The sequence below is a fragment of the Streptomyces sp. NPDC051684 genome (assembly GCF_044453445.1).
GTDB lineage: Bacteria > Actinomycetota > Actinomycetes > Streptomycetales > Streptomycetaceae > Streptomyces.
Genome location: NZ_JBITCS010000013.1, coordinates 10997 through 67476, shown reverse-complemented (window position 1 = coordinate 67476; position 56480 = coordinate 10997). Strand labels below are relative to the sequence as shown.

Below are 56480 nucleotides of genomic sequence, written 5' to 3'. Positions count from 1 at the left end.
ACGTACGTGGCAGGGATGTGAGGAGAAACCCGTGGCAGCCCCGGTTCGAGGCAGGTCGACCCGCCAGCGCGCGGCCGTGGCGGCAGCGCTCGACGAGGTGGACGAGTTCCGCAGCGCCCAGGAGCTGCACGATGTCCTCAAGCACAAGGGGGACTCGGTCGGGCTGACCACGGTGTACCGGACGTTGCAGTCCCTCGCGGACGCGGGCGAGGTCGACGTCCTGCGCACCTCGGAGGGCGAGGCGGTGTACCGCCGCTGCTCCACGGGCGAGCACCACCACCACCTCGTGTGCCGGGTGTGCGGCAAGGCGGTGGAGGTCGAAGGCCCCGCGGTGGAGAAGTGGGCGGAGGCGATTGCCTCCGAGCACGGTTACGTCAACGTGGCCCACACGGTCGAGATCTTCGGCACCTGCGCGGAGTGCGCCGCCGGTTGATCCGTTGCCGCCTGTGCCGGGCAAGCAAGTTTCCGCCCCGGCAGCGGGCAAGCAAGTTTCCGCCCCGGCAGCGGGCGAGCAAGTTTCCGCCCCGGCGGCGGGTGAGCAAATCAAGCCCCGCCGGCGATTGAGGCGCGGGGTCCGGGGCAGAGCCCCGGGCGGCGCCGCGCGCTCAAGGTCACGGGGCTCCGCCCGGACCCCGGGGGGGGGGCGCCCCCGGGGCGGGGTGGGGGCCCCCCCCCCCCGGGGGGCCGGGGGGGGGGGGGGCGGGGCCGGGGGGGGCGCGGGCCCCCCCCCCCCCGCCCCCCCCCCCGCCCCCCCCCCCCCCCCCCCCCCCCCCCCCCCCCCCCCCCCCCCCCCCCCCCCCCCCCCCCCCCCCCCCCCCCGCGGCGCCGCGCGCTCAAGGTCACGGGGCTCCGCCCGGACCCCGCTGCTCAATCGCCGCAGGGGCTTGAACGGCTCACCCGCCGGAGGCAGAGGCGCTACTTGTCGGCCTCAAGTTGGAGCAGGACCTCGTTCGGGGTCGCCCCGCCGAACCGCCGGTCGCGGGAGGCGTATTCGACGCACGCGCGCCACAGGTCACGCCGGTCGAAGTCCGGCCACAGGACGTCCTGGAAGACCATCTCGGCGTACGCGCTCTGCCACAGCAGGTAGTTGGACGTGCGCTGCTCACCGCTGGGCCGCAGGAACAGGTCCACGTCGGGCATGTCCGCGTAGTAGAGGTACTTCGCGAAGGTCTTCTCGCTGACCTTGGACGGGTCGAGCCGCCCCGCCTTCACGTCCTCCGCGAGCGCCTGCGCCGCGTCCGCGATCTCGGCACGGCCGCCGTAGTTCATGCAGAAGTACAACGTCAGCTTGTCGTTGTCCTTGGTCTGCTCCTGGGAGATCTCCAGCTCCTTGGCGACCGACTTCCACAGCTTGGGCATCCGCCCCACCCACCGCACGCGCACACCCAACTCGTCGAGCTGGTCGCGCGTCTTGCGGATGAAGTCGCGGTTGAAGTTCATGAGGAAGCGCACCTCGTCGGGCGAGCGCTTCCAGTTCTCGGTGGAGAAGGCGTAGAGCGAGATGGCGCCGACGCCCATCTCGATGGCGCCCTGGAGGACGTCGAGCACACGCTCGGCGCCGACCTTGTGGCCCTCGGTGCGCGGCAGGCCGCGGTCCTTGGCCCAGCGTCCGTTGCCGTCCATGACGATCGCGACGTGCTGGGGCACCAGCTCGCCGGGGACCTTCGGCGGCCGCGCGCCCGACGGGTGCGGTTCGGGCGCTGTGTACTCACGGCGGTTCCGTCCGAGGATTCCGCGACGTGCCATGTTCCGGGCCTCTCCCCTAGCTCAGTGCCAGCTCTCGCTAGCTTTTCTCTACGTAGCGCAGCGAGCGCAGTCCGCGCTCCAGGTGCCAGTGCAGGTAGGCCGACACCAGCCCGTTGCCCTCCCGGACGAACCGTGCCTCGCACGTGTCCGCCGTCTCCCAGTCTCCCGTGAGCAGTGCACCGAGCAGGTCGAGGGCCTGCGGTGAGGGTACGACGCTGCCCGGTACCCGGCAGTCGACGCAAACCGAGCCGCCCGCCCCGACGGAGAAGAACCGGTTGGGACCGGGCATTCCGCACTTCGCGCAGTCTCCGAAGCTGGGTGCGTAGCCGTTGACCGCGAGCGAGCGCAGCAGGAACGCGTCGAGGATCAGGCCCGGCGCGTGCTCGCCGCGGGCGAGCGTGCGCAGGCCGCCGACGAGGAGCAGGTACTGCTGCACCGCGGGTTCGCCCTCGTGGTCGGTGAACCGTTCCGCCGTCTCCAGCATCGCGGTGCCCGCGGTGTACCGGGCGTAGTCGGTGACGATGCCGCCGCCGTACGCGGCGATGGTCTCGCTCTGCGTACAGAGCGGCAGTCCGCGCCCGATCAACTCGCTGTTCCGCGCGAAGAACTGCACGTCGACGTGGGAGAAGGGTTCGAGCCGGGCGCCGAACTTGGACTTGGTGCGCCGCACACCGCGGGCGACGGCGCGCACCCGTCCGTGGTTGCGGGTGAGCAGCGTGATGATGCGGTCGGCTTCGCCGAGTTTCTGGGTGCGCAGCACGACCCCGTCGTCACGGAACAGACTCATGCCACTCATTGTCCCTTACGGACGGTGCCCGTTTGCGGGAACGGGGGCAGGGGCGCTTCCGGGTCCGCCAGCCACGCGCGGCCGCGCGAGCGCACCGTGTCGGTCAGCCCCGCGCTCAGGTCCGCCACCGTCACGGCCCGCAGCGAGTCCCGCCAGGCCCGGTCCGCGTCGTACATGACCTGGGCCACTCCGCACGGACCCGTGCACCGCTCGGGCGGGATCGCGCACGCGCCGCGCTGGCGGATCTCGCCGCAGACGAAGGCGGGCGCGGAGCCCTCGACCGCCTCCACCACGTCGAGCACGGTGATGTCCTTCGGTTCGCGGGCGAGCCGGAAGCCGCCGCGGGGCCCGGATGTGGCGATCAGCACACCGGCGGCGGCGAGGGACTTGAGGTGCTTGGCGAGGTACGCCTCGGGCAGCCCGTAGTACCCGGCGAGGGTGGAGCGGCGCACGGCGACACCGGGCGGCGCCTGCACGAGGAGCACGCAGCAGTGCACGCCCCACTCGACGCCCTGCGACAACTTCATGGAACCCGAGGCTACCCCTCCATCCACTTGATGGATATCAAATATCGATGATACCCATGACCCTCATGACAGAGACTCGGCTCGACACCGGCCCGCCGCGGCCCGCCCCCGCGGAGCCCTCCCCGGCCGACCGCCGCATGCTCGCGGTCGCGCTCACCGCCACGTTCATGGGGAGCTTCGACCTCTTCGTCGTGAACGTCGCCACCGAGGCGCTCCGCGCGGACCTGGGCGCGAGCGACGCGGCGCTCGAACTCGTCGTGTCCGGCTACGCGTTCGCGTACGCGGCGGGGCTGATCACGGGCGGCCGGCTCGGGGACCGGTTCGGTTACCGGCGGACGTTCGTGGCGGGGATGGTGGCGTTCACGGTGACGTCGCTGCTGTGCGGGCTCGCCCAGGGGGCCGGGGAGCTGGTGGTGGCGCGGCTGGCGCAGGGGCTCGCGGCGGCGGTGATGGTCCCGCAGGTGCTGTCGCTGGTGACGGCGCGCTTCCCGGCGGCGCACCGGGGCCGGGCGACCGGCTGGAACGGGGCGGTGGCGGGCATCGGGTCGATCGCCGGGCAGCTCATCGGCGGCGTACTGCTACAGGCGGACGTGTTCGGGCTCGGCTGGCGGGCGGTGTTCCTGGTGAACGTCCCCGTGGGCGTGGTGGCCTCGATCGCCGCGTGGCGGCTGCTTCCGGCCCAACTCTCCGGCCCCCGGCGGCAGTTCGACGCGATCGGCGCGCTGGGCGTCACGGCGACGCTGGCGCTGCTCCTGGTGCCGCTGTCGCTGGGCCGGGACGAGGGGTGGCCGCTGTGGACATGGGCGTGCCTGGCGGCGGCCGTCCCCGTGGCCTGGGCGACATGGCTCTGGCAGCGGACGTTGCGGGCACGCGGCGGCGAACCGGTCCTCAACCCGGCGCTCTTCCGCAACCGCCCGTATCTGACCCTGCTGGCGGGCCTGGGCGCCTTCCAGCTGTACTTCGGCGCCTACATGTTCACCCTGGCGCTGCTGCTCCAGGCGGGCCTCGGCGCGAGTCCGCTCACGGCCGGCGCGGTGTTCGTCCCGCAGGCTGCGACCTTCACCGCGGGTTCGCTGCTCAGCGGGCGCCTCACGGCGCGGCACGGGATGCGGTGGCCGGTGGCGGGCGGGGCGCTGGTGGTGGCGGGCCTGGCCCTCGCCGCGACCCAGCTGACCGCCTCCGGCCGCGGCGGCACGCTCGACCCCTGGGCCCTGACACCGGCCCTCCTCCTGACCGGCCTCGGCAACGGCCTGCTCATGCCGCCGATCATCGGCGCGGCGCTGTCCCGGGTGACGCCCGAGACGGCAGGCTCGGCGTCCGGAATGCTCAACACGGCGCAGCAGGCGGCGGGCTCCCTCGGCGTCGCCCTGCTCGGCATGCTGTTCTTCACGGTGTCGGGCCCCGGCCTGCGGGACGCCCGCACCGGAATGGCGGCGGTCTCGGCGGCGTTCGCGGCCCTGGTGGCGGTGTCGACCACCTTGATGTGGTCGACGCACCGCCGCTCAGCTGCCTCTTAGCCCTCCCACGACACCGCCGGCCACTACCGTCCCCCGCCGTCCAGGACCTCCTGGGCGACGCGGGTCAGGTCCTCCTCGGTGGGCAGCAGAGCGCACATCTCCGGGGTAAGGCTGCCGAGCGCGTACATACTGACGGCGAGAGGACGGTTGCTCGCCCGCAAAGCGAGCTGCAAGACGACCTGATTGTGTCCCTTGCAGATGAGGATGCCGAGCGTCCCCCGTCGAGCGCCGGGTCGCGCACCAGCTCGTCGACGGCGGCCGCGTAGAACCCGAGCATGCCGAAGTGCTCCGGCCTGGCGTCCTTCGTCTTGAGCTCGACGACCACGTACCGCCGCAGTCCGAGGTGGTAGAAGAGCAGATCGATCCGGTACTCGCGGCCCTCCAGCACGAGCGGGTACTGACGGCCCACGAAGGCGAACCCGACGCCCAGCTCGGTCAGGACCGGACGATCTGTTCGACGAGCGCGTCCTCCAGCTGCCGCTCCGAATGCTGCTCGTCGAGGGTGAGGAAGTCGAGGCGGTACGGATCCTTGGTGATGTCCTCGACGACATCGGCGTCCTCCGGGACAGTCGCCGTGAAGTTGGAGGTCGCGGCGCGCCTCCTGAGGTGGAGCTCCTGGGCCATGCACTGTTCCAGGCGGTCGCGCGACCAGCCCTCGCCCCACGGCAATTGTCCAACAGGCTGTTGGACAATTGAGTCCGGCCAGGTGCGGGCCATCTGCTGTATGTACATGAGGTTGCTGCGCGAGAAGCCGCGCTGGTTCGGGAACGTCGTCTTCAGGTCGGTGGCGAGCCGCGCCACGACCTTCGTGCCCCAGCCCTCTTCGGCCTGGCGGCGCAGGATGTGGGAGGCGCAGGACGTGGGATCCGATCTCCCAGTACATCTGGACGAGTTCGGTGTTCACGGCCCGCTGGGCACGCAGGCGCGCGCCGTCGATCGTCTGCTTGATGTCGCCGAGCAACTCCCCGTACCAGGACGGGGGGGAGTTACGTTCCTTCGTACGCAGGTAGGAGGCGACGTCGGGCAGCCCCGGCCCGCGCCTACGGCACCTCGCCCCGGCTTCTTCTGTTCTCGTACGCCGTCGCCGCGCGCACCCGTTCCGTCGTCGACGCCACGCGCAGCACCTCCGGCGGGCAGTCCCACTCGCGCCCGCCGCCGAAGGGCCGCAACTGTACGTACGGCCCCTCGTGCCCCATCACTCGTCCCACCTGACCCGTGCTCGTGTCGACCGCGTACGAACCGATCGGCGGTTTCATGGCGTAGCGCTCCTGTCGTCCGTCCCTGCGAGGAGTACGGCGGCGAGCCGGGCCGCCGCGTCAACCGGACAACGGCCCAATTCCACCAAGGGACACGGGGCACTCCGTGCGATTGACCCGGGATCGAGGCCGAGCGAGGGCAGCACAATTCCCGCTCCGGCGAGTGCGGATCGCAATGTCTCCACCATTTCCTCGACTTCCTCCACGCACAGCGCGGCGTGCTTCGATTGTCCCGTCACGTGGCTCCCCTGCCTCATTGAATTTCACGCTTTGCACCTCCACGGTGGCGTGCCGTCCCTACAGTGGGGAGAGGTCTGTGCACTGCAACTGCGCTGCTTTCCCTGGGGGGTTGGCCATGGCCAAGGGTTCGCGCCAAGCGGCGTGGGAGTTCTTCGGGGTGGAGTTGAAGCGCCGCCGGGAGGACGCGGGGCTCACCCAAGTGGAGTTGGGGATACAGGTATTCGTTTCCGGCGGCTACATCGGCCAATTCGAACAGGCAATTCGCAAGCCGCAGTTGGATGTAGCCCGGAGGATCGATGAGGCGCTGCAAACCGACGGTATTTTCGAGCGGATGTGGCGGTCCCTGATCGACGACCACCGCTACGCGGGGTATTTCGCGGAAGTGGTCGAGCTTGAGCGGTCGGCCACGAGGATCTGTGAGTGCGCGACGAGCGTGGTGCCTGGGTTGCTGCAGACAGCCGCGCACGCGCGGGCGATCACTCTCGCGGCGAACCCGTTCGTCACCGACGAGTACGTGGAGGAGAAGGTGTCCGCCCGCCGGGAGCGTGCGGACATCCTTCGGGACGCTACAAGGCCCGAGTACTGGGTGACGCTTCACGAGAGCGTGCTGCGCCCGCCGGTGGGCGGATCGGCCGCAATGGCCGAGCAGTTGGAGCACATCGCGGAGCTGATGCGGCAGCGGGTCGTGTGGGTGGCGGTGATCCCGTACGAGGTGGGGGCGTACGCCTTGATGGCGGATGACCTACGACTCATGGAGTTCGACGACGCCCCGCCGGGCGCCTATACAGAGACCGCGTTTTCGGGAACGCTCATCGATGATCCGGCCGTGGTGAAGCGCGCACAGCGCGCATACGATCTGGTCAGGGGCGCCGCGCGACCGCCAGAGGTGGCCCTGACCCTGATCGAGTCGGCGACGGAGGGCCACGGACGATGCGCGAGTACGACCTGAGCAACGCCAGCTGGCGCAAGAGCAGTTACAGCAACGGCGAGGGCGGCAACTGCGTCGAGGTCGCCGACGGAGTCCCCGGGGTCGTGCCCGTCCGGGACTCCAAGGTCGTCGACGGCGACGTCGTGATCATCGGCGCGGCCGCGTGGTCCGCGTTCGTGACCGGAACGACGACCTGAACCAGCCGCCACCCCGTGGGGCCGAAGCGCCGGGGGCACACGGCGGCCGGTTCGTGCGGCGCAGCGAGGAGCGGTTATTGGAGCCCCTGCGGCGATTCAGCAGCGGGGGCCGGGGCGGAGCCCCGTGGCCGGGGGTACGCGCTGAGGGCCGCCAGCGCGGACACCGCCACCCCCACCGCCACCGTGAGCAGCCCCGGCGTCGCGGACGCGACGGCACGGCGCGCCGTCAGCAGACCGACGCCGGGAACCACGGCCGTCGCGAGTCGATGTCGCCGAACCGCGCCTCGACCGGGCGCAGGAGCGCCGCCTGGGCCGCCCGCGCGACGTCGCCGAGCCGGCGCAGCCACGAACGGATCGCGGACGCCCGGGCGATACGGACCGCGGCGAGGCCCCCGACGAACAGCACGAGGTACTCGACCGCGAGCCACGGTCCCGTGTCGACGCGCAGCACCGCGCCCGCCGTCCCCGCGAGGGCCAGCACCCAGGCGAGCGTGGTGAGCGTGGGCCGCACGCCGAGCCGCGCGCAGGCCAGCAGGGGGCCGATGAGCAGGACCGCGACCGCGGGGTGGGCGGGCTGCCACGCATCGGCGCCGACCGCCAGCGCGGCGCACAGGCCGAGGACGGCGACGCAGTGCGCACGGGCTCCCCACCGACTTCTCGACATCCCTCGACCTCACCGCCCCTGACCCGCCCCGCCCTGCCCCGCCTGGGTGAACGGCCCACTATGGCCCAACGCACCGAACCGCAGACACCATTGCCCCGCATCGGACCGGTGTGGACCGGAAGTGGTCGCTCCCCGTCGCATTCCGTCCGGTATCCGAGGGTGCGGCGTGGTCAACTCGTTCGGCTCGGCGGATACCCGCGAGTCGGCGCGCCGGACGGAGGAAACTGTCACCGTGGAAAGTCTGCCCGTCGAGGGCACCCAGTTCATCGGCCGCCAGGCCGAACTCGACTACCTGGAGCAGGAGTTGAGGGACCACCGGCTGCTCACCCTCACGGGGGTCGGAGGGGTCGGCAAGACCCGGCTCGCCGCGCGCCTCGCCCTGCGCACGGGCCCGCACGTGGCGGACACGGTGTGCTTCGTGCCGCTCTCCCCGCTGCACGACCCGACACTGCTCGGCAACGTACTCCTGGAGGAGCTGCGGCTCGCCGACAACTCGAACGAGGACGCCGCGGACGTCGTCGCCCACTGGCTCACCGACAAGCGGGTGCTGCTCATCCTCGACACGTGCGAGCACCTGCTGGACGACTGCGCCCGGCTCGTCCGCAAACTCCTCGACATCGCACCGGAGCTGCGCGTCCTGGCGACGAGCAGGCAGCCGCTGGGGCTCGCCGACGAGCACCGGTTCATGGTCGCGCCGCTGCCCGTCACGGCCGACGGCGACCCGGGGCGGCCCGGCGACTCGGTCGCGCTGTTCGCCGACCGTGCCGCGCTCGCCTCCCCCGCGTTCCGGCTCGGGCCGGGCGAACGGATCACCGCAGAGGCCGTCTGCCGCCGCCTCGACGGCATCCCCCTGGCCATCGAGCTGGCCGCCGCCCGGCTCGCCGAACTGCCCCTGGAGCGGCTGGAATCCCTGCTCGGCGACCGCCTCGACACGCTGGCCGGGTCCGCCGAGCACACCGGTCCACCGCGCCACCGCACGCTGCGCGCCACCATCGGCTGGAGCCACGAACTGTGCACGCCGCTCGAACGGTTGCTGTGGGCGCGCCTGTCCGTGTTCACCGGCGGCTTCGACCCGGCGGGCGCGCGGGCGGTGGGCCGCGGCGGGCCGCTCGGCGAGGCCGAGGTCGCCGGGGCGCTCGCCGGCCTCGTCGCCAAGTCGCTGGTGCGCGGCAGGCCCGGTGGGCGCTACGACATGCTGGACACGGTCCGCGAGTTCGGGGCGTCGTGGCTGCGCCAACTCGGGCCCGCCGAGGCGGCCGGGGCGCGGCGCCGGCACCGAGACTTCCATCTGGAGCTCGCCCGCCGGGCCGACGCGGGCTGGATGGGGCCCGAGCAGGAACACTGGTACGAGCGCCTCGTCACCGACCACCCCAACTTCCGTGTGGCGCTGGACTTCTGCCTGGAGACCCGCGACGGGCCCGCCGCACAGCGGCTGTGCGGCCATCTGTGGATCCTCTGGTTCCCCTGCGGCTTCGCCCGCGAGGGCCGGCGGTACGCGGAGGCGGCGCTGGCCCTGTCCGAGCGGCCGGGGCCCGAGTACCTGCTGGGCCTGTGGGCCCGCGCGACGGCGGCGCTCTCGCAGGGCGACACCGAGACGGGCCTCGAGGTGTCCGCGGCGTTCCGTGACCGTACGCGTCCCGACCCCTCACCGGCTCAGGTGATGGCGGCGGCGTACCTGGAGAGCACCTCGCTGTGCCTGATGGGCCGGCTGCGGGAAGCGGCCGACGTCATCGACGCGGCGCCGGACCTGCGGGGGTACACCGGGCCCTACGACTCGGCCTGGTGTCTCACCACGGCCGGACGCGCCCTCGTGCACGTCCTGTCCGGCGAGTTCGCGGAGGCCGCCGTGGTGGCGCGCAGGCTCGAAGCGGAGTGCGGTCGGCGCGGCGAGCGCTGGTCGCACACGTGGGCCAGCTGGGCGGCGGCCCTCGCGGCGAACGGTCAGGGGCGCCCGGACGAGGCCGCGCGGCACGCGCTGGTCACCATCGCGGGCAAGTCCCGGTTCCGCGACCGCGTCGGCGTCGCCCTCGCGGTGGAGGCCCTGGCCTCCTCGCTGAGCACGCTCGGCGAGACCCGGCGCGCGGCCAGGCTGCTCGGCATCGGCCAGCGGATGTGGCAGAGCCTGGGCCGCCCTCAGCTGGGCTCGCCCGAACTGGTGGCCGCCCGCGACCTCACCGAGCGCCGCATCAGGGAGTCCGTCGGCGACCGTGAGTACGAGACGCAGTACGCGGCGGGCCTGGAGATGGCCACGGCGGACGGCATCGCGTTCAGCCTCGCCACGCGCACCGGCGCCGACACCGGCTGACCGCGCGCCCGCCCCGCTACGCTCGCGCGCATGATCACAGGAGCGCACACGATCCTCTACTCCTCCGACGCGGACGCCGACCGGGCCTTCCTGCGGGACGTCCTCGGCTTCCCGCACGTCGACGCGGGCGGCGGCTGGCTGATCTTCGCGGCACCGCCCTCCGAGATCGCCGTGCACCCGACGGAGGGCGCGCCCAAGCACGAGCTGACGCTGATGTGCGACGACGTGGAGGCCACGATCGCCGAACTGACCGCCAAGGGCGTCGAGTTCACGTCCCCCCTCCAGGACCTGCGCTGGGGCCGCCTCACGTCGCTGCGTCTGCCGGGCGGCGGCGAGCTGGGCCTGTACGAACCCCTGCACCCGACGGCCCACGGCTCGTAGGACCCGTCCCCCTAGGGGGACGGGGTCACGAGCCCCGACTCGTAGGCCGTGATGACCAGTTGTGCCCGGTCCCGCGCGGCCAGCCTCCCCATGATCCGGCTGACGTGGGTCTTCGCGGTGAGCGGGCTGAGTCCGAGCGCCTCGGCGATCTCCGTGTTGTTGAGCCCGCGTGCGACGAGCGCGAGGACCTGGCGCTCGCGGTCCGACAGCTGCCCGAGAGCGCCGTTCGCCGGCGCGGGCGCCTCGGGCGCGCTCAGCACCCGGGCGATGAGCCGGGCGGTGGGCCCGGGCGACAGGAGGGCGTCGCCCGCGGCGACGGTCCGGATGGCGTCGAGCAGCTCGGCGGGCCTGGTGTCCTTCACCAGGAACCCGGAGGCCCCGGCCCGCAGCGCCTCGACCACGTGCTCGTCGGTGTCGTACGTGGTCAGCACCAGCACCTTCACCCCGGCCAGATCCTCGTCGGCGGCGAGCAGCCGGGTGGCCTCGATCCCGTCGAGGTCCGGCATCCGGATGTCCATGACGACGAGATCGGCCCGCGCCTCCCGGACCGCCGCGACGGCCTCCCGCCCGGTTCCGGCCTGCCCCACGACCTCCATGTCGGCGGCGGACTCGACCAGCATGGCGAAGGCGGCCCGCACGAGCGTCTGGTCGTCGGCGAGCACCACGCGAATGGCGTTCACGGCCTGTCCCCTTCCCGCGGCCGCCCGACAGCAGTCGAATCCCCGTGCCCCCGCGGCGATGGAGCAGCGGGCTCCGGGGCGACGCCCCGTGCCGTCAGCGGCAAGGTGGCCCGCACCTCGAACCCGCCCGCGGCCCGCGGCCCCGCGTCCAGCACGCCGCCCACGCTCCGCGCCCGCTCCCGCATCCCCACGAGCCCGAACCCCGGCGCCACGGAGGCGGCATCGGGCACGCCCACCCCGTCGTCGACCACGGACACCTCCACCGCCCCGGGAGCCGCGCGCAGCGCCACCCGGACGGACAGCTCCGCCCCGCCGTGCCGCACCGCGTTGGTCAATGCCTCCTGAACGATCCGGTACACCGCCGCGCCGACCGCGCCCGGCACCTCCCCGGCATCGAGATCGCACCGCACCGAGACCCCCGACGTCCGCGCCGCCTCCGCCAGCTCCGGAATTCCGTCGACCCCCGGCAGCGGCCCCCGCGCTTCGTCCGGGGAGGACCGCAGTACCTCCAGCGTGGCGCGGAGCTCGCCGCGCGCCGCACGGCACGTGTCCGCGATGTCGTCGAGCGCCTTGGCGACCGCGGCCCGGTCGAGCCGCTGGGGATCGGCGTTCAGCACATGCGCGGCGACGGACGTCTGCACCCCCACGAGGGTGATGCTGTGCGCCAGCAGGTCGTGCAGATCGCGGGCGACCCGCAACCGCTCCTCGGCGACCCGCCGCCGCGCCTCCTCCTCCCGGGTCCGCTCGGCCCGCTCGGCCCGTTCCACGACGGAGGCGAGGTACTGCCGGTGCACCCGCACGTACACGCCGAGCAGCAGCACGACGACGATCCATCCGGAGATCCTGAGCGCCTGCGTGCCCTCGGCCATGCCGTGGCCGAACTTGACCCCGAGCATGAGCCCGATGACGCACACGCCGACGAGTACCGTGCGCCGCGGCCGCCCCGTCATGGCCACGGTGAACAGCCCGCACAGCGAGGCGAGCAGCGGAGCGGTGTGCTGGAAGTCCATCGCGTGGTACGGCGCGACGAAGGCCACGAGGCCGAGGAACGAGGCGAGCGGCGCACGCCGCCGCCAGATCAGCGGAACGTGCGCGCCCACCAGCAACAGCCAGCCCAGGGGCGTCGGTTGGCGCCCTTCGGCGGGCAGCAGGAGCGCCACGCACACGTCGACGAGCGCGAGCGCCGCCGCGAGGAGCGCGTCCTGGCGTCGGATACGGCCCGGGTCCGCGGGCAGCACGCGGCGGGTGGGCCCGTGCGGCCCTGGCAGGAGGAGACGTGTCACGTCCACCGCCCCATCTTCGGTCATGGGCGCGCCCCTCCGGCAGGGAGGGGCACGCCTTTGCGTTCGTACGGTCCGGACTCAGGGCGTGGGCGCCGGCTCCCGCTCCGGGGCCGGCGGCGCGGCCGCGACCCGCTCGCGGGACAGCGGCCCCGGCCACCACACCTTGCGGCCGAGCGCGTACGACGCCGACGTCACGAGATACGTCCGTACGAGGAAGGTGTCGAGGAGCACCCCGACCGCGATCACGAAGCCCAGCTCGACGAGTTGGACCAGCGGCATGCTGGTCAGCACGGCGAACGTGGCCGCCAGCACCAGGCCCGCCGAGGCGATCACCGCCCCGGTCGTCCGCAGCGCGGTCAGCGCCGCCGCCCCGGTCGGCGCCCCGCCGAGCACCTCCTCCCGCATCCGGTGCATGAGGAAGATCCCGTAGTCCACGCCGAGGGCGACGAGGAACACGAAGGACAGCAGTCCGAGTCCCGGGTCCGTGCCCTCGAAGCCGAAGAGGGTCCCGAAGACGAGCCCGCCGATGCCGAGCGCCGCTCCCCACACCGCGACCACGGCACCGAGCAGCAGCAGCGGCGCGACGAGACTGCGCAGCAGCACCACCAGGATCAGCAGCACCGCGGCGAGCACGATCGGCACGACGACGAGCCGGTCCCGGGCGTTGGTGTCCTTGAGGTCGAGCTGCTCGGCGCTGGGCCCGCCGACGTACGCCCCCTGTCCGTCGAGCCCGTCGCGCAGCGCCTCGATGGTGGCGTTCTCGGCGTCGCTCTGCGCCGCGGCCTTCGCGACGACGCTGATCTCGGTCCAGCCGCCACCGCTGCGTTCGCGCTCGACGCCGACGACCCCGTCGGTACCCCGGGCGGTCTCAATTACCTTACTGGCGCTACCTGTTGGCGCGATGACCGTGATCGGCTGGCTGCCCGCCTCCGGGTAGGCGGTGGCGAGCGTCCGCATGGCGACGACGGAGTCCGGCCTGTCGGTGAAGGAGTCCTCCTGCTTCAGGCTGCCCGGCAGATTGAGGGCTACCAGGGCGAGCGCCCCGAGCAGCACGGCCCCGACGCCGAGCACGGCGAGCGGCCTGCGCCCCGCGGACGAGCCCATCGCCGTGAACAGCGACCTGCGCTCCTTGGGCCGCGAGCCGAACGCCGGCACCAGCGGCCAGAACACGCGCCGCCCCAGCAGGACGAGCACGGCGGGCAGCAGCGTCAGCATGGCGACGAGCGCGCACAGCACGCCGACGGCGCCCAACGGGCCCATGCCGCGGCTGGAGTTGAGGTCGGCCGCCAGCAGGCAGAGCAGCCCGGCGGCGACGGTCGCGGACGAGGCGAGCACGGCGGGCCCGCAGCCACGCAGGGCCGCGCGCATGGCCTCGTACGGCCGCTCGAAGCGCCTCAGCTCCTCCCGGTACCGCGACACGATCAGCAGCGCGTAGTCGGTCCCCGCGCCGAACACGAGGATCGTCATGACGCCCTGACTCTGCCCGCTGATCGTGGTCCCGAAGGCCTGGTTGAGGCCGTACGCGACACCCATAGACAGGAAGTCGGCGACCCCGGCGACGGCGAGCGGCACGAGCCACAGGAACGGGCTGCGGTAGATCAGGATCAGCAGCAGCGCCACGACGGCCACGGTCGTGTAGAGCAGCGGCCCGTCGAGCGACTGGTACACCTCGGACGCGTCGGTGGCCAGCGCCCCGGGCCCGCCGACGTCGACGCCCATCCCGGCGCCGGTGTCGTGGGCGATGTCCCGTACGTCGTTCACGAACGCGTCCCGGGCCTTCTCGTCCTGGCCGGGCGTGGTGCTGGCGACGGGGTACATCACGGTGTCACCACTCTTGGACGGCACCCCTTGGGGATCCCGTACGAGCGCCAACCGGCTCTCGACGTCCGTCACTTGCCGCTCCGCCGTGGCACGGTCGGCGGCGGTCAGGCCCCCGTCCCGGTGGTACACGAGCACCAGCTCGGTGGTCTCGCCGCCCGGCAGCCGGTCCTGGATCTTCGCGACCTGCGTCGAGTCGGCGCTCGCGGGCAGGTAGTCGACGGCCCGGTTGTGCTGCACGTCGCCGAGCTTGCCGGCGAAGGGGCCTGCCAGGGCGAGCACGGCGACCCACAACGCGAGCACCCCCCAGGGAACCGCGATCCGCCTCATGGGTTGACCCCTCTCTGCCATCAGAATCCGATGCGTCCAGATTCCGATGCGAGGAGCCACATCTCGTCGACCGTCCGACCGACCTGAGAGGTACTGCGACGGGCGTCAGCACGCCCGCCCTACTCCCGCGGGAGTAACGAGAGACAACAGCGGGAGCCCGCATTTCAAGCCCCTGCACCGCTCGGGCAGCGGAGGCCCGCATTTCAAGCCCCTGCGCCGCTCGGGCAGCGGAGGCCCGCATTTCAAGCCCCTGCGCCGCTCGGGCAGCGGAGGCCCGCATTTCAAGCCCCTACGGCGCTCGGGCAGCGGAGGTCCGTATTTCAAGCCCCTGCGGCGATTGAGCAGCGGGGTCCGGGGCGGAGCCCCGTGGCGTGGGACCGGCTCAGCTGGGCGTCCGCGAGGCCGCAGCCAACAACTCGCCCACCTCATCCGTGCACAGGGTCAACGCCGCCCCCACCGTACCGAGCACATCCCGCTCCCCCGCCGAGTACATCCCGTCCGCCAGCGCGATCCGCGCACCTTGCAGCAGGATCGACTCCCGCCCCGCCGGAGCGAGATGCTGCGCCAGCGGATCGAGCGCCTCATGCAGCTCTATGGCAAGCCCGGCCCCCGCCCCGCACTGCTCGGCGACCCGCCCCGCATCCGTGACCAACGCCTCGACGAGCGCGGCGAGTTGCTCCTCGGAGGTGTCCTCGAACCCGGCCTCCCGCAACGTACCCACCGCGCACTCCAGCGCCAGCGGCGACGTCCCGCCGCCCGCGAGCACCGCGAGCACCACCGTGTGCACGGCGTCCCGCAGCATCGCGGAGAAGCGGTGCGTGGTCGGGTGGTCGAGCGCGTCCGTGCCGAACCGGCCCTCGCAGGCCGCGCATTCGACGACGGGCCCCGCCGACCCGCGCGGCACGACGGGAAGCCCGAGCAGCACCAACCGCCGCTTCCCGGTCCGCCGTTGGTAGTTGCGATCGCCGCCGCAGCCAGGACAGAAGAACTCGCCGTCGCCCACGGTGGTCCATATGGTGTGCACCCCGAACACCCGCGAGAGCCCGGTCAGTCCCATGCGTCCATGATTCGGCAGCACGTCGCACACCTCCCGTCGTGGCGCCGCATCATCGCGGCGTTGGCGTGATGTTAGCCACATTGTTGATGCGGCGTCAGTACCTTGGTCACGCCGAGGTCACGGAACTTGTCGTTCCTGGCCTGGATGCGACACGGCCCCGCACACCCACAAAAGGTGCACGGGGCCGAGAAACCGCAGCTCAACTACGTCAACGGCTCGCGCGGTTGACCGCCGAGACGACCGCCTTCAGCGAGGCACGTGTCGTGTTCGCATCGGTGCCGATGCCCCACAGAACCTTGTCCTCGATGGCGACCTCGATGTACGAGGCGGCGACCGCGGAGGCGCCCTCGCTCATCGTGTGCTCCTGGTAGTCCAGGAGCCGGGCGTCGATGCCGATGCCCTGCAGCGCGTGGAAGAAGGCGGAGATGGGGCCGTTGCCGGTGCCCACCAGCACCTGCTCGACGCCGTCCACCTCGGCCTCGACGGTCAGCGTGTCCACGCCGTCCGTGTCGGTCGTGGTCTGGCCCGTCTTGACCTGGATGCGGCCCCACGGGTTGGAGGGGTTCGGCAGGTACTCGTCCTGGAAGACGGCCCAGATGTCCTTGGGCGTGACCTCGCCGCCCTCGGCGTCCGTCTTCTGCTGGATGACCTTGGAGAACTCGACCTGCATACGGCGCGGCAGGTCCAGGTTGTGGCCGTCCTTCAGGACGTACGCGATACCGCCCTTGCCGGACTGCGAGTTGACGCGGATCACCGCCTCGTAGGAGCGGCCGACGTCCTTCGGGTCGATCGGCAGGTACGGGACCGCCCACTCGATGTCGTCGACGGTGACGCCCTTGGCCTTGGCGTCGGCCTCCATCGCGTCGAAGCCCTTCTTGATGGCGTCCTGGTGGGAGCCGGAGAAGGACGTGTAGACCAGGTCGCCCACGTACGGGTGGCGCGGGTGGACCTCCATCTGGTTGCAGTACTCCCACGTGCGACGGATCTCGTCGATGTCGGAGAAGTCGATCTGCGGGTCGACGCCCTGGGAGAACAGGTTCATGCCCAGGGTGACCAGGTCGACGTTGCCGGTGCGCTCGCCCTGGCCGAACAGGCAGCCCTCGACGCGGTCACCACCGGCCATGACGCCCAGCTCGGCGGCGGCGACGGCGGTGCCGCGATCGTTGTGCGGGTGGATGGACAGGCAGACGTACTCGCGGCGCGACAGGTTGCGCGACATCCACTCGAAGCGGTCCGCGTGCGTGGACGGCGTCGAACGCTCCACCGTGGCCGGCAGGTTGAGGATGATCTCGCGGTCCGGGCCCGGCTGGTAGACGTCCATGACGGCCTCGCAGACCTCCAGGGCGAACTCCAGCTCGGTGTCCGTGAAGATCTCGGGGCTGTACTGGTAGCCGAACTTCGTCTCCGGACCCAGCAGCTTCTCCGCGTACTCCATGACCAGGCGGGTGCCGTCGACGGCGATCTGCTTGATCTCTTCCTTGGAGCCGCGGAAGACGACGCGGCGGAAGACCGGCGCCGTGGCGTTGTACAGGTGGACCGTGGCGTTCTTGGCGCCCTTCAGGGACTCCACGGTCCGCTCGATCAGGTCCTCACGGGCCTGGGTCAGTACGGAGATCGTGACGTCGTCCGGGATGGCGGCCGGGTCCTCGATGATCGAGCGTACGAAGTCGAAGTCCGTCTGCCCCGACGCGGGGAAGCCGACCTCGATCTCCTTGTAGCCCATCTTGACCAGCAGGTCGAACATCGCGCGCTTGCGGGCCGGGGACATCGGGTCGATCAGCGCCTGGTTGCCGTCGCGCAGGTCCGTGGAGAGCCAGCGGGGGGCGGTGGTGATCCGCTTGCCGGGCCACGTGCGGTCCGGGATGTCGACCTGGTCGTACTGGCCGTACTTGTGGATCGGCATGCTGCTGGGCTGCTGGCGGTTTGCCATGATGCGTGGGCTCCTCGGAGGTGGCCTGGAAGGCGGCCGACGGCGCAACACAAAACTCCGCGGGGAGGGAGCCGGCCTTGTCTACAGGCCCTCGCCGCGGCAGCTAAGGAGAAGCAGCCCGAAACGCATGATGCACAGCACCTTAGTCGAGTCTCGTCGTTCGCGAAGGCCCGTATCAGTATGCGGGACCACGGACAGGTAACGGGTAAGAGGTGATCAATACCTCTATTTCGCTAATCATGGTGGCAGGTAGTGACAGCGGCATGACCCAGTGCCACATTGCCTCGCATGACCACCACACCAACGGGGAACCCAGCGGGGTTCGAGCCCGTTTTCTGCACCATCGTGCCGCCCCACGTCCTCGACAAGGCAGCTCAGAGCGAGGACTCCGCGATCGCCGCCCGGGCGCGCCGCTCCCTTGAGCGCGACGCCTTCGAGCGCACGCAACGCCGGATCACGACCGTCGTCGGCGCGCCCTCAGTCGCCCCGCCCGCGGGCATCGAGGGCCACAAGCCGCACCGCACCATCTACGACGCCCGGCACCGCACGGAGCTGCCGGGGCGCAAGGTGCGCGGCGAGGGGGACAAGCCTGGCAAGGACGCGACCGTGAACCGCGCGTACGCGGGGCTCGGCGCGACGTTCGAGCTGTACCTGGAGAAGTTCTCCCGGTACTCCATCGACGGCAACGGCCTGCCGCTGAACGCGACGGTGCACTACTCCGAGGAGTACAACAACGCCTTCTGGAACGGCGAGCAGATGGTGTTCGGCGACGGTGACGGCGAGATCTTCCTCGACTTCACCATCCCCGTCGACGTCATCGGCCACGAGCTGACCCACGGCGTCACGCAGTACACGGCGAACCTGACGTACTTCGGTCAGCCCGGCGCGCTCAACGAGTCGATGTCGGACGTCTTCGGCTCGCTGATCAAGCAGTACACGCTGGGCCAGACCGCCTCCGAGGCCGACTGGCTGATCGGCGCGGGCCTGCTCGCGCCGCGCGTCACGGGTGTCGCCCTGCGCTCCATGAAGGCGCCCGGCACCGCGTACGACGACGACGTGCTCGGCAAGGACCCGCAGCCCGCCGACATGGACCACTTCGTGAAGACGGGCCGGGACAACGGCGGGGTGCACATCAACTCCGGCATCCCCAACCACGCGTTCTACATCCTGGCCGAGGCGCTCGGCGGGCACGCGTGGGAGCGGGCGGGCCAGATCTGGTTCGACACGCTCACCGGCGGCGAGCTCGAACAGGACTGCCTCTTCGCGGACTTCGCCAAGGCGACGGTGAAGGCGGCGCAGGCCCGCTACGGCGGCGGCGAGGAGTACCAGTCGGTGCTCAAGGCCTGGGAACAGGTCGGCGTTCCTACCCAGTAGGCGCGGGGTGGAGTAGACAGGAACCCATGCGTATTCACGTAGCGCGCACGGGCGGTTTCGCCGGCATCGACCGGCACGCCGAGGTGGACACGGCGGGCCGGTCCGATGCCCACGAGTGGCACGCCCTGGCCGAGAAGGCGGTGGCCGCCGGCCGGAGCACGCCGCCGACAGGGGTCCCCGACGGCTTCAGCTACACGATCACGGTGGACGGGGAGACGGTGTACTGCGCGGACCCCCGGCTCACCGAGGAACAACGCAGGCTCATCACCCGGGTACTGAAGGAAGGGGCGTAACAAGCCCCGACCGCACGGGCGTTGACTTCCTACCGACGGGTACGGATGATCGCGCCCATGACAGCGACCGAGGCACCGCTCCCGGCCTTCCCGCCCGGTTTCCTGTGGGGCGTCTCCACATCGGCCCACCAGATCGAGGGCGCCGTCGACGGGCGCGCACCCTCGGTCTGGGACGCGTTCGGCGCCGAGCCCGGCCGGATCAAGGGCGGTTCGACGGCCGAGGTGGCCTGCGACCACGTGGCCCGCTACCGGGAGGACGTGGCGCTCGTCCGTGACCTGGGCGTGGACGCGTACCGCTTCTCCGTCTCGTGGCCCCGGGTGCTCGCACCGGGCGGCCTGGACTTCTATGACCGGCTCGTCGACGAGCTGTGCGCGCAGGGCGTGCGCCCCGTCCCCACGCTCTTCCACTGGGACCTGCCGCTGGCCCTCCAGGAGGCGGGCGGCTGGCTGGAGCGGGACACGGCGTCCCGCTTCGCCGAGTACGCGGCGACGGTCGCGGCCCGGCTCGGCGACCGCGTCGGCAAGTGGATCACCCTCAACGAACCCGCGGAGCACACCCTGCTCGGGCACGCGCTCGGCGAGCACGCCCCCGGCAAGAAGCTGCTCTTCGACGCGCTGCCGGTGGCCCACCACCAGCTCCTCGCCCACGGCCTCGCGGCGCGGGCGCTGCGCGCGGCGGGCGCCCGCGACATCGGGATCGCCAACTCGCACGGCCCGACCTGGCCCGCCTCCGCCGACCCGGCCGACACCGGGGCCGCCGACCTGTACGACATCATCCTCAACCGGCTCTTCTCCGACCCGCTGCTGCTCGGCCGGTACCCGGACGGGTTCGGGGAGCTGATGCCCACGCAGGACCTGGCCGCCGACCTGAAGGTGATCTCCGAGGACACCCTCGACTGGTACGGGATCAACTTCTACCAACCGACGAAGGTGGGCGCGCCCGGCCCCGAGGACGTGGAGTTCTCCGGCCTCACCCTCCCCGCCGAACTCCCCTTCTCCGTAAGGAGGATCGAGGGGCACCCGACGACGGACTTCGACTGGCCGGTGGTGCCCGACGCGCTCACCGAGCTCCTCGTGGGCTTTCGCGAGCGCTACGGCGACCGGCTGCCACCGCTCGTGATCACCGAGAACGGCTGCGCGTACGAGGGGCTCGACGACCAGGAGCGGATCACGTACCTGGACGGCCACATCCGCGCCCTGCACCGCGCGCTCACGGCCGGTGTCGATGTGCGCGGCTACTTCGTCTGGTCGCTGCTCGACAACTTCGAGTGGGCGGAGGGGTACACGAAGCGCTTCGGTCTCGTGCACGTCGACTACGCGACCCAGAAGCGCACCCCCAAGGCGTCGTACGGCTGGTTGCAAAGCGCGCTGCGGGCATGACGGACCTCGCCCTTCAGGAACCGGGCGAACGGGTCGGACGCGGCTGGACGGCGGCGCTCTCGCTGGCCAACGGGGCGATCTGGGTCGGCTGGTACGGGCCGCTGCAGATCCTGCTCGCCCGGCAGTCCGAACACTTCGCGCCGGGCGCGGGCCTGTCCAAGGAGTCGCTGCTCGCGTGGGTGACGGGCGTCGGCGCGGTGGTGTCCCTGGCGGCGAACCCGCTCTTCGGCGCCCTCTCGGACCGCACGGTGTCGCGGTACGGGCGGCGCACGCCGTGGATCGTGGCGGGCGCGGCGGGCGGGGCGCTCTCGCTGCTGCTGCTCGGGGGCGCGGGCGCGGTGTGGGTGCTCTTCGCGGGCTGGTGCCTGGTGCAGCTGGCCCTGAACGCGGCGTTCGCGGCGGTCACGGCGGCCGTCCCCGACCGGGTGCCGCGGCGGCAGCGGGGCGCGGTGGGCGGCTGGCTGGGGGCCGCGCAGATCCTCGGCGTCGTCGTCGGCACGGGGCTCGCGACGGTGGCGGGCGGGGTCGGCGCCGGGTACGTGGCGTGCGCCGCCTTCACGCTCCTCGGCGTGGCGCCGTACGTGCTGCGCCACCGGGATCTGCGGCTCGCGCAGGCCGACCGTCCGGCGTGGTCGTGGCGCCGGTTCGCTGCGGGGTTCTGGCTGAGCCCGCGCCGCTACCCGGACCTCGGCTGGGCGTGGCTGACCCGCTTCCTGATCAACCTGGGAAACGCGCTGGTCCTGCTCTACCTCTACTACTACCTGCGCGACCGGCTGCACCTCGACGACCCGGACTCGGGGGTGCTGATCCTGACCGCGGTGAACGGGGTGACGCTGCTTGCCACCGTCGTCGTGGGCGGTGCCTGGTCGGACCGGGTGGGGCGGCGCAAGCCGTTCGTGCTGTGGTCGGGCGTGCTGATGGCGGCGGCGACCGGGATGCTCGCCGGCTGGCAGACCTGGCCCGGCGCGATCGTCGCCGCCGCCGTCCTCGGCGTCGGCTTCGGCGTGTTCACCTCGGTCGACTTCGCGCTGATGACCGACGTCCTGCCGAAGGCGCTCGACCGCGGCAAGGACCTCGGTGTCATCAACATCGCCAACTCCCTCCCCCAGGTCGCCGCCCCGGCGCTGGCCGCGCCGCTGGTGAACCAGCTGGGCGGGTACCGGGTGCTGTATCTGGTGGCGGCGGGGGTGGGGCTGGCGGGGGCACTGCTGGTGCGGCGGATCAGAGGCGTGGCGTAACGCCCATGGCGCCTACATCACCCCGGCGTCCCTGGCCGTCCACACAGACGGGAAGATCGGCCGGAAGCCCAGCTCGTGCCGGATGCGGCCCGTCGACATCACCCCGTGCCACGGGTCCGGGGTCTCCTTCTCGTACACCTCCGGGGGCACCGGAAGCCCGGCCAGCTGGAAGATGTCGACCGTCGTCACGGGGGCGTCGTCGGCGATGTCGTAGACGCCGGACGCCCCGGCCGCGTACAGCAGGCGGCTCAGGCCCTGCGCCACGTCGGCGTGATGGCCCATGTGCAGGCGCTGCATCGCGGGCCAGTTCGGCGCCCACTCAAGGACGTTGTCCAGGTGCGGGTCGCCTTCGCCGTACACGAAGGGCAGCCGGCCGATCCGCAGGTCGTCGAGGCCCTCCATGGCGCCCAGCGCCCGCTCGGCCTCCCACTTCGACTGCGGGTAGGCGCCCCACAGGTGCCCGCCCGGCCGCGTTCCGTCGTCCTCGACCAGCGGCCTGCCGCGCCCGGCGCCGTACACGAGACCCGTGCTGACCTGCACGAACCTCCGCACTCCCGAGGCGACCGCGGCGCGGCCCAGTTCGATCGCGGCGTCCCGGTTGACCGCCTGCGCCTCCTCGTCCGGCACCCCGCGGAAGGCCGCGGCGACGTTGACCACCGAGTCCACCCCCGTGGTCGCCTTGCCCAGCGCCTCCGCGTCCCGCAGATCGCCGACGATCACCTCCGCGCCCAGCTCGGCGAACCGTTCGCCGCGCGCCGCGTCCCGTACGAGCACCCGCACCCGGTCGCCCTGCGGCGCGCCCTGCAGCAGTCGCGGCACGAACCGCCGTCCGACCTGCCCCGTCGCACCCGTCACCAGTGTCAGCATGGCCGCCTCCTCGTCTTCGTAGCCATGCCTGAAGCCTGTGGCAGCGGCGGGCGCGGCGGGAGAGACGCGCTTGTCCAGGGAGCGCCACTCCCTGGCTGCGCACTGGTTCCGGGACCGGTACCGCGCGATCCTGAAGAGGTGAACCGAGCCGAACTCGCCGACTTCCTGCGCCGCTGCCGCACCCGCCTGAGCCCGTCCGACGTCGGCATGACCACGGGCCCGCGGCGCCGCACGCCGGGCCTGCGCCGCGAGGAGGTGGCGCAGCTCGCCGGGATGTCCGCGGACTACTACACGCGGCTCGAACAGCGCCGCGGCTCGCACCCCTCGCGGCAGATGCTGACGGCGCTCGCCCGCGCGCTGCGGCTCACCGACGCGGAGCGCGACCACCTGTTCCATCTGGCGGGCGAGGAGCCGCCGCGGCCCGGGATCTCATCGGAGCACGTCAGCCCGGGCCTGCTGCTGATCCTGGACCGGCTGTACGACCTGCCGGCGTCGGTGATGAGCGACTGGGGCACGGTGCTCGCGCAGAACCCGATGTCGGTGGCGCTCACCGGGGAGCACGTCGGGGAGAACATGGTGCGCCGCTGGTTCGCGGAGCCGGAGTGCCGCGCTCTGTTCCCGCCGGAGGCGCACGAGCCGCACGCCCGCTCCCATGTGGCGAATCTGCGCGCGGTCACGGCGGCCCGGCCCGACGACCCGGGCCCGGCTGCGCTCGTGACAGAACTGCGCGCCGGGTCGAAGGAGTTCGAGGCGATGTGGCGCAGGCACGACGTGGTGGTGAACCGCCCGTCACCGAAGCGCTTCGTGCACGCCGTGGTCGGCGTCCTCGATCTCGACTGCGAGGTGCTGACGGGCGACGGCCACAGCCAGCAGCTCGTCGTGCACTCGGCGCGGCCGGGCACGGAGACGTACGAACGCCTGGAGCTGCTGCGGGTGATCGGCCTCCAGGACCTGACGCCCGCCGAGGGCTAGGGCCTGTCGTTTGGATCAGGCCCTAGAAGCCGAGCTTGCGGAGCTGGCGCGGGTCGCGCTGCCAGTCCTTGGCGACCTTGACGTGCAGGTCCAGGTAGACCGGCGTGCCGAGGAGCGCCTCGATCTGCTTGCGGGACTTGATGCCGACGTCCTTGAGGCGCTTGCCCTTCGGGCCGATGATGATGCCCTTCTGGCTGGGCCGCTCGATGTAGACGAAGGCGTGGATGTCGAGGAGCGGCTTGTCCTTGGGCCGGTCCTCGCGCGGCAGCATCTCCTCCACCACGACGGCGATGGAGTGCGGCAGTTCGTCGCGGACGCCCTCAAGGGCGGCCTCGCGGATCAGCTCCGCGACCATGACCTGCTCGGGCTCGTCCGTGAGGTCGCCCTCGGGGTAGAGCATCGGCCCTTCGGGCAGCATCGGGATCAGCAGATCGGCCAGCAGGTCCACCTGCTTCTCACCGACCGCCGAGACCGGCACGATCTCCGCCCACTCGATGCCCAGCTCCCTGCCGAGCTGGTCGATCGCGATGAGCTGCTCGGCGAGCGCCTTGCTGTCGACGAGGTCCGTCTTGGTGACGATGGCGACCTTCGGCGTCTTCTTGATCGACGCGAGTTCCTTGGCGATGAACTTGTCACCGGGGCCGAGCTTCTGGTCGGCGGGCAGACAGAAGCCGATCACGTCGACCTCGGCCCACGTGGTGCGCACCACGTCGTTGAGGCGCTCGCCGAGGAGGGTGCGCGGCTTGTGCAGGCCGGGGGTGTCCACCAGGATCAGCTGCGCGTCGTCGCGGTGCACGATGCCGCGCACCGTGTGCCGCGTGGTCTGCGGCTGGTCGGCGGTGATGGCCACCTTCTTGCCGACCAGAGCGTTCGTGAGGGTGGACTTGCCCGCGTTGGGGCGGCCGACGAAGCAGGCGAAGCCGGCGCGGTGCGCGGGCTCCGAGGAATTCGACGACTGGGACTGCTGGGTACGAGCGCTCATGGCGCCCATTGTCCCCGATGACGGGGGTGCCGCAGCACAGTGAGGCCCCGGTAACCGCCCGGCAACAAGAAACACGGCGGAAACCCGCGAGTGCCGTTCCGGAAACGCGGACCCATGACGCTGATCCGCATGCCTGCCACGACCGTGCCCCTGGCCGCCCCCGCACTCGACACCGGCGACACCGCCTGGCTGCTCGCCGCCACCGCGCTCGTGCTGCTCATGACACCGGGGCTCGCCCTGTTCTACGGCGGCATGGTCCGCACGAAGAGCGTCCTCAACATGCTGATGATGAGCATCGTGTCGATCGCCCTCGTGACGGTGGTGTGGCTGGTCGCGGGCTACTCGCTGGCCTTCGGCGACGACGCCTTCGCGGGCCTGATCGGCGGCCTGGAGCACGCGGGCATGGTCGGCATCGGCCCGTCGGACATCACGGGCACGGTCCCCACCTTCCTCTTCACGACCTTCCAGCTGACCTTCGCGATCCTCACCGCGGCACTGATCAGCGGGGCGGTCGCGGACCGTACGAAGTTCGGGGCGTGGCTGGTCTTCGTACCGGTGTGGGCGCTGCTCGTATACGTTCCCGTGGCGCACTGGGTGTGGGGGCCCGGCGGCTGGATCTCGACGCACCTGGGCGCGCTGGACTTCGCGGGCGGGCTGGTCGTGGAGATCGCCTCGGGCGCGTCCGGTCTGGCCCTGTGCCTCGTCCTCGGCCCGCGCATCGGCTTCAAGAAGGACGCGATGCGCCCGCACAACCTGCCGATGGTGATCATGGGCGCGGGCCTGCTGTGGTTCGGCTGGCTGGGCTTCAACGGCGGCTCGGCGCTCGGCGCGAACGGGGTAGCCGCGGCGTCCCTCTTCAACACCCTGATCGCGGGCTGCACGGGCCTGCTGGGCTGGCTCTTCGTCGAGCAGCGGCGGGACGGGCACCCGACGACGTTCGGCGCGGCCTCGGGCGCGGTGGCCGGACTGGTCGCGATCACCCCGTCCTGCGGGGTCGTCGGCGTGCCGGGCGCGGCCGTCGTCGGGCTCGCGGCCGGTGTCGTCTGCTCGTACGCCGTCGCCTGGAAGCTGCGTTTCCACTACGACGACTCCCTCGACGTCGTCGGCGTGCACTTCATCGGCGGCGTGGTGGGCACGGTCCTCATCGGTCTGTTCGCGACGTCCGCGATGACCGGCTCCGCGGCCAAGGAGGGCCTGTTCTACGGCGGCGGGTTCGGGCAGCTCGGCAAGCAGCTGCTCGCCGTGCTGGTGGTCGCGGTCTACACGTTCCTCGTCACGTACGGGATCGGGAAGGCCATCGACCGGCTGCTGGGCTTCCGGGCCGAGGCCGAGCACGAGCTGACCGGGCTCGACCAGACGGCGCACGCGGAGAGTGCGTACGATCACGGCGTCCTGAGTGCCGCCCCCGTCGCCCGAAAGGTCGCGCCATGAAGCTGATCACCGCGGTCGTGAAGCCGTTCCGCCTCGACGAGGTCAAGACCGCGCTGCGCGAGCTGGGCGTGGACGGCCTGACCGTGACCGAGGCGAGCGGCTACGGCCGGCAGCGCGGGCACACCGAGGTGTACCGGGGGGCCGAGTACCAGGTCGACCTGGTGCCGAAGGCGCGTATCGAGGTCGTCGTCGAGGACGCGGACCTCGAACCCGCGATGGACGCGATTGTGCGGGCCGCACGGACCGGGAAGATCGGTGACGGGAAGGTGTGGGCGGTGCCGGTGGAGGCAGTGGTCCGCGTCCGCACCGGCGAACGCGGACCGGACGCGGTCTGACCTCGTTTTGTTTTTCAAGCCCCTGCGGCGCTTGATATTGCCCGACTCGGTCAGAGACCCGCCTGCGGGCCGCAGACCGGCCAGGCGGACGGGCCCTGGTCGGCGAGGACCTTGTTGGCGACGGTCATCTGCTCCTGCGGAGTGGCCTGGTGCGCAGCGGACGCGTACTGCGTGCCGCCGTACGCCGCCCACGTCGACGGCGTGAACTGCAGGCCGCCCGAGAACCCGTTCCCCGTGTTCGCGGCCCAGTTGCCACTGGCCTCGCACTGGGCGACGGACTGCCACTGGGACGCAGACGCCCCGGTGGCCGCCGAGGCGCTGCCGGTGCCCGCGAGCACCAGCATTCCGCTGGCGCCGGCCAGCACCGCGGCGGTGCCGAGGCGACGGGTACGGGACATACGGGCGGCGGGACGACGAAGCGCGGCGGAGAACACGAAGCAGAACCTTTGTTTGGGGACGTGGTGGGTCGCCCGGTGCGGCGGCCGGTCGGTCGGCTGCCGCAGCGGGCGACCTCTCCACCGTGGGCCACGCCGAGCCCCCGTCCCAGGGGCCGCCCGGCCCGCCGGCCCACCCTTCGGTCCCCGCCCAGGACCCCGCTCCGCCGGGACCTGCGGCCCGGGTCGTCGGTCCCGGCGGCCGCTCCCCGGGCCTCCGCGCCCGCACGCACGAAGCCCGCCGCACCGGGCCCTCGGGCCCGGGTGAACGGCGGGCGTGAGCGTGCTCACAAAAACCTGCTGGGTACGGGAGTTCAGCCGGCGTGCAGCGTCTCCTTCACGGCGCCGTCGCCCCCGGCCAGGAACACCGGCGTACCGGCCCCGCCCAGGTCACGTACGGCGGCGAGGTCCTCGGCCGTGAGCTCGTCGGACGCGGAGACCACGGCCGCCGCCTCCAGGGACTGCGCGCCGGACGCCACCGCCATGGCGACGGCCGTCCGCAGCGCGCTCAGCTTCAGGGAGTCGAGGGCGACGGTGCCCGCGACGTAGGTGCGCCCCGTCTCGTCACGCACAGCCGCGCCCTCGGGCACACCGTTGCGGGCCCGCGTGGAACGGGCCAGGGTGACGATCTTGCGGTCCTCGGGGCCGAGGTCGGTGCTCTCAGTCATGGGGTGAGCATAAGGAAGGGGTTCGGGTTCACCCCGCGACGGGGTACATCGCCCCGCGCCGCCCCTCAGCCGAGACCAGCCACTCCAGCTTTGCGGCGGTGTCCGCCTCGGCCAGCGGATTGTGCAGCACGACGGTCAGGTCGGGCCGCGCGGGAATCTTCATGGCGGTCGACTCCAGGACCAGCAGCCCGGCCACGGGATGCGTGAGCTCCTTGCGGACCTGCCCCTGCGCCTTGATGTCGCGGCGCTCCCACAGCTCCACGAACTCCGGGCTCACCGCTTTCAGTTCGGCGACGACCTCCTGGAACCCCTCGTCGTCCGGGCACTCCGAACAGGCGGCGCGGAACTGGGCGACGACCGTCGCCGCGTTCTGCTCCCAACTCTCGCTGCGGGCGCGGTAGAGGGAGTCGGTGAAGAAGTCGATGACGCAGTTCTGCCGGTTCTCCGGACGCATCGCGAGGACGATCGCCGCCGCGTCGTTGTACATCACGCAGTTGTAGTACGCGTCCATGATGTGCGCGGGGAACGGCATCCAGGCGTCGATGAGCCGCTGCAACCCGTCGCACATCTGCTGATCGCCCGGATCCACCTCGTACGCGGGCGGGTTGAGCCCGGCGAGCACGTACAGATGCCGACGCTCGGAACTGCTCATCCTCAGAACCCGCGCCACGGAGTCGAGCACCTGCGGCGACACCGAGATGTCCCTGCCCTGCTCCAGCCACTGGTACCAGGAGGCACCGACCCCGGCGAGCACGGCGACCTCCTCGCGGCGCAGACCCGGCGTACGCCTGCGGGCGCCGCCGTCGGGCAGGCCCGCCTCGGTGGGTGAGACCCGCGCCCGCCGGCTCATCAGGAACTCCCGCAACTCGCCGAGCCGGTGCTTCTTGAGCGCTGCGCTCTCGGCCACGTACGACTCCCCCCGTTGTCTGGTGGTGCGACCACCAGCATAAGTTCCCACTCTCCACGGATATTCCGGTCGTACGAGGCTCTTGGCCATGGCGATCGACACCGCAACCTCCACGGCTCCCCTGCCCCAACCACCCACCGCACCCCGCCTCTCGGGCCGCGCCAAACTCGTCCTCTTCGTGCTCTGCGCCGCCCAGTTCATGGTGGCGCTCGACTTCTCCGTGCTGAACGTGGCGCTGCCGGTTCTCGGTCCCGACCTCGGCATGAGCACCTCCGCGCTGCAATGGGCGGTCACCGCCTTCGCCCTGCCCTCCGGCGGCTTCCTGCTCCTGTTCGGCCGGATCGGCGACCTGTACGGACGGCGCCGGATCTTCCTGACCGGACTCGCCCTGTTCGGCGCGGCCTCGCTGCTCGCGACGTTCGCCTGGGACCCGGCATCCTTCCTCGCGGGCCGCGCGTTGCAGGGCGTGGGCGCGGCGGCGATCGTACCGACCGGCATGTCGCTGCTGACCACGACGTTCCCCGAGGGCCCGCAGCGCGACCGCGCCCTCGGCATCTCCGGGACGCTGCTCTCCCTCGGCTTCACCATCGGCATGGTGCTCGGCGGCGTCCTGACGGACACGCTCGGCTGGCGCTCCACGATGGGCCTGCTGACGGTCTTCGCGCTGATCGTCCTCGCACTCGCCCCCGGACTGCTGCGCGAGTCCCGCACCCCGGACCAGCCGCGCCTCGACGTGCCCGGCGCCGTCACCGTCACCGGCGGTCTGCTCGCCCTGATCTACGCCCTGTCCACGGCGGCGGAGGTCGGCTTCGGCCGCGCCGACGTCCTCGTCACGCTGCTCGCGGGCCTCGCCCTGCTCACCGCGTTCGGCCGCATCGAGTCCCGCAGCGCCCAGCCGCTGGTGTCCCTGCCGATGCTGCGCCGCCGCACCATCGCATGGGGCAACGTGGGCGGCCTGATCACGTTCTCGATGATGACGACGGTCGTCTTCGTCCTGACCCTCTACCTCCAGGACGTGCTGCACCTGTCGGCCTTCCGCACCGGCCTCGTCTTCGGCGTCCAGGGCGGCCTGTCGGCGGTCGCGGGCGCCTACGTCCCGAAGGTCGTCGGCCGCTTCGGCGCCCGCCGCACCCTCGTCGGCTCGCTCGTCGGGCAGGGCGTGCTCGTCGCCGCGCTCCTGGGCATCGGCACCGGCGGCGCCTCCGTGTGGCTCGCGACGGCCGCCGTCTCGCTGGCCAGCATGTGCCACCTCGGCGCGATCATCTCGTACGGCCTCACCGTCACCTCCGGCGTCCCGAACGCGGAGCAGGGCCTCGCCACCGGCCTGGTCACCTCCACCCAGCAGGTCGGCATGACCGTCGGCATCCCGCTCCTCGGCGTCCTCGCGACGACGTCCACGGACCTGCTGACCGGGGTGCGCACCGTGATCGCCCTGGACGCGGCGCTCGTGCTGGTGGCGGCGGCGCTGGTGGCCATCGGACTGCGGACCCGACGCGCCTAGGGCTTGTCGTTTGGATCAGGCCCCGCGAGCCCGGCCTGATCCAAACGACAGGCCCTAGCGCCGCCGCGCCCTACGGCCTGTCGAGCCGCAGCCGCTCCGCCTTCGGCAGACCCGCCACCACGAGGTCGTACGAGTCCTCGACGAGCTCCTTGACGATCCGGTCGGGGAGCTCGTCGGGGCGGTCCACGGTCACCGTGTTCCAGTGCCGCTTGTTCATGTGCCAGCCGGGCACGACGACGCCCTCGTGCTCGGCACGCAGCCGCACCGCGTCATCGGGATCGCACTTCAGGTTGACGGTCAGCGGCCGCGCGTCGAGATGCGTGAGCGCGAACATCTTCCCGAGCACCTTGAACACCGAGATCTCAGGACTGAACGGGAAGTCCTCCACCGCCGCGTTGAACGACAGGCAGAACGCGCGCAGCTCCTGTGGTGTCACTTCTCCCACTCCCCCGTCGGCTCGGCGAGCACGGTCACGATCTTGTTCCGGCGGCCCGCCGCGGCCTCCGCGGTCAGCCGCAGCTCCCGCCCGTCGGGCAGCGCGACGACGGACGAGGCCCCCGCGATCGGGACCCGGCCGAGGGCCTTGGCCAGCAGCCCGCCCACCGTCTCCACGTCCTCGTCGTCGAACTCCTCGATGCCGTACAGCTCACCGAGATCACCGATGTCGAGGCGGGACGTCACCCGGAACCGCTCGTCGCCCAGCTCCTCCACGGAGGACACCTCGCGGTCGTACTCGTCGGTGATCTCGCCGACGATCTCCTCCAGGATGTCCTCGATGGTGACGATGCCCGCCGTGCCGCCGTACTCGTCGATCACGACGGCGACATGCGTGCGCAACTGCTGCATCTCGCGCAGCAGATCGCCCGCGTTCTTGGTGTCCGGCACGAAGGTCGCGGGCCGCATGGCGGTGGACACCAGCTCGGCCTCGGCGTCCCGATTGATGTGCGTCTTGCGCGACAGGTCCTTCAGATAGACGACTCCGACGACGTCGTCCTCGCTCTCCCCGACCACCGGAATACGGGAGAAGCCGGACCTGAGGGCGAGCGTGAGCGCCTGCCGGATCGTCTTGTACCGCTCGATGACGACCAGGTCGGTGCGCGGCACCATCACCTCCCGCACGAGGGTGTCGCCCAGCTCGAAGACGGAGTGCACCATGCGGCGCTCCTCGTCCTCGATGAGGGACTCCTTCTCGGCGAGGTCGACCAGCGCCCGCAGCTCCGCCTCCGAGGCGAAGGGGCCGCGCCGGAAACCCTTGCCGGGCGTGAGCGCGTTACCGATGAGGATCAGCAGCGGCGGGATCGGCCCCATGATGCGGGCCAGCGGCAGCAGCACGTACGCCGCCGCCGTCGCGGTGTTCAGCGGGTGCTGCCGGCCGATGGTGCGCGGCGACACCCCCACGGCCACGTACGACACCAGCACCATCACGCCGATGGCGACGAGCAGCGCCTGCCACGTCTGACGGAACTCCTCCAGGCACGCGTACGTGACGAGCGCGGCCGCGGCCATCTCGCAGGCCACGCGCACCAGCAGCGCCACGTTCAGATAGCGCGTCGGGTCCGCGGCCACCTGCGACAGCTTGGCACTGCCGCGCCGCCCGGAGCGGACGGCCTCCTCGGCGCGGAAGCTCGACACCCGCGCGAGACCGGCCTCCGCGCAGGCGGCGAGCCAGGCGATCACGACCAGCGCGACGGCCCCGGCGATCAGCGAGAAACTCATGACACGGTCGGCGCCGGCGACGGCCCCGTCAGTCCCTTCTCCGCACGCCAGCCGTCGACGATGCCCGCCTGGAGACCGAACATCTCGGCCTTCTCGTCGGGCTCCTCGTGGTCGTACCCGAGCAGGTGCAGCACCCCGTGCACGGTGAGGAGCTGGAGCTCCTCGTTCATGGAGTGCTGCGTGGGCGCGTCCTCACCCTGCTTCTTGGCGACCTCCGGGCACAGCACGATGTCGCCGAGCAGGCCCTGCGGGGCCTCCTCCTCGTCCTTCATCGGCGGCCGCAGCTCGTCCATCGGGAACGACATGACGTCCGTCGGCCCCGGCAGGTCCATCCACTGCACGTGCAGCTGCTCCATGGCGTCGGCGTCCACGACGATCACGGACAGCTCGGACAGGGGGTGGATCCGCATCCGGCCGAGCGCGTAGCGGGCGATGTCGAGGATCGCCTGCTCGTCGACCTCGGTTCCGGACTCGTTGTTGACGTCGATCGACATGGCGCTGATGGACTACTTTCCTTGGTTCGCTCTGGGGCGGCCCTTGCGGGTGCCGTTCTCCGTACCGTTCTCGGAGTCGTACTTCTCGTACGCGTCGACGATACGGCCGACGAGCTTGTGCCGGACGACATCCTGCGAGCTGAGCCGCGAGAAGTGCACGTCGTCGACCCCGTCCAGGATGTCCTGCACCTGCCGCAGACCGCTCTTCGTGCCACCCGGCAGGTCGACCTGCGTCACGTCACCGGTGATCACGATCTTCGACTCGAAGCCGAGGCGGGTGAGGAACATCTTCATCTGCTCGGGCGAGGTGTTCTGGGCCTCGTCGAGGATGATGAAGGCGTCGTTGAGGGTGTTGTGCGTCAGCAGGTAGTCCTGCGTCACGTACAGCGAATCCTCGGCGGCGACCTGAATGCAGACGGTCTCCTCGCGGCCCGCGGGCTCGATGGAGTCGATGAACCGCATGGGGCGACCGCCGCCGCCTGCCTCGCGGTACTTCTCGGCCTTGCGGGCGAGGCGGAAGGGCTCGATGCCTTCGGGGAGGCGGATGTCGACGATGTGGGCATCGCAGCGGTGGGCTGCGAGGGCGGTGCCTTGCTTGCGGCCGTCCGCCATGCGCCGGCGCGTATGGGCCACACCGCCCAGCGACTGGACGAGCGCGATGACGTCGTCCCGGAGCAGGATCGACGTCGTCGTGTACTGGACCCGGCAGGTGCGGTCGTTCTGCGTGACGGGGCCGCCGTCGGCGTCGAGCAGCCCTTGCAGGACGGCGAGCCTTACCTCCGCCGAGTTGAAGAGGTAGTCGTCCGGGACGAACTTGGAGTGCGAGCGGGTGCCGATCAGATCCAGCGCGCGCAGCATCTCGGTCACCGGGTTCTCGATGGTGACCACGTCACCAGGAGACTTCACGCGGTTGAGGACGTAGTCGGGGCCGGACTTGTGCCGCACCGATACGCCGGGCAGCGCGGTCTCCAACGCCTCGGCCAGCTCTCCGTCCTCCGTCGAGAACGACGGCGTCGTGGAACCGGTCAGGCACCCGTCACCGAGGAGGAGGCCGAGAGCGTATGCATCCATGGGCACGTCCCGCGCGGGGAACTCCACGGGCGCCGTCAGCAGCGGCAGCTCGTACCGGCGCGCGTGCGCGGCACGCAGGTTGCCGATCATGTCCTGGGTCTCCAGGACCCGCCACGGCTTGTCGCGGCGCTTGTCCGACGCCGTTCGAACCGTCCACAGGTGCTCGCCGCAGGCCAGGGTCCAGGAGCCGTCCTGCGCGGTGACGCGGTAGATGTCCTTCTCGCCCTGCGGGTAGACACCGAGGACGGGAGTGGGCTCACCGTTGGAACCCATGACCAGATCGCCGACTTCGAGGTCACCGATGGGTCGCCAGCCCTCCGGCGTCAGGACGTTCGAAAAGACTGGTTGCGCGCGGCCCCTCATGTAGGCCAGCGGCGCCACCTCGATGGTTCCCGCCGCCATCAGCCGCGGGATCGAGTCCGGGTCGAGCATGTCGTGCAGGGCGTCGTACAGCGGGCGCAGGTACGGGTCGATCTTCTCGTAGAGGGTGCCGGGCAGGAAGCCGAGGCGCTCTCCCGCCTCCACCGCGGGGCGGGTCAGGATGATCCGGTTGACCTGCTTGGACTGGAGGGCCTGGACCGCCTTGGCCATCGCCAGGTACGTCTTTCCGGTGCCGGCGGGGCCGATGCCGAAGACGATCGTGTGCTTGTCGATCGCGTCGACGTAGCGCTTCTGGTTCAGGGTCTTGGGGCGGATGGTGCGGCCGCGCGACGACAGGATGTTCTGCGTGAGCACCTCGGCCGGGGTCTCCTGGCCGGCACCCCCGCCGTTCTGCGTCGTCTTCAGCATGGCGATGGAACGCTCCACGGCGTCCTCTGTCATCGGTGCCCCTGTCCTCAGTACCAGCATCATCTCGTCGAACAGGCGCTGGATGAGGGCGACTTCCCCCGGCTCTCCGGTCGCGCTGATCTCGTTGCCCCGGACGTGGATGTCGGCCTCCGGGAAGGCCTTCTCGATCACTCGCAGCAGCGCGTCCCCGGATCCCAGCACCTCGACCATGGGGTGCTTCGGCGGAACGGTGAACTGTGCGCGGGCGCTGGATGGTGTCTGCGTCATGAGCCGGGCCGATGGCCCTTGCGTCCTCCCCGTACGGGACTTTCTCTGCGGTGTTGTCCTGCACTGACAAGGGTACGGCGCGGGTACGACAGCGCCGAGTGGGTTTCCGATACGGGTGGGGCCTGTCGGGTCGCACGCGGGCCGGCGCGGCGATGACAGCTACGGTTACGCCGACCGTCCGAAGCCGATCGTCGGGACCGCTCGGCGGAGCGGCCAGGCCCGCGACGTTTCCGGGAGGAGGGGGTCGAGGAAGGCGTAACGGTCCAGGGCGCAGGCATTCTGGTGGTCGTTCGAGCGGACCTCCTTCCACCAGACCGCGAGCTCCGACCAGCCCGGCGCCGACAGCGAGCCGCCGAACTCCTGGACCGAGAGGGCCGCGGTGAGTCCGGCGAAGGCGAGGCGGTCGGCGAGCGGCCAGTCGGCCAGGCTCGCGGTGACGAACCCGGCGACGAAGACGTCCCCGGCCCCCGTGGGGTCGAGGGCCTCGACCTCGATCGCCGGGACGGAGGCCGTCTCGCCGGTCCGTCCGTCCACCGCGTACGCGCCTTCCGCGCCGAGCGTCACCACGGCGACCGGCACGTGCTCGGTCAGCGCGTGCGCGGCGGCCCGCGGACAGGACGTACGGGTGTAGCGCATCGCCTCCTGCGCGTTCGGCAGGAACGCCTCGCAGTGCCGCAGGCCGGGCAGCGCCGCCAGGTCCCAGCGGCCGGTGTCGTCCCAGCCGACGTCGGCGAAGATCCGCGTCCCGGAGCGCGCGGCCGTGGCGACCCACGGCTCGTCGGTGCCGGGCACGAGCGAGGCGACGGCGGCCCTGGCGCGCGGCGGGCAGTCCGGCGCGGGTTCCACGGGCGGCGGCTCGTGCCCGTGGCTCACCATCGTGCGTTCGCCCTCGTAGGCCATGGACACGGTGACGGGCGAGTGCCAGCCCGGCACGGTCCGCGCGTAGCTGAGGTCGATGCCCTCACCGTGTTCGAGCGCGTCCCAGCAGTATTCGCCGTAGTGGTCGTCGCCGAAGGCCGCGGCGAGCGAGGTACGCAGGCCGAGCCGGGCGAGCGCGGTCGCCATGTTCGCGATGCCGCCGGGGCTCGACCCCATGCCGCGCGCCCACGACTCCGTTCCCCGCACGGGCGCGCTGTCGAGGCCGGTGAAGATGATGTCGAGGAAGACCGTGCCGGTGAGATAGACGTCGTAGGGCGGGTCGGCCGTCGTGCGCAGCGCCGCGAGGGGGTCCGTTCTCGGTCGTGTGGAGGTCACGTCGCGCTCCCTGGATGGTACGGGTCCGGACAGTGTGCACGACCGGGTCCCGTACCACGGGGGACGACATCAACCTGTCACGAAGCGGCCGCTCCGGCTTCGGGGGCCGCGGCCGGGTGCGCGGCGGCGGCCGCCCGCACCCGGTCGTTGCGTCCGCCGCCGCGTACGAGCAGCACGCTCAGCGCGGCCAGGAACCCGACGACGGTCAGTCCGACGAGCCCGCCCTTGGTGGATCCGGTGGTGTCCTCGATGATCCCGAACGCGGTGGGGGCGACGAACCCGCCTAGGTTTCCGATGGAGTTGATGAGCGCGATGCCGGGTGCGGCGGCCCGCGCGTCGAGGTAGCTCTGCGGGATCGTCCAGAAGATCGGTGAGGCCGGCTTGAACCCCATGGCGGCGACGCAGAGCGCGCCGAGCCCCACCCACGGCGACACGAACACGGCGAGCAGTGTGCCCACGCCCCCGATGAGCAGCAGCGCGAACAGCACGGGGCGCCGCTTGCCGATCCGGTCGGAGAGCCGCCCGGAGACGTACAGGGCGAGCAGGGCGAAGAGCCAGGGGACGGCGGTGACCAGGCCGACCTGGAATTCGCTGAGTCCGCCGATGTCGCCGACGATCGAGGGCAGCCAGAACGTCACCGCGTAGAGCGCGACGTTGATGGCGAAGTAGATCCACAGGAAGAGCAGCATCTGCGGGTCGGCGAGCAGTTTCCAGCGGGAGACCTTCGCGGTGCCGCGGCCGTTCTCGCGCTCACGCTGTTCGGCGTCGATGACGGCGACGAGCCCGTCCTTCTCCTCCTGGGTGAGCCACGTGGCGCTCTCGACGCTGGAGTCGAGGAAGCGGAACACGACGAAGCCGAGGACGACCGAGGCGACGCCTTCGATGAAGAACATCCACTGCCAGCCCGAGTGCCCCCAGATGCCGTGCATTTCGAGCAGTGCGCCGGAGATCGGTCCGACGATGACGGTGGCGGTGCCGGACCCCATGAGGAAGATGGAGGTGGCCCGGCCGCGGTGCGAGTCGGGCAGCCAGCGCGAGAAGTAGTAGATGACGGCGGGGAAGAACCCGGCCTCGGCGACGCCGAGCAGGAAGCGCAGCGCGTAGAACATCTCCGCGCCGTTCACGAAGGCCATGGCGGTGGCGACGACGCCCCAGCTGATCATGATGCGGGTGAGCCAGACCTTGGCCCCGTAGCGCTCCATGAGCATGTTGCTGGGGACTTCGAAGATGGCGTACGCGATGAAGAAGATGCCGGCGCCGAGTCCGAAGGCGGCGGCGGAGAGCCCTACGTCGGCCCGGAGTTGGTCCTGGGCGAAGCCCAGGTTGACCCGGTCCATGTAGTTGGCGACGAACATGACGAAGAAGAGCGGGACGACCCGCCTGAATATCTTGCGGACGGCCGACTGAACTGCTGCGGACACGAGCGACTCCGGTCGTGGGGCAGGCGAGGGAGGGGGAGCGAGAGAGAGCGGGAGCTGTCTTCATATGTAGACGTCCATGGATGCAGATGGAGATTAGATAGGCGGACAGGCCGCGTCAATGGGTGTCCACGGCCGGACTACGATCGGCACATGCCGGAGAGCACGAACACCGAGCCACAGCGCGGAGTGCGCGAAGTCAAGTCGGCCGCCCGCACCGTCGATCTGCTCGACGTGCTCGCCGCCCGCGGCGACCGCCCGGCCCGCCTCCAGGAGCTCGCGGACGAACTCGCCGTGCCGCGCAGCTCGATGTACGCGCTGCTCCAGACGCTCATCGAGCGCGGCTGGGTGCGCACGGACGTGACGGGCTCGCTGTACGGCATCGGCATCCGCGCCCTGCTGACCGGCACCAGCTACCTGGACACGGATCCGTACGTGCGCTCCGTGCGGCCGTTCCTCGACGAGGCCTCGGACGCGCTCGGCGAGACGATCCACCTGGGCCGGCTCGACGGTTTCGACGTGGCGTACCTGGCGACCCGCGAGTCGCACGAATACCTGCGCACGATCAGCCGCGTGGGCCGCAGACTGCCCGCGCACATCGGCGCGCTCGGCAAGGCGCTGCTCGCCGAGCGCCCGGACGACGAGCTGCCGCCGGGCCCGTACGAGCAGTCCACCAGGCGTACGCACGCGACGCGCGAGGCGCTCGCCGCCGACCTCGCCCAGATCCGCGAGCGCGGTCACTCGGTCGACCGCGAGGAGGGCGTCGACGGCATCGTCGGCTTCGGTTTCGCGCTGCGCTACGCGACCCCGGCACACGACGCCATCAGCTGTTCGGTGCCGGTGGCCCGGCTCACGCCGGAGCACGAGGAGCGGATCGTGGCGGTCATGCGCGAGATCCGTACGAGGGTCGAGGCGACGGCCTCCCGGGGGACCTCCGGCGTCCCCGACTGGCGCTGAAAACTCCCCGCCGACCCGCGCCGACCCGCGCGAAAAGCTCTCGACTACCCGATCGAACCACTCACAAACCAAATGTGTCGCGCGTCACAGCGCCCCGGCTTCCATGCACCCCCCATGGACTTGATACAAATTGGCGTCGCAGGCGTCCCCGGTTCGGTCCCGTTCGCAAAGACGCCGCGCTCCCCAACTCCCCTGCCTTACCACCCCCTTGCCCAAAACAGCGTCCAAGGCAAGGGGCCCGTCCTCAGGAACGCCCGTGTCCTCGCGCACCTCCCGGCCCGCGCTCGTCGCCCTCTTCACGGCCGGCTATCTCGCCGCCTATCTCCTGCCCACCATCGTCGGCAGAGTCGCCGCCAGCCTGCGACTCTCCCCCACCCAGGCCGGCCTCGTCGGCAGTGCGCTGCTGCTGAGCTCGGCCGCCGCGGGGCTCACCCTCGCGGCCCGCGTCGAACGGGTCGGCGCCCGCCGCGCGGCCCGCGCCGGACTGCTTCTCGCCGCCGTCGGCTACGGCACCGCGGCCGTCGCCGCCACCACTCCGCTGGTCGTCGCGGGTGCGATGGTCGGCGGCTTCGGATCGGGCACGGCGACGGCGGTCGCGGCCACCGGGATCGCCGCCCAGAAGGACCCGCACCGCGCCTCGACGCTCGGCCTGCTGACCGTGTCCGCGCTCGCGTGCGGCCTCTACCTGACCATCCCGCGGATCAGCGAGGGCAGCTTCCTGCCGTTCGCGGCGCTCGCCGCCACCGCGCTCGCCGTGTGGCCCGCGACGCGCGCCCTCGACGGCCCGGCCACCCCGGACAACTGCGCGGCGCCTGCTCCCAAGACCCCGCTCCCCCACGCCCGTTCGGGCCTGGTCCTCGCGGTGACGCTGGTGTGCTGGTCGATGGCGCAGAACGCGCTGTGGGGCGTCAGCAGCCGCATCGGCACCGAACAGGCCGGCCTGTCCGAGGTCGCCGTCGGCTCGGTCTTCGCGGTGGCGCTCGGCGTCGGACTGCTCGGAGTGATCGGCGCGGGCGCGGTCGGCGTCCGCCTGGGCCGCGCGCTGCCCATCGGCGCGGGCACGGCCGCCATCGCCTGCTGCGTCCTGCTCAGCGCCCGCGCGGACGGCCTCGCGTCCTTCGCCACGGGCGAGATCGCCTGGAACACCCTCTACCCGGTGGTCCTGTCGTACGTCCTCGGCCTCGCGGCCTCGCTCGACGCGCGCGGCCGCTGGGCGGTCCTGATGGGCTCGGCGTCCTCGCTCGGCACCGCGTGCGGACCGCTGGCGGGCAGCCTCCTGGCGCAGTCGGTCGGCTTCCCGGTGATGGGCGCGGTGCTCGCCGTCGCGCTGCTGCTGCTCGCGGTGCCGCTCACCGCGGTGACCCTGCACACCGGCGGCCGCCCGCTGTTCGCGGCGGCGGCACGGCGCCACAGCGGCGCCCCGGTCGGCGCGTTCGTGCCGCCCTCGGGTGTCCTCGAGCAGCCGGTGGTCGAGCTGTTCGACATCGAGACGACCGTGGAGACGCCCGTGTACACCGCGTTCGCGGCGGTGGGCCCCGACGGTGTCGAGCCGGAGCCCCTCGCGCGGACTCAGCCCGAGATGTCGTCCAGTTCGTACGCCTCGACCTCGGCGATGTAGCGCGCCCGGAGCGCTTCCTCCTCCTCGCTGCCGTCGAGGAAGGAGGCCACGAACGAGTTGCGGGCCAGCTCCCGCACTCGTTCGTGGTCGAGGCCCAGCGCCTCGTGGACGGCGTGGAAGGTGTCTCCGGCGTAGCCGCCGAAGTAGGACGGGTCGTCGGAGTTCACGGTGCACAGCAGCCCCGCGTCCATCATCTTCACCAGAGGGTGGTCCTCCAGTACGTCGATGGTGCACAGCCGCACGTTCGACAGCGGGCACAGCGTGAGCGGGATCCGGTCCCGTACGAGCCGGGCCACGAGCTCCGGGTCCTCCAGGGAGCGCAGGCCGTGGTCGACGCGCTCGACTCCGAGGATGTCCAGGGCCTCCCACACGTACGACGGGTCGCCCTCCTCGCCCGCGTGCGCGACCTTGCGCAGGCCGAGCGCGCCGGCCGCCTCGTACACCTCGCGGAACTTGGACGCGGGGTTGCCGACCTCGGCGGAGTCGAGCCCGACGCCGACGATCCGGTCGAGGTAGGGCTTCGCGGCCTCCAGGGTCTCCATCGCCGACTCGGCGGACCGGTCCCGCAGGAAGCACATGATGAGCTTGGTCGAGATGCCGTGCCGCTCCTCGCTGCGCGCGAGCGCCCGATGCAGCCCCTCGACGACGGTCCCCATCGCCACGCCCCGCACCGCGTGCGCCTGCGGGTCGAAGAAGATCTCGGCGTGCCGCACGCCCTGCTCGGCGGCGCGCGCGAGATAGGCGTCGGCGAGCGCCTCGAAGTCGTCCTCGGTGACGAGGACCGCCATCAGCGAGTAGTAGAGGTCGAGGAAGGACTGCAGGTCGGCGAAGAGGTACGCCTTCCGCAGCTCCTCGGTGTCGGCGTACGGCAGCGTGATGCCGTTGCGCCGGGCGAGTTCGAAGGCGAGCTCGGGTTCGAGGGTGCCTTCGATGTGCAGGTGGAGCTCGGCCTTGGGGATGCGCGCGAGTGGTGCGAGTGACATCCGACCAGCGTACGGCGGGGTGGGACTCACCGGCGCTTCGGCACGGGTACACGGTCCAGGTCGCGGGCGACCGTCAGCTCCCCCTCGAACCCGGCGGCGCGGGCCTGCCGCGCGAACTCCTCCGGGTCGGTGTAGCGCTGGCTGAAGTGGGTGAGGACGAGGTGCCGGACACCGGCGTCGCGGGCGACGCGGGCGGCCTGGGATGCGGTCAAGTGGCCGTGGTCGGTGGCGAGTTGCTCGTCCTCGTCGAGGAAGGTCGACTCGATGACGAGCAGATCGCAGCCCTCGGCGAGCGCATGCACTCCCTCGCACAGCCGGGTGTCCATGACGAACGCGACGCGCTGTCCGCGCCGCACCTCGCTCACCTCGTCGAGGGTGACCCCGTTCAGGACCCCCTCTTTCTGCAGCCGGCCCACGTCGGGTCCCTTGATGCCGTGCGCGGCGAGCCGCTCGGGCAGCATGCGGCGCCCGTCGGGCTCGACGAGCCGGTAGCCGTACGCCTCGACGGGGTGCGAAAGACGGCGGGCCTCAAGGCGGTACGCGGGGGTGTCGGCGAGCACCGCGCCCTCCCCGCCCACCGGTTCCTCCGCGATGTCGACGGTCTCCCGGTACGCGGTGGAGTACCGCAGCCGGTCGAAGAACCGCTGCCCGGAGGCCGGGTAGTGGGCGGTCACCGGGTGCGGCACCCGGTCGAGGTTGATCCGCTGGATGACGCCCGCGAGGCCGAGGGAGTGGTCGCCGTGGAAGTGCGTGACGCAGATCCGGTCGATGTCGTGCGCGGCCACACCGGCGCGCAGCATCTGCCGCTGGGTGCCCTCGCCGGGGTCGAAGAGGATGCCCTCGCTGTCCCAGCGGAGCAGGTAGCCGTTGTGGTTGCGGTGCCGGGTCGGCACCTGGCTGGCGGTGCCGAGCACGACGAATTCACGGACGGACACGACGGGTTATCCGGGGGGCCACTGCAGGCCACGGCCGCCGAGGACGTGGGCGTGCGCGTGGAAGACGGTCTGGCCCGCGCCGCTGCCGGTGTTGAACACGATCCGGTAGCTGTCCAGCTTCTCGTCCTTCGCGACCTCGCCGGCCTCGCGCAGCACGTCGGCGGCGATGGCCGGTTCGGCGGCGGCGAGCGAGGCGGCGTCGGGGTGGTGGACGCGCGGGATGACCAGGACGTGGGTGGGAGCCTGGGGGTTGATGTCCCGGAACGCGACGGTGGACTCCGTCTCGCGGACCAGGGTGGCGGGGACGTCCCCGTTGGCGATCTTGCAGAACAGGCAGTCATCCATGACCGCATCGTACCGATCACCCAACCGGCGTTACGGCCTCGGGGCTGGATCTATCAATCGCCGGCGGGGCTTGATGAACCAAGCCCCGCCGGCGATTGAGGCGCGGGGTCCGGGGCGGAGCCCCGAGACGTCAACCACTACTCCGCAGAAGCCCGCGGCAGCGTCGGCGCGGACTTGGCCGGGTTCTCCCCAAGCGCCGCCAGGGCGATACGGATCGCCTCGTCCAACTGCGGGTCCCGGCCCGCCGCCGAGTCCTGCGGGGCGTGCACCACCTCCACGTCCGGGTCCACCCCATGGTTCTCCAGACCCCAGCCGTAACCCTCCATCCAGGTCGCATACTTCGGCTGCGTGACGAGCGTGCCGTCCACCAGCCGGTACCGGCTGTCGATCCCGATGACCCCGCCCCAGGTACGTACACCCACCACGGGCCCGATGCCGAGCGCCTTGATCGCCGCGTTGACGATGTCGCCGTCCGAGCCGGAGAACTCGTTCGCCACCGCGACGACGGGCCCGCGCGGCGCGTCCATCGGGTACGTGAACGGGCGGCTGTCGCGCGGCAGGTCCCAGCCCACCACGCGGCGCGCCAGCTTCTCCACGACGAGCTGCGACGTGTGCCCGCCGCGGTTCTCCCGGACGTCGACGACCAGGCCCTCCCGCGCGACCTCCACGCTCAGGTCCCGGTGGATCTGGGCCCAGCCCGGCGCCTGCATGTCCGGGACGTGCAGATAACCGAGCCGCCCCTCCGACTTCTCGTGGACGTACGCCCGCCGGTCCGCGACCCACGCGTGGTAGCGCAGCGGTTCCTCGTCGTCGAGCGGCACGACGACGACGTGGCGCGGGTCGCCGCCCCCGGCCGGGGAGACGGTCAGCTCCACGGGCTTGTCGGCCGTGCCGACCAGCAGCGGCGCGGGCCCGGTCACCGGATCGACGGGCCGCCCGCCCACCGCCACGATCGCGTCCCCGACGCGCACCGCGACGCCCGGCGCGGCGAGCGGGGAGCGGGCGCGCGGGTCGGAGGTCTCGGAGGGCAGCACCCGGTCGACGGCCCAACCGCCGTCCTCATGCCGGGAGATGTCGGCGCCGAGCAGTCCCTGGCGGCGCGCGGCGGAACCGCGTCCGCCGCGCGGTGCCACGTACGCGTGCGAGGTCCCCAGCTCGCCCTGCACCTCCCACAACAGGTCGACGAGGTCGTCGTGCGTGGCGACCCGGTCGAGGACCGGCCGGTACCGCTCCAACACCCCGTCCCAGTCCACGCCGTTCATGTCCGCGCGCCAGAAGTTGTCCCGCATGAGGCGCCCGGCCTCGTCGTACATCTGCCGCCACTCGGTCGCCGGGTCGACGCTCTGGCTGACGCGGGAGAGGTCGACGGTGATGTTCGTGTCGCTGTCGTCGTCGTGGGCCGGGCGGCGGTCGCTCGGCACCACCTTCAGGACCTCGCCGGTCCACAGCAGCACCCGCTTGCCGTCGCCGCTGACCTCGAAGTGGTCGGCGTCGGAGCCGATCTCCTCGATGCGCTGCTGGACCAGGTCGTAGCGTTCCAGGCGAGTCTTGGGATCCGGCGCGTCGAGACCGGCGCGGGAGTCGCCGAGCACGCCGCGCACCGGGTGCCGCAGCCACAGCACGCCGTCCTTGGCCGTCCGCAGCCGGGAGTAGCGCGCGGCCTCCACCGGGAACGGCACGATGCGGTCGAGCAGGCCCTCCAGGTCGACCCGGGTCGCGGGCGCGCCCTCGCTGTCGGGTGTCTCGTCCTTGTCGGGGGCGTCGAAGGGGCGGCCGTGGCGCTGCGGCCCGAACGGCGACGGGGTCGTCGCGGCGAGCGTGATCAGGTGCGGCCGCGAGCCACTGACGAATGCGAGGTCGAAGGCGTGCTCGTCGTAGACCGGGTCGAAGGAGCGCGCCGACAGGAACGCCAGGTGCTTGCCGTCGAGCGTGAACGCGGGCGCGTAGTCCCGGAAGCGCAGCGGGGTGGCCTCGCTGACGGAGAGGTCGGTGGCGTTGGCGAGCTTGAGCTGTCGCAGGTCGTGCGGGCCGGGGTGCGACCAGGCGAGCCAGGCCGAGTCCGGGGAGAACGTGAGGCCGGTGGCGTTCCCGTCCTCGCTGCGGTCCACCTCCCGTACGTCGCCGCTGTCCCGCTCGACGAGCAGCACCCGGCCGTCGTGCGAGGCCACGGCGGCCCGGCCGCCGTCGGGCGCCACCGTCAGGGCGAGCACCCGGCCGAGCCGGCCGGCGCCGAGCCTGCGCGGAGTGGCGCCCGGCGCGGCCCCGGTGGCGGGCGCGAACTCCAGGGCGTCGTCGCCCTCGGCGTCGGTCACCCACACCACGTGTTCCTCGCCGTCGACGCGGAAGGTGTGCGGGAGCCGGGCCCGTACGCCGGGCTCGGCGGCGAGCGCGCGGGCGGGTCCCGCGCGGTGGGTCACCCAGTGGACGGCGCCGCGTACGTTGACGGCGCTGCCGCGTCCGGTGTGGTCGGGGGACGCGGCGCCGAACCAGTTCGCGGCGTCGACGGGCCGCGGTTGCAGATCGACGCGCTGGCCGCCGAGGCGGATGTCGAGCCGGCGCGGCTCCACGCCCTCGTCGAGGCCGTCGACGATCCACGGTTCACCGGCGCTCGCGTACACGACCCGCTCGCCGTCGGTGGCGGCGTGCCGCGCGTAGAACCCGTCGACGGCCGTGTGCCGCCGCAGGTCGGAGCCGCCTGGGAGGGAGGAGTAGAGCGCGCCGACGCCCTCGTGGTCGGAGAGGAACGCCACCCGCTCCCCCACCCACATCGGGCACTCGATGTTCCCGTCGAGCTCGGCGTGCAGGCGCTCGAAGGTACCTTCGCCGCTCCGGTCGATCCACAGCTTGCCCGCCGTGCCGCCCCGGTACCGCTTCCACCAGGCGGCCTCCCGGCCCATCGGCGCGGACAGCAGCAGCACCTGGGCCTGCGGCCCGAACGCGACGCCGCCCACCGGACCGTACGGGAGTGTCTCGGCGGATCCGCCGTCCAGTGGCACGGCCCGCGCCCAGCTGCGGCGCAGCGAGGCCTGGCCGTGCGTGGTGGTGGCGAGCACCCGCCCGTCGGGCGTCCAGCCCCGCACGTTCGTCGTCCAACTCCCCCAGTGCGTCAGGCGTTTGGCGGGGCCGCCGACCACCGGGGCGATGTGCACCTCGGGCGCCCCGTCGCGGCGCGAGGTCCAGGCGACCGTCTCGCCGTCCGGGGAGAGCCGGGGGTGTGCGACGGGCATGTTGTCGGCGCTGACCCGCCAGGCGCGGCCGCCGTCGAGGGGCGCGGCCCACACATCGTCCTCGGCGGTGAAGACCACCAACTCGCCTTGCAGGTGCGGGAACCGGAGGTACGCAGGAGTCGTCACCCTGCCCAGCCTAAATTTGGTCGCGCCCCACGTCAGCCCGTCTGATCACTTGCTCTTCACTTGCCCTGGAACGTGGGCGGCGGCGCCGTCACCGTGACGGTCTCGGTGACCGTGCTCGTGGCGCCCGGCTGTGGTTCCTTCGGCTTGGGTTCCTGTGGTTCCGGGTCCTGCGAGGGCGCCGGCTGCTGCGATTCCTGCGTTTCCTGCGGGGTCGAAGGGCCGCCGGTCGCCGCGCAGTTGCCGAGCACGCCGTAGCTGAACCACACCTTGCCGTCGATGCGCGCGATGGTCTTGCCGCGCACGCACTTGCCGGAGACGACCCCGTACACCCACCCCTGCACGGTGATGTCCTTGCCGTCCTTGGTCTTCCCCCGGCAGTCGACCTTCACCTCGCTGGGCGCCGACTCGCCGGAGGGCGTGGGTCCGCTGTACACGGCGGTGCAGCTCAGCCAGGCCACCTTGCCTTGCTGCCGGTTCAGCTCATTGGTTGCCTGCTGGTCGGTCGTGGCCGCGACCTCGGACGGACTGAGGTCGCCCTCGATCGGCTGGCACGCGACGCCCGTGGCGACGACGGCAGCGACGAGGACCAGCCCGCCGAACCCCCTCGATCCCCGCATGCACGGCAGAATGCCAGTGGACGTACAGGCTCGGTAGTGCTGTTGCGGCCACTGTGGGAGCAACCTGCGGGCGGATGCCCAACGGGGTGCCTACCCCCACCGCCCCGTACGTCCCAGGAGCAACGCCACCGCCGCCGTTCCGGCCGTCGACGTGCGCAGGACGCTCCGGCCGAGCCGCATCGGGCGCGCGCCGGCCTCCTCGAACACCGTCAACTCCTCGGGCGATACGCCGCCTTCGGGTCCGACGACGAGCACGATCTCACCGCTGTCCGGGAGTTCGGCCGAAGCCAGCGCCCCACTCGGGGCGTCCCGGTCCTCGTGCAGCACCGCAGCGAAGTCCGCCCCGGCGAGCAGCGCGGCGACCTCCTTCGTCGTCGCGGCCTCCTCGACGACCGGAAACCGCACCCGCCGCGACTGCTTCCCGGCCTCGCGCGCGGTGTTGCGCCACTTGCCGAGCGCCTTGAGGCCCCGGTCGCCACGCCACTGCGTGATGCACCGGGACGCGGCCCACGGCACGATCGCGTCGACGCCCGTCTCGGTCATGGTCTCCACGGCGAGCTCGCCCCGGTCGCCCTTCGGCAGCGCCTGGACGACGGTGATCCGCGGCCGCTCGTCAGCCTCGATGTGCACGGGACCCGCATCGACCGCGAGCCGGTCCTTTCCCTCGCTGCCGGTGACGACGGCCTCGCACCAGGAGCCGAGCCCGTCGGTGAGGGTGATGGTCTCCCCGGCCCGCAGCCGCTTCACGGAGACGGCGTGCCGTCCCTCGGGTCCGTCGAGTACGTACGCGCGGTCGCCGGGGACGTCCCCCTCGACGACGAACACGGGAGCGGTCATCAGGCCGCACCCCGCTGCGTCAACGCGGCCCTGGCGGCGTCGAGTTCGGCGGCGAGGACCTCCACGAGCTGCCCGGCGGGGAGCTCCCGCGCGAGCCGGTGGCCCTGCCCCGCCCACAGCGCCATGCCCTGCGGGTCGCCGGCCTTGGCCGCGGCCTTGCGCAGCGGCGACGTCATGTGGTGGACCTGCGGATACGCGGCGGGGGCGTACGGGCCGTGCTCGCGCATGAACCGGTTGACGAGCCCGCGCGCGGGGCGGCCGGAGAAGGCGCGGGTCAGCTCGGTCCTGGTGAACAGCGGGTTGGTCATGGCCTGCTTGTGCGGCTCCGGGGCACCGGACTCCGGGGTGACCAGGAACGCGGTGCCGAGCTGCGCGAGATCGGCGCCGGCCGCGAGCACGGCGGCGATCTGCGTGCCGCGCATGATCCCGCCGGCGGCGATGATCGGCAGCTGGGCGCCCTCGCGGACCTGCGCGATCAGCGAGAGGAGGCCGATGCCGCTGCCGTCGGCCTCGGGGTTGTCCCGGTGCGTGCCCTGGTGCCCGCCGGCCTCGATGCCCTGTACGCAGACCAGGTCGGCGCCGGCCTCCTGCGCGGCCTGCGCCTCCTCCACCGTGGTGACGGTGACACCGACCTTCGTGCCGACGCGTTGCAGGGCCTGGACGACCGCGAGGCGGGGGCAGCCGAAGGTGAAGGTGACCAGCGGGACGGGGTCGTCGACGAGGATCGCGAGCTTGGCGTCGTAGCCGTCGTCGCTGCAGCTGTCGGTCTCGCCGAGCGGGGTGCGGTACCAGGTGGCCTCGCCGGAGAGCTGGTTGCGGTAGACCTCGACGGTGGCCGGGTCGGCGTGCTCGGTCTGCGGCATGAAGAGGTTCACGCCGAAGGGACGGCCGGTGAGCGCCCGCACCTGTTTGATCTCCTGGTACATCCCGTCGGCCGTTTTGTACCCGGCGGCGAGGAAGCCGAGCCCGCCGGCCTCGGTCACGGCGGCGACCAGGGCGGGTTGCGAGGCACCGCCCGCCATGGGGGCCTGCACGATCGGGAGGGGGCAGAGATCGGTCAGTGCGGAGGACATGAGCGCATCGTGCCACGTCCCCTCCGGGGTGCCGAATCGACCCGGGCGACGTCCGCACACGTCACGGGGCTCCGCCCCGGACCCCGCGCCTCAATCGCCGGCGGGGCTTGGTATTTCAAGCCCCTGCGGCGATTGAGCAGCGGGGTCCGGGGCGGAGCCCCGAGTCCGTGACGAACGGGTGGCTCAACGGCCGTTGAACGCGTCCTTCAGCCGGGAGAACAGACCTTGCTGACCCGGCTGGAACTGCCCCGTGGGCCGCTCCTCGCCGCGCAGCTTGGCGAGCTCGCGCAGCACCCGCTCCTGCTCCGGGTCCAGCTTCTGCGGCGTCATGACCTCGACGTGCACGATGAGGTCACCCCGGCCGCCGCCCCGCAGATGCGTGACACCGCGCCCGTGCAGCGGAACCGACTGACCGGACTGCGTGCCCGGCCGGATGTCGATCTCCTCCGTGCCGTCGAGCGTCTCCAGCGGCACCTTCGTGCCGAGCGCCGCCGCCGTCATCGGGATGGTGACCGTGCAGTGCAGATCGTCGCCGCGCCGCTGGAAGGTCGGGTGCGGGAGCTCGTGGATCTCCACGTACAGGTCACCGGCGGGGCCGCCGCCGGGGCCGACCTCGCCCTCGCCCGCGAGCTGGATCCGCGTGCCGTTGTCCACACCGGCCGGGATCTTCACCGTGAGCGTGCGACGGGACCGGATCCGGCCGTCGCCCGCGCACTCGGGGCACGGCGTCGGCACGACCGTGCCGAAGCCCTGACACTGCGGGCACGGCCGCGAGGTCATGACCTGACCGAGGAAGGACCGCGTCACCTGCGAGACCTCACCGCGCCCGCGACACATGTCGCAGGTCTGCGCGGAGGTGCCGGGCGCTGCGCCCTCACCGCTGCAGGTCGTGCAGACCACAGCCGTGTCGACCTGAATGTCCTTGGTGGTGCCGAAGGCCGCCTCGTCCAGCTCGACCTCGAGCCGGATCATGGCGTCCTGACCACGGCGCGTGCGGGACCGGGGTCCCCGCTGCGACGCCGTGCCGAAGAAGGCATCCATGATGTCCGAGAAGTTCCCGAACCCGCCGGCGCCGAAGCCACCGGCCCCGCCGCCTCCGCCGGCCTGCGACAGGGGGTCGCCCCCGAGGTCGTAGACCTGCTTCTTCTGCGGGTCGGAGAGCACCTCGTAGGCGGCGTTGATCTCCTTGAAGCGCTCCTGAGTCTTCGGGTCCGGATTCACATCCGGGTGAAGCTCACGTGCCAGCCTTCGGAAGGCCTTCTTGATTTCGTCCTGGGAAGCGTCGCGGCGCACGCCGAGTACGGCGTAGTAGTCCGTGGCCACTTACGACTCCGCCAGGATCTGTCCGACGTAACGTGCCACTGCGCGTACTGCTCCCATCGTTCCCGGGTAATCCATGCGGGTCGGGCCGACCACGCCGAGCTTGGCCACTGCCTCGCCGCCCGAACCGTAGCCGACCGACACGACGGACGTGGAGTTGAGTCCCTCATGGGCGTTCTCGTGACCGATCCGTACGGCCATGCCCGAATCTCCCAGCTCGCCAAGGAGCTTGAGGAGCACGACCTGCTCCTCCAAGGCTTCCAGAACGGGCCGGATGGTGAGGGGAAAATCATGTCCGAAGCGAGTGAGATTGGCGGTACCGCCGATCATCAGCCGCTCCTCGGTCTCCTCGACGAGTGTCTCCAGAAGTGTGGAGAGCACCGTGGAGACCGTGCCCCGGTCCTCCTGCTCGAAGGCCTCCGGCAGGTCCTGCACCAGCTGCGGCACGTCGGCGAACCTGCGGCCCGCGACGCGACTGTTCAGCCGGGCCCGCAGGTCCGCGAGGGAGGTATCGCCGAACGGCGCCGGGCAGTCGATCATCCGCTGCTCCACGCGCCCGGTGTCCGTGATCAGTACGAGCATCAGACGGGCGGGCGCGAGCGAGAGCAGCTCGACATGGCGCACGGTGGACCGGGTCAGGGACGGGTACTGGACGATCGCCACCTGCCGCGTGAGCTGCGCGAGCAGCCGCACGGTGCGGCCGACGACGTCGTCGAGATCGACGGCGCCGTCCAGGAAGTTCTGGATGGCGCGCCGCTCGGGCGCGGCCATCGGCTTCACGGCGGTGAGCTTGTCGACGAACAGGCGGTAGCCCTTGTCGGTGGGGATGCGCCCGGCACTGGTGTGCGGCTGGGCGATGAATCCCTCGTCCTCCAGGGCTGCCATGTCGTTGCGCACCGTCGCCGGCGAGACCCCGAGCTTGTGCCGCTCGGTGAGCGCCTTGGAGCCGACGGGCTCCTCGGTGCCGACGTAGTCCTGGACGATGGCGCGCAGCACTTCGAGCCTGCGTTCATTGAGCATCGGCGCACACCTCCAGAAACAGCCGTTGCGATCCCTGCTTGCGATCTTCCTGCTCTGGCACTCCCTGTGGGCGAGTGCCAGTCGTCCCCGGCTCAGTGTACGGCCGGTGGGTACGGGCCCGGCAAGAGCGCTAGCTTCGAGGTATGGAGTTCGCGCAGGGTATCGATTGGGCCTCGGTGGGTTGGGAGGGGCTCGCGCCGAATGCGGGGCGGGTGCGGCTGCCCGGGCTCGACTGCACGAGCGGCCTCGTCGTGGGTGAAGATGCGGCACTCTTGATCGACACCGGATCCTCACTCCGTGAAGGCTCCCGGCTGCGCGCCGACGCCCGCGCGCTCCTCGGGCCGCACCGGAGAGTGACCCACGTCGCGCTGACCCACCCGCACTTCGACCACGTGCTCGGCACGGCCGCGTTCGCGGGCGTCGAGGTGTATGGGGCGGTGGGCATCGACGCCCTCTTCGAGCGCGGGGCCGAGGAGCTGCGCGCCGACGCCGTACGCCATGGGGTCCCCCCGGAGGTGGCGGCCGAGGCGGTCGACATCCTCGTCACCCCGCCGCACCGGGTGTGCGGGGAGTGGACGCTGGACCTGGGCGGCGGCCTGACGGTGCTGCTGGCGAACATCGGTCCCGCGCACAGCGGCCACGACCTGGCGGTGCTGGTTCCGGGGACGCCGGAGATCGTCTTCTGCGGTGACCTGGTGGAGGAGTCGGGAGAACCGCAGGCGGGGCAGGACGCGGCGCCGGGCCACTGGCCCGCGGCGCTGGACCGGCTGCTCGACCTCGGCGGCGAGGACGCGGTGTACGTGCCGGGGCACGGTTCGGTGGTGAATGCGGAGTTCGTCCGCGCGCAACGCGCCACATTGGCGAGGCGTTTCGGCGTGTCGTAGCCGTGGACCTGGGACTTCTCTTATCGTCCCTCGAATGCGCCAGTACTCTGCCGATCTGACACCCCCGTGGAAGCGGAACAAGCCCGTCCCCGAGGTGCCGGCCGAACCCGACCTCGTCGTCGAGGAGGTCACGACGGGCTTCTGCGGGGCGGTGGTCCGGGTCGAGAAGACGGCGCAGGGCCCGACGGTCACCCTGGAGGACCGCTTCGGCAAGCTCCGGGTGTTTCCGATGGAGCCGCGCGGCTTCATGATCGATGGCAAGGTCGTCACCCTCGTACGCGCCTCTGCGCCCGCCTCAACCGGTCCCGCCCGCAGCGCGTCGGGCTCGGTCGCGGTGCCCGGCGCGCGCGCCCGGGTGGCCCGCGCGGGGCGCATCTACGTGGAGGGCAAGCACGACGCCGAACTGATCGAGCGGGTCTGGGGGCACGACCTGCGGATCGAGGGCGTGGCGGTGGAGTTCCTGGAGGGCGTCGACGACCTTCCGGCGGTCGTCTCCGAGTTCGCCCCGGGCCCGGACGCGCGGCTCGGGGTCCTGGTGGACCACCTGGTGCAGGGCTCGAAGGAGTGGCGCATCGCCCAGTCGGTGACGAGCGAGCACGCGCTGGTCGTGGGGCACCCCTACATCGACATCTGGGAGGCGGTGAAGCCGTCCTCGGTGGGCATCGAGGCGTGGCCCCGTGTCCCGCGCGGCCAGGACTGGAAGACGGGCGTGTGCCGGGCGCTCGGGTGGCGGGTGGCGAACACGGGGGAGGCGTGGCAGCACATTCTGTCGCGGGTGCGCTCCTACAAGGATCTGGAACCGGCGCTGCTGGGCCGCGTGGAAGAGTTGATCGACTTCGTGACGGCCCCCGAGTAGCGCGCCCTGCAACGGGGTCGCGCCCCGGGGCTCCGCCCCAGTCCCCGCGCCTCAATCGCCGGCGGGGCTTGATTTGCCCACCCGCCGTCGAGGCTCAAGAGTGCCGCCTGTGCCTTGGGCAATCTGCCGCCTTGGGCGGCAGGGTGGGTGGGCAAGGCGGCCCCCGGTGCCGTGCAACAGGGACGACGGCCCGAGGTCAGTCGACCAGGTCGCGGACCACCGCATCCGCCAGCAACCGGCCCCGCAACGTCAGGACCGCACGGCCCCCGGCGAACGGTTCCGCCTCCAGCAGCCCGTCCCGCAGCGCGCCCCGCGCAGCCGCCAGGCCGTCCGGCTTGAGCAGCGACAACGGGCACCCTTCACGGAGCCGCAGCTCCAGCAGGATCCGCTCGACCCGCCGGTCCTCCTTCGCGAGGAGCTCCCGACCGGCCCCGGGCGAACGCCCACCCGCGAGCGCCGCCGCGTACGCCCCCGGATGCTTGACGTTCCACCACCGCACCCCGCCCACGTGCGAGTGCGCCCCGGGCCCGGCCCCCCACCAGTCGGCCCCGCGCCAGTACAGCTCGTTGTGGAGGCAGCGCCCCGCATCGGACGTCGCCCAGTTCGAGACCTCGTACCAGTCGAAACCGGCCGCCCCCAGCACCTCGTCGGCGATCAGGTACCGGTCCGCGTGCACGTCGTCGTCGGTCATCGGCACCTCGCCGCGCCGGATCCGCCGCGCGAGCTGCGTGCCCTCCTCGACGATCAGCGCGTACGCCGACACGTGGTCGGGCCCGGCCCCGAGCGCCGCGTCCAGCGAGGCCCGCCAGTCGTCGTCCGTCTCCCCCGGCGTGCCGTAGATCAGGTCGAGGTTGACGTGCTCGAAGCCCGCCGCCCGCGCCTCCGCGACACACGCCTCGGGGCGCCCCGGCGTGTGCGTACGGTCGAGGACCTTCAGCACGTGCTGCCGGGCGCTCTGCATCCCGAACGAGATCCGGTTGAAACCCCCGGCCCGCAGCTCCGCCAGGTACGCCGGGTCGACCGACTCCGGGTTCGCCTCGGTCGTGATCTCCGCGTCGTCCGCGAGCCCGAACTCGTCGCGGATCGAGCCCAGCATCCGTACGAGGTCGGCGGCGGGCAGCAGCGTGGGCGTACCGCCTCCGACGAAGACCGTGCGGACCGGGCGCGGGTCGTCGCCGAGGACCTTCCGCGCGAGGCGCACCTCCTCCACCAGCGTCTGCGCGTAGTTGTCACGGGACGCGAGCACGCCGCCGGTACCGCGCAGCTCGGTGGCCGTGTACGTGTTGAAGTCGCAGTAGCCGCAGCGCGTGGCGCAGTACGGGACATGCAGGTAGAAGCCGAGGGGGCGGGACCCGGCCCCGGCGAGGGCGGACGCGGGCAGCGAGCCGTCGTCGGGCACGGGCTCACCGTCGGGAAGTGCGGAAGGCATGACCCCATTGTCCCGCCTCGCCGGGCAAACCCCGCCTCACTGCGCCTGGAGCACAAGCAGCGCCAGGTCGTCGTCCGGCGGGCTGTCCCCGAAGGCATGCACGAGCCGCCGGATCCGCTCGGCGAGCAGCTGCGCCGTGAGGCCCGCGCACCCGGCGAGCGCCTGCGCGAGCCCGTCGCCGTCGTCGAACTGGAGGGCCCCGCGGCGCCGCTCCGTCACCCCGTCGGTGACGCCCAGGAGCGTGTCCCCGGTGCCCAGCACGAACGTCTCGCTCGTGTAGTCCGGGTCCTCGACGACGCCGAGCAGCACCTGCGGCGCGGCCGCGACGACGACCTCCCCGCCGGGCCGCATCAGCAGCGGCAGCGGGTGCCCGGCGGAGGCGAGGGTGCAGAGCACGCCGTCCTCGGTGGGGGTCAGCTCGCCGTAGAGGAGCGAGAGGAAGCGGGAGGTGGAGCCCTCCGGCGGCACGCCCAGGCCGTCGGCGGCGGCGAGCGCACGGGCCGCGGCGTCGGAGGCCTCGGTCGCGTCGTCGAGCAGCAGCCTGTTCAGCCGGTCGAGGACCTGCGCCACCTGGTACTCCTCGCGCGCCAGGAGGCGCAGCCAGGGGCGTACGAGGCCGATGACGACGGCGGCCTCGGGGCCCTTGCCCTGGACGTCGCCGAGCGCGAAGCACCAGCGTCCGTCGCCGGCCGGGAACACATCGTAGAAGTCGCCGCCGGGGCCGCCCGCCTCCTTCGGCTCGTACACGAGGGCGGTCTTGATGCCGGGGATCTCGGCCATGGACGTGGGCAGCAGTCCGCTCTGCAGGATGCGGCTGATGGTGGCCTGCCGGGTGAACCTGCGGGCCGCGCTGACGGCGAGGGCGACGCGCCTGCTGAAGTCCTCGACGAGCCCGGTGATCTCGTCGGGGAAGCGGTGCAGCCCGGCCCGGCCGATCAGCAGGATGCCGAGGGCGCGGCCGCCCGCGGAGAGCCGGTAGGCGAGCGCCGAGCCCGAGTCCTCCGCGCCGGCGCCGCCCTGCGCGTCGAAGGGCCAGGGCACGGGGACGGCGCCGGAGAGCCGGTCGGGCAGCCGCGGGGGCTCCTTCTCCAGGAGTCCGCGGAGCTCCTCGATGCGGTGTTCGTGCGTGTGCCAGACGCGGGCGAGCCGGGGCAGCTGCATCGGTCCTGTGCCCAGCACGTCGTGCTCGACGATGCCCGGCAGGCCGCGCCCCTCCTCCTCGTAGAACCAGATGGCGCACCAGTCGGCGAGCCGGGGCACGAGGAGCTGGCCGACGAGCGCGGCGACCATGTCCTCGTCGAGCTGTCCCGCGAGCAGGTCGGAGGCCTCGGCGAGGAAGGAGAGCGCGCCGCGGTTGATCCAGTCCTGGTCCTGGGGGGCGCGCCGGGACGCGGGCGCCAGGATCTCCGCGGCGCGCAAGCCCCTTTGCAGGCTGCGCACGCGGGCCGGGGTGTCGGGAATCTCGGCTGCGGGCGTCGGGGCATCGGCGGGGATGCGGGCCCAGACGGTCTTGGTGCCGTGCCCGTAGGTGATGCCCCACAACTCGGAGAGAGAGGCGACGAGTTGCAGGCCACGGCCGTATTCGGGGGTCTCCGGGGAGCGGAAGGCCCGGTCGTTGCGGACGGCGCGGGCGGGGTGCCGGTCGGTGACCTCGACGACGAGTCCCGCGGTGGCGCCGCCGTCGGGGGCGGGGCCCTCCAGGCGGCACAGGAGGTCGACTCCGGTGCCCGCGTGCACGACGGCGTTGGTGACGAGTTCGCTGAGCACGACGGTCGCGTCGTCCATGAGGCGGCCGTCGAGGGTCAGGGACACCGCCAGTTCGGGCAGTTCGGTCCAGTCGGCGAACGCGGCCCGCAGGAAGCGGCGGGCGGCCGCGGGCGCGAGCGGGTTTCCGGGCAGCGATGTGCGCGCGACGATGGACTCCCCGGCCGGCTGGTCCGGCCTGTCCGGGGAGCCGAGAACGCCTTCCCGCTGGATCGGAATGGAACCCACGTTTCGGCTCCTGAGTAGTTGTGACAAAGACGCCTCAGGCGACACCGACAGAGTGACAGACTGACCACACCCATAAGCGCGGAGTTACCTAAGTAGGCCGCTATGAGTGAGAACAGTGGTATGCGTGCACCTCAGAAGGGCTACGGTGACGAAGCCATCCGTCCGAGCGATCTCCGGCCGCTGCTGGCCGCGCTGACGGCTGCCAGGGACGGGACGTTCACGCATGTGCCGTCCACCGCGGACGGGCTGGTCGGTGAACTCGGCGCGGTATTCAACCAGCTCGCGGACCGCAGCCTGCATTTCAACGCCGAACTCGCGCGCGTACGCAGAGAGATCACCCGGCACGGCCGCCTCGACGAACGCCTCGACGCCAGTCCGGGGCAGGGTGCCTGGGTGACCCGGGTCGGCGACGTGAACACCATCGTCGACGCGCTGGTCGCACCGACCGCGAACGCCACGCGGGTGCTGGAGGCGGTGGCGGGCGGCGACCTGACCCAGCGTGTCGATCTGCACGACGGTTCCCGTCAACTCCGGGGCGATCTACGGCGGTTGGGGCGTTCGGTCAACAAGATGGTGGACCAGCTCTCGCTGTTCACCGGCGAGGTGACCCGGGTGGCCCGGGAGGTGGGCACCGAGGGCCGGCTCGGCGGCCGCGCCAAGGTGACGGGGCTCTCCGGGAGCTGGCGCGATGTGACCGAGGCGGTCAACACCATGGCGTCGCGGCTCACGGCGCAGGTGCGGGACATCGCGCTCGTGACGACGGCGGTGGCGCAGGGCGACCTGACGCGCACGGTGACGATCGAGGCGACGGGCGAGCTGCTCGAACTGAAGCTGACCGTGAACACGATGGTGGACCAGCTCTCCGCCTTCGCCGACGAGGTCACCCGCGTCGCCCGCGAGGTCGGCACCGAAGGCCAGCTGGGCGGCCGCGCCCAGGTCCGCGGCGTCTCCGGCGTCTGGAAGGACCTCACCGACAACGTCAACTTCATGGCGTCGAACCTGACCTCCCAGGTCCGCAACATCGCCCAGGTCACCACCGCCGTGGCCGACGGCGACCTGAGCCAGAAGATCACGGTCGACGCCCAGGGCGAGATCCTGGAGCTCAAGTCGACGATCAACACGATGGTCGACCAGCTCTCCGCCTTCGCCGACGAGGTCACCCGCGTCGCCCGCGAGGTCGGCACCGAAGGCCAGCTGGGCGGCCGCGCCCAGGTCCGCGGCGTC

53 protein-coding genes and 1 pseudogene are annotated in these 56480 nt (G+C 71.8%); 19 read left to right on the top strand and 35 right to left on the bottom strand.

All coding sequences use genetic code 11. From position 1 onward, the window contains the following. Positions 1-31 precede the first annotated feature (31 nt). Positions 32-433: a Fur family transcriptional regulator gene (locus ACIA8D_RS17565; protein ID WP_399233016.1), complete on the top strand. Its 402-nt coding sequence runs from the start codon at positions 32-34 to the stop codon at positions 431-433. A 482-nt stretch (positions 434-915) separates the two neighbouring features. Here ACIA8D_RS17565 and ACIA8D_RS17560 read toward each other — a convergent pair whose 3' ends face one another. From ACIA8D_RS17560 to ACIA8D_RS17550, 3 genes are read right to left on the bottom strand one after another with little or no spacing between them, the layout of a single operon-like run. Next, positions 916-1746 (bottom strand): isoprenyl transferase, encoded by an 831-nt coding sequence (locus ACIA8D_RS17560; RefSeq protein WP_399233015.1) that lies wholly within the window; start codon positions 1744-1746, stop codon positions 916-918. Positions 1747-1783: 37 nt separating this feature from the next. After that, positions 1784-2533, bottom strand: coding sequence for a DNA repair protein RecO (recO, locus tag ACIA8D_RS17555; protein ID WP_399233013.1), 750 nt, complete (start codon positions 2531-2533; stop codon positions 1784-1786). 5 nt (positions 2534-2538) lie between these two features. Further along, a complete protein-coding gene (locus ACIA8D_RS17550) occupies positions 2539-3060 on the bottom strand; it encodes an RrF2 family transcriptional regulator (protein ID WP_399233012.1) in 522 nt (173 codons plus the stop codon). 65 nt (positions 3061-3125) lie between these two features. On the opposite strand from ACIA8D_RS17550, the gene ACIA8D_RS17545 reads away from it, so the two are divergent. After that, positions 3126-4577: an MFS transporter gene (locus ACIA8D_RS17545; RefSeq protein WP_399233010.1), complete on the top strand. Its 1452-nt coding sequence runs from the start codon at positions 3126-3128 to the stop codon at positions 4575-4577. Between the two features lie 23 nt (positions 4578-4600). Here ACIA8D_RS17545 and ACIA8D_RS17540 read toward each other — a convergent pair whose 3' ends face one another. From ACIA8D_RS17540 to ACIA8D_RS17525, 4 genes and pseudogenes are all read right to left on the bottom strand, one after another. Continuing rightward, the gene (locus tag ACIA8D_RS17540; RefSeq protein ID WP_399233247.1) at positions 4601-4750 is read right to left on the bottom strand and encodes a hypothetical protein; all 150 of its coding nucleotides are present in this window, start codon (positions 4748-4750) and stop codon (positions 4601-4603) included. A 116-nt stretch (positions 4751-4866) separates the two neighbouring features. Then, positions 4867-4965 (bottom strand): annotated as a pseudogene (locus tag ACIA8D_RS17535) (PDDEXK nuclease domain-containing protein); the annotation flags it as partial. Positions 4966-5012: 47 nt separating this feature from the next. After that, positions 5013-5378 carry a DUF1016 N-terminal domain-containing protein gene (locus ACIA8D_RS17530; protein ID WP_399233006.1) on the bottom strand — a complete coding sequence of 122 codons (366 nt, stop codon included), beginning with the start codon at positions 5376-5378 and terminating at the stop codon, positions 5013-5015. 239 nt (positions 5379-5617) lie between these two features. After that, complete coding sequence (locus ACIA8D_RS17525) at positions 5618-5833, bottom strand: hypothetical protein (protein WP_389278117.1); 216 nt, start codon at positions 5831-5833, stop codon at positions 5618-5620. Between the two features lie 355 nt (positions 5834-6188). Here ACIA8D_RS17525 and ACIA8D_RS17520 point away from each other — a divergent pair, with 355 nt between their 5' ends. Both ACIA8D_RS17520 and ACIA8D_RS17515 read left to right on the top strand, forming a co-directional pair. Next, positions 6189-7022 carry a Scr1 family TA system antitoxin-like transcriptional regulator gene (locus ACIA8D_RS17520; protein WP_399233004.1) on the top strand — a complete coding sequence of 278 codons (834 nt, stop codon included), beginning with the start codon at positions 6189-6191 and terminating at the stop codon, positions 7020-7022. Next, on the top strand, positions 7004-7198 hold the full coding sequence (locus tag ACIA8D_RS17515; protein WP_399233002.1) for a DUF397 domain-containing protein: 195 nt from the start codon (positions 7004-7006) through the stop codon (positions 7196-7198). Before ACIA8D_RS17520 ends, ACIA8D_RS17515 begins: the two co-directional genes overlap by 19 nt. Positions 7199-7424: 226 nt before the next feature. Here ACIA8D_RS17515 and ACIA8D_RS17510 read toward each other — a convergent pair whose 3' ends face one another. Beyond that, positions 7425-7862 (bottom strand): hypothetical protein, encoded by a 438-nt coding sequence (locus ACIA8D_RS17510; RefSeq protein ID WP_399232998.1) that lies wholly within the window; start codon positions 7860-7862, stop codon positions 7425-7427. Positions 7863-8094: 232 nt separating this feature from the next. Between ACIA8D_RS17510 and ACIA8D_RS17505 the strand changes: the two genes are divergently transcribed. After that, on the top strand, positions 8095-10167 hold the full coding sequence (locus ACIA8D_RS17505; RefSeq protein ID WP_399232996.1) for an ATP-binding protein: 2073 nt from the start codon (positions 8095-8097) through the stop codon (positions 10165-10167). Positions 10168-10197: 30 nt separating this feature from the next. Further along, a complete protein-coding gene (locus ACIA8D_RS17500) occupies positions 10198-10548 on the top strand; it encodes a VOC family protein (RefSeq protein ID WP_399232994.1) in 351 nt (116 codons plus the stop codon). Between the two features lie 11 nt (positions 10549-10559). On the opposite strand, the gene ACIA8D_RS17495 is transcribed toward ACIA8D_RS17500, so the two are convergent. The 5 genes from ACIA8D_RS17495 to leuA all read right to left on the bottom strand — a co-directional run bounded on the left by ACIA8D_RS17495 (position 10560) and on the right by leuA (position 17646). Further along, complete coding sequence (locus ACIA8D_RS17495; RefSeq protein ID WP_399232993.1) at positions 10560-11228, bottom strand: response regulator; 669 nt, start codon at positions 11226-11228, stop codon at positions 10560-10562. Then, entirely contained in the window at positions 11225-12535 is a 1311-nt protein-coding gene (locus ACIA8D_RS17490; RefSeq protein ID WP_399232992.1) for a sensor histidine kinase, read from the bottom strand. The genes ACIA8D_RS17495 and ACIA8D_RS17490 overlap by 4 nt, the downstream gene beginning before the upstream one ends. Before the next feature lie 54 nt (positions 12536-12589). Then, positions 12590-14659, bottom strand: a complete 2070-nt coding sequence (locus ACIA8D_RS17485) for an MMPL family transporter (RefSeq protein ID WP_399232990.1) — start codon at positions 14657-14659, stop codon at positions 12590-12592. A 382-nt stretch (positions 14660-15041) separates the two neighbouring features. Beyond that, positions 15042-15737 carry a TerB family tellurite resistance protein gene (locus ACIA8D_RS17480; protein ID WP_399232988.1) on the bottom strand — a complete coding sequence of 232 codons (696 nt, stop codon included), beginning with the start codon at positions 15735-15737 and terminating at the stop codon, positions 15042-15044. Between the two features lie 187 nt (positions 15738-15924). Next, the gene (leuA, locus tag ACIA8D_RS17475; RefSeq protein ID WP_399232986.1) at positions 15925-17646 is read right to left on the bottom strand and encodes a 2-isopropylmalate synthase; all 1722 of its coding nucleotides are present in this window, start codon (positions 17644-17646) and stop codon (positions 15925-15927) included. A gap of 288 nt (positions 17647-17934) precedes the next feature. Here leuA and ACIA8D_RS17470 point away from each other — a divergent pair, with 288 nt between their 5' ends. From ACIA8D_RS17470 to ACIA8D_RS17455, 4 genes are read left to right on the top strand one after another with little or no spacing between them, the layout of a single operon-like run. After that, positions 17935-19020 (top strand): M4 family metallopeptidase, encoded by a 1086-nt coding sequence (locus tag ACIA8D_RS17470; protein WP_399232984.1) that lies wholly within the window; start codon positions 17935-17937, stop codon positions 19018-19020. A gap of 26 nt (positions 19021-19046) precedes the next feature. Continuing rightward, on the top strand, positions 19047-19313 hold the full coding sequence (locus ACIA8D_RS17465) for a protealysin inhibitor emfourin (RefSeq protein ID WP_399232982.1): 267 nt from the start codon (positions 19047-19049) through the stop codon (positions 19311-19313). A gap of 57 nt (positions 19314-19370) precedes the next feature. Further along, positions 19371-20693, top strand: a complete 1323-nt coding sequence (locus ACIA8D_RS17460; RefSeq protein ID WP_399232981.1) for a GH1 family beta-glucosidase — start codon at positions 19371-19373, stop codon at positions 20691-20693. Beyond that, complete coding sequence (locus tag ACIA8D_RS17455; RefSeq protein WP_399232980.1) at positions 20690-21931, top strand: MFS transporter; 1242 nt, start codon at positions 20690-20692, stop codon at positions 21929-21931. The genes ACIA8D_RS17460 and ACIA8D_RS17455 overlap by 4 nt, the downstream gene beginning before the upstream one ends. 12 nt (positions 21932-21943) lie before the next feature. On the opposite strand, the gene ACIA8D_RS17450 is transcribed toward ACIA8D_RS17455, so the two are convergent. After that, the gene (locus tag ACIA8D_RS17450; RefSeq protein ID WP_399232978.1) at positions 21944-22798 is read right to left on the bottom strand and encodes an NAD-dependent epimerase/dehydratase family protein; all 855 of its coding nucleotides are present in this window, start codon (positions 22796-22798) and stop codon (positions 21944-21946) included. Positions 22799-22936: 138 nt separating this feature from the next. Here ACIA8D_RS17450 and ACIA8D_RS17445 point away from each other — a divergent pair, with 138 nt between their 5' ends. After that, positions 22937-23770, top strand: coding sequence for a helix-turn-helix transcriptional regulator (locus ACIA8D_RS17445; RefSeq protein ID WP_399232976.1), 834 nt, complete (start codon positions 22937-22939; stop codon positions 23768-23770). A 22-nt stretch (positions 23771-23792) separates the two neighbouring features. Here ACIA8D_RS17445 and era read toward each other — a convergent pair whose 3' ends face one another. After that, on the bottom strand, positions 23793-24761 hold the full coding sequence (gene era / locus ACIA8D_RS17440; protein WP_399232974.1) for a GTPase Era: 969 nt from the start codon (positions 24759-24761) through the stop codon (positions 23793-23795). A 120-nt stretch (positions 24762-24881) separates the two neighbouring features. Between era and ACIA8D_RS17435 the strand changes: the two genes are divergently transcribed. Further along, on the top strand, positions 24882-26183 hold the full coding sequence (locus ACIA8D_RS17435; RefSeq protein ID WP_399232972.1) for an ammonium transporter: 1302 nt from the start codon (positions 24882-24884) through the stop codon (positions 26181-26183). Continuing rightward, complete coding sequence (locus ACIA8D_RS17430) at positions 26180-26518, top strand: P-II family nitrogen regulator (protein ID WP_399232970.1); 339 nt, start codon at positions 26180-26182, stop codon at positions 26516-26518. The genes ACIA8D_RS17435 and ACIA8D_RS17430 overlap by 4 nt, the downstream gene beginning before the upstream one ends. Positions 26519-26568: 50 nt before the next feature. Here the strand turns inward: ACIA8D_RS17430 and ACIA8D_RS17425 are convergent, their stop codons facing one another. The 3 genes from ACIA8D_RS17425 to ACIA8D_RS17415 form a co-directional block, all read right to left on the bottom strand. Then, positions 26569-26916, bottom strand: coding sequence for a transglycosylase family protein (locus ACIA8D_RS17425; protein WP_399232969.1), 348 nt, complete (start codon positions 26914-26916; stop codon positions 26569-26571). A gap of 350 nt (positions 26917-27266) precedes the next feature. After that, positions 27267-27620, bottom strand: a complete 354-nt coding sequence (locus ACIA8D_RS17420) for a cytidine deaminase (RefSeq protein WP_399232967.1) — start codon at positions 27618-27620, stop codon at positions 27267-27269. A gap of 28 nt (positions 27621-27648) precedes the next feature. Then, the gene (locus tag ACIA8D_RS17415) at positions 27649-28470 is read right to left on the bottom strand and encodes a helix-turn-helix transcriptional regulator (RefSeq protein WP_399233245.1); all 822 of its coding nucleotides are present in this window, start codon (positions 28468-28470) and stop codon (positions 27649-27651) included. 145 nt (positions 28471-28615) lie between these two features. On the opposite strand from ACIA8D_RS17415, the gene ACIA8D_RS17410 reads away from it, so the two are divergent. Beyond that, positions 28616-30028, top strand: coding sequence for an MFS transporter (locus ACIA8D_RS17410; RefSeq protein ID WP_399232965.1), 1413 nt, complete (start codon positions 28616-28618; stop codon positions 30026-30028). A gap of 70 nt (positions 30029-30098) precedes the next feature. Here the strand turns inward: ACIA8D_RS17410 and ACIA8D_RS17405 are convergent, their stop codons facing one another. The 6 genes from ACIA8D_RS17405 to ACIA8D_RS17380 form a co-directional block, all read right to left on the bottom strand. Further along, a complete protein-coding gene (locus tag ACIA8D_RS17405) occupies positions 30099-30464 on the bottom strand; it encodes an MmcQ/YjbR family DNA-binding protein (RefSeq protein ID WP_399232963.1) in 366 nt (121 codons plus the stop codon). Beyond that, positions 30461-31744 carry a hemolysin family protein gene (locus tag ACIA8D_RS17400; protein ID WP_399232962.1) on the bottom strand — a complete coding sequence of 428 codons (1284 nt, stop codon included), beginning with the start codon at positions 31742-31744 and terminating at the stop codon, positions 30461-30463. The genes ACIA8D_RS17405 and ACIA8D_RS17400 overlap by 4 nt, the downstream gene beginning before the upstream one ends. Further along, positions 31741-32238, bottom strand: coding sequence for an rRNA maturation RNase YbeY (gene ybeY, locus ACIA8D_RS17395; RefSeq protein WP_385756994.1), 498 nt, complete (start codon positions 32236-32238; stop codon positions 31741-31743). The genes ACIA8D_RS17400 and ybeY overlap by 4 nt, the downstream gene beginning before the upstream one ends. 12 nt (positions 32239-32250) lie before the next feature. Next, positions 32251-34365, bottom strand: coding sequence for a PhoH family protein (locus ACIA8D_RS17390; protein ID WP_399232959.1), 2115 nt, complete (start codon positions 34363-34365; stop codon positions 32251-32253). Between the two features lie 165 nt (positions 34366-34530). Beyond that, positions 34531-35619 (bottom strand): carbohydrate kinase family protein, encoded by a 1089-nt coding sequence (locus ACIA8D_RS17385; RefSeq protein ID WP_399232957.1) that lies wholly within the window; start codon positions 35617-35619, stop codon positions 34531-34533. A 77-nt stretch (positions 35620-35696) separates the two neighbouring features. Next, on the bottom strand, positions 35697-37040 hold the full coding sequence (locus ACIA8D_RS17380) for an MFS transporter (protein WP_399232955.1): 1344 nt from the start codon (positions 37038-37040) through the stop codon (positions 35697-35699). Positions 37041-37190: 150 nt separating this feature from the next. On the opposite strand from ACIA8D_RS17380, the gene ACIA8D_RS17375 reads away from it, so the two are divergent. Further along, entirely contained in the window at positions 37191-37994 is an 804-nt protein-coding gene (locus ACIA8D_RS17375) for an IclR family transcriptional regulator (RefSeq protein WP_399232953.1), read from the top strand. Between the two features lie 256 nt (positions 37995-38250). Then, positions 38251-39612 (top strand): MFS transporter, encoded by a 1362-nt coding sequence (locus tag ACIA8D_RS17370; RefSeq protein WP_399232951.1) that lies wholly within the window; start codon positions 38251-38253, stop codon positions 39610-39612. Here ACIA8D_RS17370 and ACIA8D_RS17365 read toward each other — a convergent pair. The 9 genes from ACIA8D_RS17365 to hrcA form a co-directional block, all read right to left on the bottom strand. Continuing rightward, positions 39564-40595, bottom strand: coding sequence for an adenosine deaminase (locus ACIA8D_RS17365; protein WP_399232949.1), 1032 nt, complete (start codon positions 40593-40595; stop codon positions 39564-39566). The two genes, ACIA8D_RS17370 and ACIA8D_RS17365, sit on opposite strands and share 49 nt — an antisense overlap. A gap of 26 nt (positions 40596-40621) precedes the next feature. Beyond that, on the bottom strand, positions 40622-41530 hold the full coding sequence (locus tag ACIA8D_RS17360; protein WP_399232948.1) for a ribonuclease Z: 909 nt from the start codon (positions 41528-41530) through the stop codon (positions 40622-40624). Between the two features lie 6 nt (positions 41531-41536). Further along, complete coding sequence (locus ACIA8D_RS17355; protein ID WP_385757005.1) at positions 41537-41875, bottom strand: histidine triad nucleotide-binding protein; 339 nt, start codon at positions 41873-41875, stop codon at positions 41537-41539. 137 nt (positions 41876-42012) lie between these two features. After that, positions 42013-45228, bottom strand: coding sequence for a PDZ domain-containing protein (locus tag ACIA8D_RS17350; protein WP_399232946.1), 3216 nt, complete (start codon positions 45226-45228; stop codon positions 42013-42015). A 56-nt stretch (positions 45229-45284) separates the two neighbouring features. Then, positions 45285-45845 carry a hypothetical protein gene (locus tag ACIA8D_RS17345; protein ID WP_399232945.1) on the bottom strand — a complete coding sequence of 187 codons (561 nt, stop codon included), beginning with the start codon at positions 45843-45845 and terminating at the stop codon, positions 45285-45287. A 90-nt stretch (positions 45846-45935) separates the two neighbouring features. Next, the gene (locus tag ACIA8D_RS17340) at positions 45936-46682 is read right to left on the bottom strand and encodes a 16S rRNA (uracil(1498)-N(3))-methyltransferase (protein WP_399232943.1); all 747 of its coding nucleotides are present in this window, start codon (positions 46680-46682) and stop codon (positions 45936-45938) included. After that, the gene (locus ACIA8D_RS17335) at positions 46682-47755 is read right to left on the bottom strand and encodes a nitronate monooxygenase (protein WP_399232941.1); all 1074 of its coding nucleotides are present in this window, start codon (positions 47753-47755) and stop codon (positions 46682-46684) included. The genes ACIA8D_RS17340 and ACIA8D_RS17335 overlap by 1 nt, the downstream gene beginning before the upstream one ends. 183 nt (positions 47756-47938) lie before the next feature. Beyond that, positions 47939-49078, bottom strand: coding sequence for a molecular chaperone DnaJ (gene dnaJ, locus ACIA8D_RS17330; RefSeq protein WP_385757015.1), 1140 nt, complete (start codon positions 49076-49078; stop codon positions 47939-47941). Further along, positions 49079-50095 carry a heat-inducible transcriptional repressor HrcA gene (gene hrcA / locus ACIA8D_RS17325; RefSeq protein ID WP_399232939.1) on the bottom strand — a complete coding sequence of 339 codons (1017 nt, stop codon included), beginning with the start codon at positions 50093-50095 and terminating at the stop codon, positions 49079-49081. It lies immediately after the preceding gene. A 143-nt stretch (positions 50096-50238) separates the two neighbouring features. On the opposite strand from hrcA, the gene ACIA8D_RS17320 reads away from it, so the two are divergent. Together ACIA8D_RS17320 and ACIA8D_RS17315 are read left to right on the top strand one after the other, a co-directional pair. Beyond that, positions 50239-50979, top strand: a complete 741-nt coding sequence (locus ACIA8D_RS17320; protein WP_399232937.1) for an MBL fold metallo-hydrolase — start codon at positions 50239-50241, stop codon at positions 50977-50979. A 34-nt stretch (positions 50980-51013) separates the two neighbouring features. Then, positions 51014-51835 carry a DUF3097 domain-containing protein gene (locus ACIA8D_RS17315; RefSeq protein ID WP_399232935.1) on the top strand — a complete coding sequence of 274 codons (822 nt, stop codon included), beginning with the start codon at positions 51014-51016 and terminating at the stop codon, positions 51833-51835. Between the two features lie 196 nt (positions 51836-52031). Here ACIA8D_RS17315 and hemW read toward each other — a convergent pair whose 3' ends face one another. Together hemW and ACIA8D_RS17305 are read right to left on the bottom strand one after the other, a co-directional pair. Beyond that, positions 52032-53264: a radical SAM family heme chaperone HemW gene (hemW, locus tag ACIA8D_RS17310; RefSeq protein WP_399232933.1), complete on the bottom strand. Its 1233-nt coding sequence runs from the start codon at positions 53262-53264 to the stop codon at positions 52032-52034. A gap of 36 nt (positions 53265-53300) precedes the next feature. Then, positions 53301-55256 carry a SpoIIE family protein phosphatase gene (locus ACIA8D_RS17305; protein ID WP_399232931.1) on the bottom strand — a complete coding sequence of 652 codons (1956 nt, stop codon included), beginning with the start codon at positions 55254-55256 and terminating at the stop codon, positions 53301-53303. A 102-nt stretch (positions 55257-55358) separates the two neighbouring features. On the opposite strand from ACIA8D_RS17305, the gene ACIA8D_RS17300 reads away from it, so the two are divergent. Continuing rightward, positions 55359-56480: HAMP domain-containing protein (locus ACIA8D_RS17300; protein ID WP_399232929.1), on the top strand; the 1122-nt coding region annotated here is incomplete at its 3' end.

Coding starts and splice junctions, on each gene's coding strand:
- ACIA8D_RS17560 (WP_399233015.1), bottom strand. CDS start 1,746: ATGGCACGTCGCGGAATCCTCGGACGGAACCGCCGTGAGTACACAGCG.
- recO (WP_399233013.1), bottom strand. CDS start 2,533: ATGAGTCTGTTCCGTGACGACGGGGTCGTGCTGCGCACCCAGAAACTC.
- ACIA8D_RS17550 (WP_399233012.1), bottom strand. CDS start 3,060: ATGAAGTTGTCGCAGGGCGTCGAGTGGGGCGTGCACTGCTGCGTGCTC.
- ACIA8D_RS17545 (WP_399233010.1), top strand. CDS start 3,126: ATGACAGAGACTCGGCTCGACACCGGCCCGCCGCGGCCCGCCCCCGCG.
- ACIA8D_RS17525 (WP_389278117.1), bottom strand. CDS start 5,833: ATGAAACCGCCGATCGGTTCGTACGCGGTCGACACGAGCACGGGTCAG.
- ACIA8D_RS17520 (WP_399233004.1), top strand. CDS start 6,189: ATGGCCAAGGGTTCGCGCCAAGCGGCGTGGGAGTTCTTCGGGGTGGAG.
- ACIA8D_RS17515 (WP_399233002.1), top strand. CDS start 7,004: ATGCGCGAGTACGACCTGAGCAACGCCAGCTGGCGCAAGAGCAGTTAC.
- ACIA8D_RS17510 (WP_399232998.1), bottom strand. CDS start 7,862: ATGTCGAGAAGTCGGTGGGGAGCCCGTGCGCACTGCGTCGCCGTCCTC.
- ACIA8D_RS17500 (WP_399232994.1), top strand. CDS start 10,198: ATGATCACAGGAGCGCACACGATCCTCTACTCCTCCGACGCGGACGCC.
- ACIA8D_RS17490 (WP_399232992.1), bottom strand. CDS start 12,535: ATGACCGAAGATGGGGCGGTGGACGTGACACGTCTCCTCCTGCCAGGG.
- ACIA8D_RS17485 (WP_399232990.1), bottom strand. CDS start 14,659: ATGAGGCGGATCGCGGTTCCCTGGGGGGTGCTCGCGTTGTGGGTCGCC.
- leuA (WP_399232986.1), bottom strand. CDS start 17,646: ATGGCAAACCGCCAGCAGCCCAGCAGCATGCCGATCCACAAGTACGGC.
- ACIA8D_RS17470 (WP_399232984.1), top strand. CDS start 17,935: ATGACCACCACACCAACGGGGAACCCAGCGGGGTTCGAGCCCGTTTTC.
- ACIA8D_RS17465 (WP_399232982.1), top strand. CDS start 19,047: ATGCGTATTCACGTAGCGCGCACGGGCGGTTTCGCCGGCATCGACCGG.
- ACIA8D_RS17460 (WP_399232981.1), top strand. CDS start 19,371: ATGACAGCGACCGAGGCACCGCTCCCGGCCTTCCCGCCCGGTTTCCTG.
- ACIA8D_RS17455 (WP_399232980.1), top strand. CDS start 20,690: ATGACGGACCTCGCCCTTCAGGAACCGGGCGAACGGGTCGGACGCGGC.
- ACIA8D_RS17450 (WP_399232978.1), bottom strand. CDS start 22,798: ATGCTGACACTGGTGACGGGTGCGACGGGGCAGGTCGGACGGCGGTTC.
- era (WP_399232974.1), bottom strand. CDS start 24,761: ATGGGCGCCATGAGCGCTCGTACCCAGCAGTCCCAGTCGTCGAATTCC.
- ACIA8D_RS17435 (WP_399232972.1), top strand. CDS start 24,882: ATGCCTGCCACGACCGTGCCCCTGGCCGCCCCCGCACTCGACACCGGC.
- ACIA8D_RS17430 (WP_399232970.1), top strand. CDS start 26,180: ATGAAGCTGATCACCGCGGTCGTGAAGCCGTTCCGCCTCGACGAGGTC.
- ACIA8D_RS17425 (WP_399232969.1), bottom strand. CDS start 26,916: ATGTCCCGTACCCGTCGCCTCGGCACCGCCGCGGTGCTGGCCGGCGCC.
- ACIA8D_RS17420 (WP_399232967.1), bottom strand. CDS start 27,620: ATGACTGAGAGCACCGACCTCGGCCCCGAGGACCGCAAGATCGTCACC.
- ACIA8D_RS17415 (WP_399233245.1), bottom strand. CDS start 28,470: ATGAGCCGGCGGGCGCGGGTCTCACCCACCGAGGCGGGCCTGCCCGAC.
- ACIA8D_RS17410 (WP_399232965.1), top strand. CDS start 28,616: ATGGCGATCGACACCGCAACCTCCACGGCTCCCCTGCCCCAACCACCC.
- ACIA8D_RS17400 (WP_399232962.1), bottom strand. CDS start 31,744: ATGAGTTTCTCGCTGATCGCCGGGGCCGTCGCGCTGGTCGTGATCGCC.
- ybeY (WP_385756994.1), bottom strand. CDS start 32,238: ATGTCGATCGACGTCAACAACGAGTCCGGAACCGAGGTCGACGAGCAG.
- ACIA8D_RS17390 (WP_399232959.1), bottom strand. CDS start 34,365: ATGACGCAGACACCATCCAGCGCCCGCGCACAGTTCACCGTTCCGCCG.
- ACIA8D_RS17375 (WP_399232953.1), top strand. CDS start 37,191: ATGCCGGAGAGCACGAACACCGAGCCACAGCGCGGAGTGCGCGAAGTC.
- ACIA8D_RS17365 (WP_399232949.1), bottom strand. CDS start 40,595: ATGTCACTCGCACCACTCGCGCGCATCCCCAAGGCCGAGCTCCACCTG.
- ACIA8D_RS17355 (WP_385757005.1), bottom strand. CDS start 41,875: ATGGATGACTGCCTGTTCTGCAAGATCGCCAACGGGGACGTCCCCGCC.
- ACIA8D_RS17345 (WP_399232945.1), bottom strand. CDS start 45,845: ATGCGGGGATCGAGGGGGTTCGGCGGGCTGGTCCTCGTCGCTGCCGTC.
- ACIA8D_RS17340 (WP_399232943.1), bottom strand. CDS start 46,682: ATGACCGCTCCCGTGTTCGTCGTCGAGGGGGACGTCCCCGGCGACCGC.
- ACIA8D_RS17335 (WP_399232941.1), bottom strand. CDS start 47,755: ATGTCCTCCGCACTGACCGATCTCTGCCCCCTCCCGATCGTGCAGGCC.
- hrcA (WP_399232939.1), bottom strand. CDS start 50,095: ATGCTCAATGAACGCAGGCTCGAAGTGCTGCGCGCCATCGTCCAGGAC.
- ACIA8D_RS17320 (WP_399232937.1), top strand. CDS start 50,239: ATGGAGTTCGCGCAGGGTATCGATTGGGCCTCGGTGGGTTGGGAGGGG.
- ACIA8D_RS17315 (WP_399232935.1), top strand. CDS start 51,014: ATGCGCCAGTACTCTGCCGATCTGACACCCCCGTGGAAGCGGAACAAG.
- hemW (WP_399232933.1), bottom strand. CDS start 53,264: ATGCCTTCCGCACTTCCCGACGGTGAGCCCGTGCCCGACGACGGCTCG.